This is a genomic window from Saccharopolyspora hirsuta, from assembly GCF_008630535.1.
Lineage (GTDB): Bacteria > Actinomycetota > Actinomycetes > Mycobacteriales > Pseudonocardiaceae > Saccharopolyspora > Saccharopolyspora hirsuta.
Genome location: NZ_VWPH01000002.1, coordinates 570,579 through 628,249, shown reverse-complemented (window position 1 = coordinate 628,249; position 57,671 = coordinate 570,579). Strand labels below are relative to the sequence as shown.

The following is a 57,671-nucleotide window of genomic DNA, read 5'->3' as shown; positions in this document are numbered from 1 at the left end:
TGAACAACGCGACGGTCGCCGACGCGGTCGGGCTGCTGGTCCTGGAGGAGCTCCCGCCCTGCTACGACCACCGCTACGACGCGTTCTTCGCCCGCGCGTTCGTGCTGGCCTCGACGCCGGTCGCGGAGCGGCTGACCGGGGCGTCGTGGACGCCGCCGCGCTCGGTGGCGGAGGCGCTGGCGCTGCGGTTGTTCGTCAACGAGGCGAGGGTGGCGCTGGAGGCCGCCGAGCTGATGAGCTGGGACGACAGCGAGGCGGTGTTCGAGGGCTTCGCCGCGCGGGCGTTCGGCGACCTCGACACCGGCGAGCTGTACGAGATCGACCTGCCGCTGGCCGGGGAGGTCGAGCCGGAGACCGCGGCGCAGGCCGCCAAGCTGGAGGCGGAGCTGCACTCCCGGGGGCTGGCGTTCGACCAGTGGTTCGCGCCGCGGGACGGGAACCCGGCCCAGCACCCGTACCTCGACTCGCTGTGAGCTGACCGCGTTGAGCAGGTCGGGGCACCTCTGCACGGTCGGGTGGTATTCCTATACCGCCCGGTGCTAACGTCGGTATTATTATACCGGAACTGATGCACGCGAGGTATCCGTGATCGAGCTGAAGACGCCCACCGAAGTCCAGCGCATGCACACCACCGGCCGCTTCGTGGCCGAGGTGCTCACCGAGGTCGGGCGGATCGCCGACGTGGGCGTCAACCTGCTGGACATCGAGCACCACGTGCGGGGCATGATCAAGCAGCGCGGCGCGGAGTCCTGCTACTGGGACTACTCCCCGTCCTTCGGCAAGGGGCCGTTCCGCAACGTCATCTGCCTCTCGGTCAACGACGCCGTCCTGCACGGCCTGCCGCACGACTACGTGCTCCGGGACGGTGACGTGCTCACCGCCGACATCGCGGTCAGCATCGACGGCTGGGCGGCCGACTCCGCGTGCACGGTCGTCGTCGGCACCGCCGCCGAGGAGGACCTGCGGATCATCCGCGCGACCGAGGAAGCGCTGGAAGCGGCGATCGGGGCGGCCCGCGCGGGCAACAAGCTGGGCGACATCTCGGCGGCGATCTGGGCGGTGGCCCGCGAGCACGGCTACCCGGTCAACACCGAGTTCGGCGGTCACGGCATCGGCCGCACCATGCACGAGGAACCGCACGTGCCTAACCGGGGCAAGGCGGGGCGCGGCATCAAGCTGCACCCGGGCATGACGCTGGCGCTCGAACCCTGGTTCGCCCGCACCACCGACCAGATCGTCTTCGACCCCGACGGCTGGACGATCCGCTCGGCCGACGGCTCGCGCACGGCCCACTCCGAGCACACCGTGGCGATCACCGACGACGAGCCCCTGGTGCTGACCCGCCGCGAATCGGAAGGCTCCTGAGCTCGTGAGTACTTTGCGGTTCTCTGGCCCCGCAAAGTACTCACGGCACCTGACCAGGCCAAACCGGCTCGCACGCTGAACCCCGGGATCTCCGGGATGCTGAAGGGCGCCTCGACCGGCTCTGGTCGAGGCGCCCTCCGGGGTGCTCGCTCAGCCCTGGTTGCGGACCGAGTAAGGGGGCACCGTGGCGCCGATGATGGTCGCCTCGTCGATCGTCTCCGGGCGGTACGACGACTTCGGGAACGCTTCGAGCATCACGTTCGTCGGGTCGTCGATCTGCTCCACCCGGCCGAAGATGAACGCCCACTCGTGCTCGTCGGAGCCGAAGTAGGCCACCGTGTCGAACACCGAGCGGAACCGGTTGTAGGCGCGGATCAGCGTCTCGTTGCGCCACACCGTCGGGCAGCCCGCCTGGAACGCGACGACCCCGCCCGCGGACAGCACCGACTGGCAGCGCTGGACGAACTCCAGGCCGTAGAGCCGGTTGTGCTGCCCGTCGGCGTCGTCGGCCCGCTCGTCCGGCAGGTCGACGACCACGATGTCGTAGCCCTCCGGCGGCGCCTGGTCGAGGAAGCCCCAGCCGTCCGCGTAGTGCAGCTTGATCGGCCCGTCGCCCTGCTCGGCGCGCGCCAGCTCCTCCGGGCTGTAGCCGTAGGGCAGGTGCTCGGCGCACTTGCGCACGCACAGCTCGTCGATGTCCACGTGGTCCACGCGGGTCGCCCCGGCGGCCACCGCCATCTGGCTGGCCACGCCCTCGCTGGAACCGATGATCAGCACGCGCTCGACCTGAGCGGCCAGCAGGAACGCGGGCACCATCATCGCTTCGTGGTAGACCAGCTGGGAGAACTCGGTGCTCTGCCGGTCGTCGTCGCAGAACAGCGAGACGCCCTGGCCGGTGCGGCCGATCACCACGTGCTGGTAGGGGGTGTCGCCCTCCCACAGCACCTCGTCGACCCGCCACAGGCGCTGCAGGTCGGCGCCCATCGGCTCCTTGATCCACCGGTGCCCGTCGAGCTCGATCAACGGTGCTTCCTCCTCGTATCGAATGTTCCAGGCTCGTCTTGCGTGGCGGTGCCGGTAGCGGAACCTCAGCGCCCGCCTGGACTCCGGGTGCCCTGACTCAGGTATGCCAATACACAGCGTCAGGGCCGTCCTCGCCAGGCGAACGCTGAGAACCCGCGGCGGTGCAAGCTGACAACGTGGGCTATGCGCCTGCGGCACCTAACGATCAGTGCCGGACGCCCTTCGCGGCCCCTGCTTACCGCCGGAAGCGGCTGACGCCGCTTGCCCGACGGCGGAGCGTTGACACGTACCGTCGCCGCAGTTGCTTCGGCGAAGCCGCCGACCACTCGCGGGTTCTGGTGGTTCAGCTCGGGTTCTCGTAGTCCCGGCCGCGTTGGATGGTCTGCACGTTCTGCGTCTCGGGGCGCAGGGCCTCGGCCAGCAGGCGGACCGCCAGCTCCGGCTTCGCGGTGTGCCCGCAGGTGAACACGTCGATGAAGATCGAACCGTCCTCCGGGTACGTGTGCAGCGAGGCGTGGGACTCCGACAGCAGCGCCAACACGGTGACCCCCTGCGGCTCGAACCGCTTGGCGATCATCTGGCACACCGTGGCGTGCGACCGGCTCAACGCGTCGTGCAGGGTCTCGCGCAGGAACTGCTCGTCGTCCAGCAGTTCCGGATCCACGCCCTCCAGCTCGGCTAGGACGTGCTGGCCGGTGAACAACCCGACCGGCGGTGTCCCGGTGTCAACGGACATCTATCGACCTCCCATCATTTCGCTCCAATTCCTGGTGTTCGCGGCGTTCCGGGCACCCTCGCCCGGGACCGGGCGATCACGGCTGCTGATCGCCGTCGACGCAGTACGTGGGCAGCGGGGTGAACCCGTTGAAGCCCACGGAGGAGTAGCTCGCGGTGTAGGCGCCCGCGCTGAGCAGGTCCACCCAGTCACCGCCGCGCAGCGTGCGCGGCAGCTCGTAGCGGGTCCGCTGGTAGAGCACGTCGTCGCCGTCGCAGGTCGGACCGGCCAGCACGACCGGGCCCACCTCGTCGCCGTCGCGGGACGTGCGCAGCCGGTAGGTGATGGCCTCGCCCTCGGTCTCGGCCAGCCCGTTGTAGCGGCCGATGTCCAGGTAGACCCAGCGGGACTCGCCGTCGCAGGAATCGGTGACCAGCACCACCTCGCTGCGCAGCACGCCCGCGTCGCCGACGACGAACCGACCCGGTTCGACGAGCAGCTCCGGGCGCTCAGCGCCGAAGTGCCGGTCCAGCGATTCCTCGATGCTGCGCACGTAATCGGCCAGCGGCGGCGCGGACTCGGTGTAGGCGGCGGGAAGTCCGCCGCCCAGGTTCACCATCCGCAGCTGCAGCCCGCGCTCGGCGCAGGCGGCGAAAACCTCGCGGGCGGCGCTGATCCCGTGCTCCCAGGCCGCGGGCTCCAGCTGCTGCGATCCAATGTGGAACGACACGCCGTACGGGTCCAGGCCGAGCTCCCGGGCGCGCACCAGCAGCTCGACGGCGGTCTCCGGCAGGCAGCCGAACTTGCGGCCGAACGGGGTCCGGGACCCCTTGTTGTCCACCAGCACCCGGCAGAACACCTGCGCGCCCGGCGCGACCTCGGCGATGTTGGCCAGGTCGGCGGCGCTGTCCGTGGCGAACAGCCGGACGCCCTGCTGGTGAGCTCGGGCGATGTCGCGGCGCTTCTTGATCGTGTTGCCGTAGGAGATCGCCTCCGGGGCAGCCCCCTTGGCCAGGCAGAGGTCGATCTCGCCGGGGCTGGCGACGTCGAACGAGGAGCCGAGCGCGACCAGCTCACCGACCACTTCGGGCGTGGGATTGGCCTTGACCGCGTAGCAGATGCGAGCATCGGGCAGGGCCGTCCGCAACTGCCGGTAGCGGTTGCGCACCTGCGCCAGATCCACGACCAGGCAAGGGGTTTCGGGCCGTTGCCGGTCCAGGAAAGCCTGGATCGCATCCGGAGCTGCGCCGGTCTGCTGCGCGGTGCCGCTGGGGCGGTCCGTCACACCGGTGGTGGCGGACAGATCGGTCAATCCCGGTACCTCCGTCTCGGGTGGTGGGGTGGGGGGTTTCCGCCGGGCCGATCCCCGCCGGAGCGGGTGCCCGAAGTGCTCAACTGCGACCGAACACGGTACCCCCCTCACGGAGAGATTTCGAACCGCGCCCACCTGTTCCCCCGGAAAGTCGAATGCGGTGTGAGCACACCCACGAATTCGCGGTCCGGACGTCGCGTTGCGTGTCCGGGCACCGACGTCCCGTGAACCGTTTCCGCTGCGCGGAGCGCCTGCGGCGGAGGTCACCCCGAGCAGTTCGCATTCGCGCGGAATCGCCGCATTCACGTGGATTTCGCGCGGAGTTGCCCGAACCCCGGTGGCGCGATTCTCCTCCGCGGAACTCGATTTCCGCCGGGAATTGACGGCACCCCAACGACTTCCGGGGAATCGGGGCAGTTCGGGGTGCGCCGCGCTGACGGAGCTCTGACGCCCGGTCAGTCCGGCGGGGTGGTGTGGTCGAGCTCGAGGGCGAGGTAGAAGTCCACTCGGGACGGGAAGTCCGCGAGGTCGCGCCCGGTGATCTCCTCCACCCGCTGGATCCGGTAACGCAGCGTGTTGACGTGGACGTGGAGCTGCTTCGCGCAGCGCGACCACGAACCCGAGCAGTCCAGGAACGTCCGCAGCGTGCGCACCAGCTCGGAGTGGTGCGCCGCGTCGTAGGCGATCAGGTCGGCCAGGAGGCGCTCGCGGTAGGAGCGGCGCAGCTCGTCCGGGGTCGAGGCGAGCAGCACCTCGTGCGACGCCAGCTCCGCCGCGGCGACCACCTCCGCCCGACCGCGCCTGCGCTGCGCGAGGCGGCGCGCGTAGCCCGCCTCCTCCAGCGCGCCGCGCAGTGCGGTGGCCCGCGTGATGTCGCTGATGCCGACCGCGAGGCCGCGGCCCGCCAGGCAGGGTTCGACGTCGGCGGCGATCCGGCCGAGCTCGGCGTCCAGCTGCGCCAGGTGCGCTTCGTCGTCGACGAACAGCGCCGTCGCGCCGTCGCCCAGCGGCGCGGTCACCGAGGCCATGCCGGTGGCGGCCGCGATCTCGCGCAGCAGCGTCGTGGATTCCGCCTGGTCCCCGACGTCGAGCGCCACCGCGCGCAGCGGCTCGCCGGTGGGCAGCCCGGCGGTCTCCAGCCGGGCGGCGACCTCGGCCGGGGTGGACGTCCCGTCCAGCAGGCGGCGCAACGCCGCTTCCACCGAGCGCCCCGCGATGCGCCGGGCCTCGTCCACCCGCGCGCGCAGCAGCGCCACCACGGTGCCGAGGTCGGTGGCGATGGCCACCTGCTCGGCGGCCCACTCGTCGAACGCACCTGCGGCGAGGACGAACCAGCGGGCCGCTCGCGGCTCCGCGTCGGACTCCACCGGCCACAGCACGTGCGCGGCGTCGTCGGAGCGGACGGTGCTGGGCAGGCGGCCGCTGGCGAACTCGCGCAGCGCGGCGCAGCGGGCGGCTTCCGGCAGCTCCGCCGTTCCGCCGACGACCCAGCCCGCCGCGGACAGCACCCAGCAGTCCGCGCCCAGCTCGTCGGCCGCCATCCGCAGCGCCTGGTCCAGGTCCGCGCCCGCGGCCACCGCCGCCACCAGCTCCCGGCGCGGGCCGGAGCGGCGCTGGACGCGGTCGGCGAGCGTGTTGAAGCTGACCGTCAGCGGCACCTCGAAGACCGGCAGGTCGTGCCGGCGGCAGGCCTCCACCAGGTCCGGCGGGGCGTGCCCGAGCCGCGCCGTCCCGGCAGCCAGCGCGGCCACCCCGGCGTCGACCAGCGCGCTGACGAACCGCTCCGAATCGGCCGGGCCGTTGTGCCACATCAGGCCGCTGAGCACCAGCTCACCGCCGCTGAGGTAGCGGCGCGGGTCGATCAGGTCGGTGATGTAGACGCCGCGGACCGGCCGGTCCGCGCGGTCGGCGCCGTGCAGCGGCACCAGCCCGAGCTCCGGGTCGGCGAGGAGATCGCCCAGCAGCACCCGCTCCTCCCTCCGGCACGCACCGGCTGCGCCGAACGTCGGCCTCCGGTAACGGGCATTTGGAGAAACATACAACTCCGGTTCGGCACCCGGAAGGCTTTTTCGGGGTTTCCGCCGCTAGTCAGCGGGAGCATCCCAGCTGTGTACTGACTCACACCTTTTCACCGGCCGTGACGAGGAGTACACCGTGGATTTCCTCCGCCCCGCGACGTGGCGGGAAGCGCTCGAGGCCAAGGCCGCGCATCCCGACGCGACGCCCATCGCCGGCGGCACCGACGTGATGGTCGAGATCAACTTCGACCACCGGCGCCCGGACCTGCTGCTGGACCTGACCCGCATCCCCGAGCTGACCACCTGGTCGGAGGCCGACGGCGCGCTGCGCATCGGCGCCGGGCTGCCCTACACCCGCCTGATCGACGAGCTCGGCGACCGGGTGCCCGGGCTGGCGATCGCCAGCCGCACGGTCGGCTCCCCGCAGATCCGCAACCGCGGCACGCTCGGCGGCAACCTCGGCTCGGCCTCGCCCGCCGGGGACGGCCACCCGCCGCTGCTGGCCTCCGACGCGCAGATCGAGGTCGAGTCGGTGCGCGGCACCCGGCTGATCCCGGCGGCGGAGTTCTTCACCGGGGTCAAGCGCAACGCGCTGGCCGCCGACGAGCTGATCGCCGCGGTGCACATCGCCCCGGCCACCGGCCCGCAGCAGTTCTCCAAGGTCGGCACCCGCAACGCGATGGTCATCGCGGTGTGCACGTTCGCCATCGCCCTGCACCCCGAGCAGCAGCGGGTGGGCACCGGCCTCGGCTCGGCCGCCCCGACCCCGCGGCGGGCGCTGGAGGCGGAGGACTTCCTGTCCGCCGAGCTCGACTGGGCCGGGCGGCGACCGCTGGAGGACTCGGTGGCGCGCCGCTTCGGCGAGCTGGTCGCGCAGGCCTCCTCCCCCATCGACGACGTGCGCGGCACCGCCGACTACCGCCGCCACGCGCTGGCCGTGATGGCCCGCCGAACCCTGTCCTGGGTCTGGCAAGAGCACTGTTCCGGGAGGCAGGAATGCGCCTGAAGTTCACCGTCAACGGACAACCGCACGAGGCCGACGACGTGTGGGAGGGCGAGAGCCTGCTGTACGTGCTGCGCGAGCGGCTCGGCCTGCCCGGTTCGAAGAACGCCTGCGAGCAGGGCGAGTGCGGCTCCTGCACGGTCTACCTCGACGGCGTTCCGGCCTGCGCGTGCCTGGTCGCCGCGGGGCAGGCCGAGGGCCGCGAGGTGCGCACCGTGGAGGGCCTGGCCGACGGCGAGAAGCTGGACCCGGTCCAGGAGGCGTTCGTCGAGGCCGGGGCCGTCCAGTGCGGGTTCTGCACGCCGGGCCTGCTGGTGCAGACCCACGACCTGCTGGAGCGCAAGTCCGAACCGTCCGACGCGGAGATCCGCGAGTCGCTGGCCGGGAACCTGTGCCGCTGCACGGGTTACGAGAAGATCATGGACGCGGTCCGGCTCGCCGCGAAGCGGAAGGCAGAGACGGGCTCATGAGCAGCCGAGCAGCGCCGTGGCAGCCCGAGTTCTGCGGATCCGCACCTCAGGGGACCGTGACGCAACCCGGCCACGAGAAACCGCGCAACGCGAGTTTCGTCCCGGACGCGACCACCGCGGTGAATCGCGGAGAGGCGGGACCGTCATGAGCAAGCCTGTGCCAAGCCGAGTTCTGCGCGACCGCACCTCAGGGGACCGTGACGCGACCCAGCCGCAAGAAACCGCGCAACGCGAGATTGCTCCCGAACGCGACCACCACTGCGAATCGCGGAGAGGCGGGACCGTCGTCATCGAGGGCGGCGCCGTGGTCACCGTCGACGACTCGGGTACCGAGTTCGTCGAGGGGCACGTCGTCGTGAAGGCCGACCGGATCGTCTCGGTCGGCCCCGGCTCCGCACCGCCGCAGGACGGCGCGGTGCGGCGCATCGATGCGTCCGGCTGCCTGGTCACCCCCGGGCTGATCAACACCCACCACCACCTCTACCAGTGGGCGACCCGCGGTTACGCCGCCGACGCGACGCTGTTCGGCTGGCTGACCGAGCTGTACCCGGTGTGGGCCGGGATCGACGAGGAGATCACCCACGCCGCGGCGTCGGCGGGCCTGGCCCGCATGGCGCTGTCCGGCTGCACCACCGCCGCCGACCACCACTACGTCTTCCCGCGCGGCGGTGGGGACGTGTTCGGCGCGGTGGTGTCCGCCGCGCAGCGGGTCGGGGTGCGACTGCACGCGGTGCGCGGATCGATGGACCGCGGCCGCTCGCACGGCGGGCTGCCGCCGGACTCGGTGGTCGAGGACCTCGACGCGGCGCTGGCGGGCACCCAGGACGCCATCGACCGGTTCCACGACCCGTCGCCGGGCGCCCGCGTGCAGGTCGCGGTCGGGCCGTGCTCGCCGTTCTCGGTCAGCACCGAGCTGATGCGGGAGGCCGCGGAGCTGGCCCGCCGCAACGGCGTCCGGTTGCACACCCACCTCGCCGAGACCGTCGACGAGGAGGAGCAGTGCCGGGCCGAATTCGGGCGGACGCCGGTCGAGTACGCCGACGAGCTGGGCTGGCTCGGCCCGGACGTGTGGCTGGCGCACACCATCCACCTGTCCGAGAAGGGCATCGCGCGGCTCGGCGAGACCGGGACCGGCGCGGCGCACTGCCCGAGCTCCAACGGTCGGCTCGGCGCCGGGATCGCCCCGGTCCGGCCGCTGCTGGACGCCGGTGCCCCCGTCGGGCTGGGGGTCGACGGTGTCGCGTCCAACGAGGCGGGCGGGCTCGGCGAGGAGATGCGGCAGGCGCTGCTGACGGCGCGCGCCCGCTACGGGCCGCAGGCGCTGTCGGTGCGCGACGCGCTGCGGCTGGCCACCCGGGGCGGCGCGCGCTGCCTCGGCCGGGACCACGAGCTGGGCTCGCTGGAGCCCGGCAAGCTCGCCGACATCGCGGTCTGGCAGCTGAACGACCTGGACCACGCGGGGATCACCGATCCGGTGGCCGCGCTGGTGCTCGGCCAGCTGCCGAAGTTGGAGCGGCTGCTGCGCGGCGGCGCGGTGATCGTCGACGACGGCCGCTTGATGTCGGTGCCCGACCTCACCGCCGAGCTGGACCGGGCCAGCGCCCGGCTGCGGGAGGTGTCATGAGCAGCAGGAAACCGGTTGTCCGGGGCGGGGGCGGGAACGTCGGTCCCGCAACTTCCATTGAAATCGGAGATCCGATTTCCATTGAAATCGCGGAAGTTCTCCCCAGGTCGGACGACCTGTCCACATCCACCGGTGTGTCGGCCGCCCGGCACACCGCGAGCCCGCAGTTCCCGTTGAAACCGCGGTCGCCCGCCGCACGACCGAAACCGCGATCCCCTGCCGCACGACGTACGGATCAGGGCCGAGCAACACCGGAGGTGTCCGCATGAGCAGCCCCCGCTCTGTACCAACCCGAGCCCTGCGCAACCGCACCTCAGGGGACCGCGACGCAACCCAGCCGCAAGAAACCGCGCAACGCGAGATCACAGCCGAACGCAACCACCGCTGTGAATCGCGGGGAGGCGGTACTGCGCCTGCTCGCAGTCCGCAGGAGCTGAACGACGCCATCGGCGGCGGGATCGGCGAATCGCCGCTGCGGCCCGACGGCGCCATCAAGGTGCGCGGTGAGTTCGCCTACTCCTCGGACCTGTGGGCCGAGGACATGCTGTGGGGCGCCACGCTGCGCAGCCCGCACCCGCACGCGCGGATCAGGTCGATCGACATCGGTCCGGCGATGGCGATGGCCGGGGTGCAGACGGTGCTCACCGCCGAGGACGTGCCCGGCGACAACTGCTTCGGCCTGAAGTACGCCGACCAGCCGGTGCTGGCCGCCGACGTGGTGCGCTACAAGGGCGAAGCGGTCGCGCTGGTGGCCGCCGACCACCCGGAGACCGCGCGGCGCGCGCTGCAGAAGATCGTCGTCGACTACGAGGTGCTGGAGCCGGTGCTCGACGCCGAGCGGGTCGCGCACGACGAGACGCTGCCGAAGCTGCACGAGGGCGGCAACGTGGTGCGGCACCAGAAGATCGTCAAGGGCGATCCGCACGCGAAGGCCGACGTGGTCGTCTCCGGCGTCTACACCGTCGGCATGCAGGACCAGGCGTTCCTGGGCCCGGAGTCGGGTCTGGCCATCCCCGCCGAGGACGGCGGCGTCGACCTGTACCTGGCCACCCAGGACCTGCACTCCGACCTGCGGCAGACCGCGCGGGCGCTCGGGCTGCCGCCGGAGAAGGTGCGGATGACCATGTCCGGCGTCGGCGGCGCGTTCGGCGGCCGGGAGGACCTGTCCATCCAGGTGCACGTCTGCATGCTCGCGCTGCACCTGGGCAAGCCGGTGAAGATGGTCTACAACCGCGAGGAGTCGTTCTACGGCCACGTGCACCGGCACCCGGCCAAGATGTACTACGAGCACGGCGCGACCCGCGACGGCGAGCTCGTCTACGTCAAGGCGCGGCAGTACTTCGACGGCGGCGCCTACGCCTCGAAGACACCGGTCGTGGTCGGCAACGGCACCACGCTCGGCGCCGGGCCGTACAAGGTGCCCAACGTCGACATCGAGGGCTGGGGCGTCTACACCAACAACCCGCCGTGCGGCGCGATGCGCGGATTGGGCGCGGTGCAGCCGACTTTCGCCTACGAGTCCCAAATGGACAAGCTCGCCGCGGCGCTGGACATGGACCCGGTGGACCTGCGCATCCGCAACGCCATCGAGCAGGGCGACTCGATCCCGACCGGGCAGGTGCTGGACTACCCGGCACCGGTCGCCGAGCTCATGGAGCGGGTGCGGGCGCTGCCGATGCCCGCCGAGCACAGCGGCCCGGTGGACATCCGGAACCTGCCCGGCGGGGCGTCGAACACCACGCACGGCGAAGGTGTGGTGCGCGGGGTCGGCTACGGCGTGACGATCAAGAACATCTGCTACGCCGAGGGCGCCGACGACTTCTCCACCGCGCGGGTCCGGCTGCAGGTCATCGGCGGTGAACCGGCCGCGATGGTGCACACCGCGGCGGCCGAGGTCGGCCAGGGCCTGGTCACCGTGCAGCAGCAGATCGCGCGGACCGAGCTCGGCGTGGAACGGGTGACCATCCACCCGAACGACACCAGCGTCGGACCGGCCGGGTCCAGCTCCGCCTCGCGGCAGACGCTGGTGACCGGCAGCGCGGTCAAGGCCGCCTGCGAGGCGGTGCGCGACGAGCTGTTCGCCCGGGTCGCGGAGCGCTACGACGTCGACCCGGCGCAGCTCGCGCTGCAGGGCGGGAAGATCATCTCGGAGACCCGCGGCGTGCTGGCCGACCTGGTGGAGGTGCTGGGCGACAACGTCGTCGAGCAGACCCGCGAGTACCACCACCGCGAGACGTTCCCGATGGACGAGCAGGGCCGCAGCGACCGGGTGCACGTCCAGCACGCGTTCTCCGCGCACCGCGCGGTCGTCGACGTCGACCTGGACCTCGGGCTGGTCAAGGTGGTGCAGCTGGCCTGCGCCCAGGACGTCGGCAAGGCGATCAACCCGGACGCGGTGATCGGGCAGATCCAGGGCGGCTCCGCCCAGGGCATGGGGCTGGCGGTGATGGAGGAGATCAAGGTCGTCGACGGCCACATCCGCAACCCGTCCTTCACCGACTACCTGATCCCGACCATCCTCGACACCCCGCCGATGGAGATCGACGTCATCGAGCGCGGCGACCCGAACGCGGCCTACGGGGTCCGCGGCGTCGGCGAGCCGCCGACCATCTCCACCACCCCGGCGGTGGTCGCCGCGATCCGCGCGGCCACCGGCAAGGAACTCCCGCACACACCCGTGGCGCCGGAGCACATCGTGTGACCAGACCCGCTGCGGCGGCGGGGCCGGGCCGCCGCCGCAGCACCCCTCCAGAACTGTCTCCGGTGGTCGTTTTGCATAGCGGTGCCAGTAGCGGAACCTCAGACGCCGCCCGGACTGCGGGGGCCCAACTTTATGTATGCCAATGCACGGCAGTTGGGCCGTCCTCGCCAGGCGACGTCTGAGAACCCGCGGCGGTGCGAGCGCCGGAGGTGGGCTATTCGCCTGGCGGCGAATCAAGACAAAAGATCAAAAGGCAAGCAAGCAGAGATCTAGGAGAACGAAATGTCCGTGGACGTCGCGACCAGCGCCGAGCAGGACTGGATGGCCCAGGCCATCGAGCTGGCCACCACCAACGTGTCCATCGGCGGCGGACCGTTCGGCGCCCTGATCGTCCGGGACGGCGAGATCATCGCGACCGGCACCAACAAGGTGACCGTCGACCTCGACCCGACGGCGCACGCCGAGGTCACCGCCATCCGCAACGCCTGCCGCGCGCTGGGCACCTTCAAGCTGGACGGCTGCGTCCTGGTGACCTCCTGCGAACCGTGCCCGATGTGCCTGGCCTCCGCCCTGTGGGCGCGGGTGGACCGGGTCCTGTTCGCCGCCGACCGCAACGACGCCGCCGAAGCGGGCTTCGACGACCGAGCCTTCTACGACGTCTTCGAAGACCCCCGAACCGAATCACCGACCCCGGTGACCCGGGTGAAGGTGCCCAACCGCAACGAAGCCTTCAACGCCTGGCGCAACAAGACCGACCGCGTGGACTACTGACCCCACCCCGCGGTGAGGAACAACCGCAGTCACCACCAACCGCGCACCGGTGACGACCACAATCACCACCAACCGCACAGTGGGGACGGCCACGATCACCACCATCCGCGCAGTGGGGAACCTCACGCAATTTCGATTGAAATTGGCAGACCTCGCCACCGCAGGCTCCGTCGAAACGTGGCCAATTTCGATTGAAATTGCTGCACACCCAACGCAACCCCCTACCGCTTTGAACCCGACGTAACCCCAACCCCAACCGCACCCCTGACCCCCAACTCAACCGCAGTATCACCACCGATCCCCAAGTCAAGCCCAAGCATCACCAATCCCCAGGTCAAGCCCCAGGCTCGACCACCCCCGGGGAAGCTCCGGGAACTCCCGCGAGCCCCCAAGGAAATCCGGTTCCGGCTGCGACGACCGGGTCGCCCCGGAGCCCCGCGGGTGGGCCGCCCCACCGCTTCCGCCACGGCGGAACCGGGCCCCGCCCGCCATCCCGGAAACCACACCGGGACAGCGAAAACCACTCGACCAAACGCCCCACCGCGAATTCGGCGGATTCCCGCCGGGCCCTCCCCTGCCCGGAAACCGCCGGAGGAAACAGTCCGGGCGGTGCGCGACAGCACCGCCCCGGGGGCGCCCACCGGCATGGGAGGACTCATGACCCAGCAGCTGCGACCGGACAGAGCCGACGCGGAGCCGTCCGGGATAGACCGCTTCTTCCGCATCACCAGCCGCGGCTCCACGCTCTCCCGCGAACTGCGCGGCGGCCTGACGACGTTCGTCGCGATGGCCTACATCGTGATGCTCAACCCGCTCATCCTCGGCTCCTCCGCGGACGCCACCGGCGCGCAGCTCACCCCCGAGCAGCTGACCACCGCCACCGCCGCGACCGCCGGGGTGATGACCGTCGTGATGGGCCTGGTCGGCAACGCCCCGCTGGCCCTGGCCTCCGGGCTCGGTGTCAACGCGGTGGTCGCCTTCACCATCGCCCCCGCGATGACCTGGGCGCAGGCGTTCGGGCTGGTGGTGCTGGAGGGCGTCGTCATCGTCGTGCTGGCCGTCAGCGGGGTGCGGGAGAAGATCATCAACGCCATCCCGGCGCCGCTCAAGACCGCGCTGACCGTCGGCATCGGCCTCTACATCGCGCTGATCGGCCTGGTCAGCGCCGGGTTCGTGACCCGAAAGCCGGACGCGGCCAACACCACCGTGCCGGTCCAGATGGGCCAGGGCACCGAGGGGCACCTGGTCGGCGTGCCGATCGCGATCTTCTGCCTGAGCCTGCTGCTGATGCTGGTGCTGCTGGCGCGGAAGGTGCCGGGCGCGATGCTGATCGGCATCGCGGTGAGCACGGTCGTCGCGATCGCGGTCAACGCCGCCTTCGGCATCGACCCCGAGCAGTGGGGCACGATCGTGCCGGAGCTGCCCGACCACGTGATCGGCAGCCCGGACTTCAGCCTGTTCGGCCAGGTGGACCTGTTCGGCGGGTTCGCCGCGGCGGGCGGCATCGCGGCCACGGTGTTCCTGTTCACCCTGGTGCTGTCCGGGTTCTTCGACGCGATGGGCACCATCACCAGCGTCTCCTCCGAGGCCGGGCTGGTGCGCAACGGCAAGGTCGAGGGCATGGGCCGGATCCTGGCGGTGGACGGCGTCGCGGCCGCGGCGGGCGGGCTGTCCGGGTCCTCGCCGAACACCGTGTTCCTGGAGTCGGCGACCGGCGTCGCCGAGGGCGCGCGCACCGGGCTGGCGAGCGTGGTCACCGGGCTGCTGTTCTGCGCGACGCTGCTGTTCACCCCGCTGGCCGCGGTGGTGCCCGCGCAGGCCGCCGCCCCGGCGCTGGTGATCGTCGGCGCGCTGATGATGGCCCAGGTCCGGCACGTGCCCTGGGACGACCCGGAGTACGTGGTCCCGGCGTTCCTGACCATCGCCGTCATCCCGTTCACCTACATGATCACCAACGGCATCGGCGCCGGGCTGATCGCGTACGCGGTGATCAAGGTGGCCCGCGGCAAGGCCCGCGAGATCGGCTGGCTGGTCGGCGTGCTCGCCCTGGTCTTCGCGGCCTACTTCGGCATCGAGGGGATCGAGGCCCTCATCGGCTGACGAACCACACGATCGAGTGAAGAATGCGGGGCATCCGCGACCCGATCGGGCGCGGGTGCCCCGCACTCGGATGGGTAGCGTGAGCCGGGTGGGAGTTGCGGGTGTGGTGCTGGCCGCCGGGGCCGGGCGGCGGTTCGGGATGCCCAAGGCGCTGGTCGAGCACCGGGGGATGTTGCTGGTCGACCGGGCCGCTCGGGCGCTCGCCGACGGCGGGTGCGCACCGGTCGTCGTGGTGCTCGGCGCCGCTGCTGACGAGGTGCGCGAACGGGCCGAGCTGACCGGGGCGACGGTGGTGGTGAACCCCGACTGGGCCACCGGGATGGGGTCCTCGCTGCGAGTCGCGATCGATGCGCTGACCAGCACGGACGCCGATTCCGCCGTGGTGCTCCCGGTCGACATGCCCGGCATCGGTGCCGACGCCGTGCGCCGGGTCGCCGAGCTGGCCGGTCCGGCCGCGCTGGCCGCCGCCGCGCACGACGGCAGGCGGAGCCACCCGGTGCTGCTGGGGCGCGAGCACTGGGCCGGGGCGCGGGCCGCCGCGACCGGGGACGCCGGGGCGCGCGGCTACCTGCGCGACCGCGAGGTGGTGCTGGTGCCCTGCGACGACATCTCCGCCGGGTTCGACGTCGACCGTCCCGAGGACCTGCCGCCGGACGGCACGTAGAGTCGACGGTCACGCGGGACCGGTCCGGAACCGCCGTCATCGCTCCCGGACCGGGGCGTCACACCAGCGCCCGAGTCAAGCCAGAGCAGGAGGCGTCCATGGCAAGCGGACACATCACCGCCAACTACCTGCCCGAGGGTGACGACTGGCTGGTCACCGTCACCACCGACACCGACCAGCGCAGCGCCCGCGCGCCGGGCCTGATCGCCGCGCGCGACCAGGCCGACCAGCTCATCGAGCAGCTCGCGCCCAGCTCGGTCGGCCGGATCGTGATCCACCTCCTCGACGGCGACGGGTTCGCCTTCACCACCGCCTACCTGCAGGCCCGGCACGGGGTGTCCGCCGAACCGGCGAGCGGGACCGCGCAGCCCGGCCGGTGACCGCGCGCACCACCGGGAACCCGTGCACAGTGGACCGATGAGCGGCTCGGCCGTCCTCACCGGACGAACGACGGCTGCTCGCGAAGCGAACCCCGAACCGGCCCGGAGCTTAGGATGACGGTCGTGAACGCGCCGACGAGCAGTGCCCGCGAGGAGGAGAACGTGGCCAGCGCCGAGCAGACCCGACCGGCCGGTCGGGGGCGGCCGCGGGACGCCTCCCGCGACGCCGCGCTGCGCCAGGCCGCGATGGAGGTGCTGTCCCAGGTCGGCTACCGGGCGCTGACCATGGACGCGGTCGCCGCGCACGCGCGGGCCGGCAAGGCCACCATCTACCGGCGCTGGGACTCCAAGCTGGACCTGGTCATCGACACCTGCACCCAGCTGGTCCAGCGCAACATCCCGGAGCCCGACCGGGGGTCCATCGAGGCCGACCTCGGCGACTTCCTGCGCAGCTTCGCCTCGTTCCTCACCGGCCCGGTCGGCAAGGCCGCCCAGGCGCTGGTCGGCGAGCTGCCGCACGAGCCCGAGCTGGCCGCCGCGTTCCGCGAGTCCTTCCTGCTGCCGCAGCGCGACGTCCTGCGGCGGCTCATCGAGCGCGGCGTGCGCCGCGGCGAGATCCGCGCGGACGCCCCCATCGACACCGTCGTCGAGATCACCGGGGCCTGCCTCATCTACCGCCTGATGCTCACCGACGAACCGCTCGACACCGGCTTCGTGGACCGGCTGGTCAACGAGGCGCTGCTGCCGCTGCTGCACGGCTGATCACCCCGCCGTCGCGAGCTAGGGTGAAGGCCCGGACTCGAGAGCGGAGGACCACGTGGCGCGCGGAACGGTGTCGGAGCTCACCCGCTGGCCGGTGAAGTCGCTGCGCGGCGAACCGGTCCGGACCGCCCGGTTCGACCACCGCGGCATGGCGGGCGACCGCGCGTACGCGCTGCGCGACGAGCGCCCGACCCGCGCGGGCAACGTCCTGACCGTCCGGCAGAACCCGGACCTGCTCGGCTGGAGCGCCGCCTACGGCGACACCGCCGACCCGGCGGAGCCACCGCAGCTGCGCGCCCCGGACGGCACGACCTGGACCTGGGAGGACCCCAAGCTCCCCGACGCGCTCACCGATTCGCTGGGCATCCCGCTGAGCCTGCACGCGGCCGACGGCCAGCAGGACCGCGGCCCGACCGTGCTGGTCACCTTCGAGGCCTCGCGCGCGGCGCTGGGCGAGGAGCTCGGCGCGGAGGTCGACCTGCGCCGGTTCCGGACGAACCTGCACATCACCACCGACCTGCCCGCGTTCGCCGAGGAGCAGTGGGAACCCGGGGCGACGATCACCGCGGGCGAGGTGGAGCTGACGGTCACCGGCGACCACGCCGGACCGTGCATCCGCTGCGCGGTGCCGAGCTGGGACGCCGAGGGCCGGGAACGCTGGCGGGACCTGCAGACCCACCTGATCGGCCACCACGACAACAAGTTCGGCGTCATCATGCGCGTCGCGAAACCCGGCGAGATCAGCCGGGGCGACGCAGTGGGGGTGCGGTGACCCCGCAGGCCTCGAAGAGGCCCGCGGGTCTCACCGGAACAGCTTGCGCACCACGACGACGGCGACCAGGGCACCAACCCCGATCAGCGCGTAGCGCACCCGCGGATCGTTGAGCTTCTCCTGCACGCTGGCCTTGCCCGCGTCGACGAACCGCTGCGGATTCGCCTTCGCGCTCAGCTGGTCCAAAGTGGTGGCCAGCGCTTCACGCGCCTGCTCGATATCGCGCTCGATGGCGTCCGGATCACGAGCCACGTGTCCTCCTCACCCTTCACCTGGCTGCTGACCACCGTAGAGCACCGGCGAACCACCGACGCACCAGCGGTTGGCGTGTCGCACACGGCACCAAGCAGAACACGCCCTGCCCCGAAGATCGAACCACCCGCTAGGCTGGACACCACCCCAGGGGGCCGTAGCCCAATTGGCAGAGGCACTAGGTTTAGGTCCTAGCCAGTGAGGGTTCGAGTCCCTCCGGCCCCACTCCGAGCGTGGGAGGGCCATGTCCGCGGAAAGCGCGGACCGTTGCGCTCTCCGTCATCCCATCGCGGGGGCCGAGCCCCCGCGGACCCCCGCGGAGCGGTGGTGACTTCCCATCGGCTCCTTGCGAGGGGCGCCGTTCCCGGCCTCCCCAACGACCAGCCCCACCTCAACAACCGACCCCATCTCAACGACCGACCCCGCGGTGGTGACGACCGCGATTTCGATTGAAATTGCCTTGCCTCGCCACCGCAGGCTCCGTCGAGAACGACGGCAATTTCGATTGAAATTGCGTCACCCAAAGCAACCACCCACCGCTTTGAACCCCACTCACCCCCGCACCCAACGGCATCTCTCCTCCCCACTCCACCCCGGTATCACCGCGAACCCACCCAAGTACAGCCCCGGAAGACCCCGCCATCCGCCGCACCGTCCCGGCCTTGTGGGCTTCGGTAACGTCACGCACGTGCGCATCCGTGAGCGGCGGGCTGCTGAGGCCGTCACCTCCTACCTCGCTCGGAACGAGCGCACTCCGGATCCGCGGGCTCTCGCCGAGGTCGTCGGGGATGCCGTCGGGGCCTCCGGATGCGCCTTGGTCATCGGTGGGCAGCGGTTCCAGTGGGGCGGTGGCGAGTCGTGGGCCGAGCAGGAGATCCGGCACGGCGGCGCCGTGTGCGGGGTGCTCGCCGTCGCTCCGGAGTCCGTCGGGTCGTTGGCCCGTTTGACGGCCGTCCTCGGCGCTCCTGTTGCGGTGATCCGGTTGGCCCGGGAGACCGATCAGCTGCGGCGGGCCGGTGATGCTGCGGCTCGGGCGCTGGTCGACGACCGGTGGCGGGCCGCCGCCGAGATGGAGAGCGAGCGGCGCGGGCTGGAGCGCGATCTGCACGACGGGGCGCAGCACCAGCTGGTGGCGTTGCGGATGTCGCTGGCGCTCGCCGGGCATGCGCTCGGTGCCGGTGGCGGGCGCGAGCACGTCGTGAAGCTGCTGGCCCAGCTGGACGAGGCCGAGCGGGTGCTGGTCGACACCGCTGCCGGGATCCTGCCCGAGGTGCTGGCCACCGAGGGGCTCGCCGCCGCGCTGCGCAGCGAGCTGGACCGGCACAGCGCTGTCGTGCTCGACCTCGGCGGGCTGCGGCGGCGCTATCCGACACCGGTCGAGTCGGCCGTCTACTACATCCTGCTCGAAGCCGTGAACAACGCGCGCAAGCACGCGGCCGGGGCGCGGGTCACCGTCACCGCGTGGGACAGCTACGAGGGCTTGGCGTTCGCCGTGTCCGACGACGGGCCGGGGTTCTCGGTGGCCGCGCCGCACGCGGGCCTGCCGAACCTCACCGCGCGCGCCGCGTCGGTCGGTGGCGTCGTCGAGGTCCGCTCCGCGCCCGGTGCGGGCACCACCGTCAGCGGGGTCGTCCCGATCTGACCGGGTTCAGCAGGCCTTCCGCGGTGCGCACCAGCACTTCGCAGGCCGCTCGGTCGCGGCTGCTGTTCGCCGGGTGCTCGGCGTGCGCGCGCCAGCGCGCGACCGCGGCTCGGGCCGCGTCCACCACTTCCTCGTCGGCGGCGTCGGCGGGCAGGCCGAGGCGGCTGCGCGGGTCGATGCCGTCGGCACCGAGCAGGCGGGCCGCGGCGGTGGTCGCGCCGCGCAGCACCCCGCCCCGGTCGAGGTCGTCGAGCAGGTCCAGTTCGGCGAACTCGTGCGCGTCGGCGCCGACCTGCTCGACCGCCCAGCGCAGCTGGTGCCCGGCGGGCAGGCCGCGGACCAGGTCGCGCATCGCCACCACCGCGCGGCGGGCCGCGATCACCGGTCCGTGCGCGGCGAGCCGCGCCGCCAGCGCGCCGACCGAACCGGACTCCGCCAGGACCACCCGGTTCCGGCCGGACAGCAGCACGTCGCGGAACCCCGGCTCGGGCGGGACCCGGCACAGCACGGCGTCCACCCCGCCGCGCGGGTCGTCGTCGGCGCGGAGCTCCGCCGCGAGCGCCTGGTCCGCCGGGGCGTCGAAGACGACGACAGCGGCGGGCGCTCCGTCCGAGGTGTCCCGGCCGGGCCCCACCACGGCGAGGCGGGGTGGCATGGTCAGCCGCTCCGCGACCGCGTCCCACTCCGGGCCGCCCACTGCGGCCTGGCCCTGGCGCACCAGGTCGCGCACCTTGCGGTAGACGGCGCTGCGCTCCAGCTCCGCCGGGTCGACCGCGGGCGGGACCAGCTCGACCCGCTCCGCGAGCCGGACGGTGACGACCGCCGCGCCGTCCACCACCGCGCACTCCATGTCGCCGCCGAGCACCGCGAGCCGCTCGACGTCCTGGACGAGCGCGCGGCTCAGGTCCGCGTCGCCGGGCGCGTGGATCTTGGCGCGCAGCGCGACGTCGCGGCCGAAGGTCACCGTGACCGGGTGCGCGGATTCCTCGCCCGCCACCAGGTTCAGGGCCGCCGCCACCGCGTGGTAGAAGCCGGACTCCAGCTGCCAACCGGCGCGGCGGCCGAGATCGCCCGCGAAGGTCACCGGGCGCGGCAGGGTCGCCGCCAGCTCCTCCAGCGCCGCGCGCGGACCGCGGTCGGGCAGCATCGCCGGGAACACCCCGCGCACCACCGACCGGAAGTCGTCGATCAGCTCCTCCAGCGCGCCCTCGGCCACGGTGAGGCCGGTGCCCTCCTCGGTGACCGCGCGCAGCGACGACCGCACCTCGTCGAGGTCCCGAAGCGTCGTGGCGGTGATCGCCCGGACCAGCCGGTGCCGCTCCAGGTCGCGGACCCGCGCGAGGCGCGCGCGGGCCGTGCTCAGCTCCGAGTTCAACCGGCGGGCCCGCTGGTCCGCCGCCGCGTGGTCGACGTGCAGGCGCGCCAGCTGGACCGCGACGCCGAGCCAGGCCGCCGTGTCCCGCAGCAGGGCGCGCGCGGTGTCGTCCCACCGGTTCGGCGCGATGACGAACAGGGCGCCGCCCGTGGTGCCGACCTGCTCCGCGCCGACCGCGCCGGCGACCCCGGACAGGCCGGGCGGCCAGGACTCGACGACGACGTGGCTGCGCTCCGTCGGCATCGCGTAGGCGGCCTTGCCGCCGGTGCCCTCCGCGAGGTTGCGGACCAGGGCCGCGGCCAGCCGCTCGGGCGGTTCGGCGGCGGCGATCTCGTGCGGCGGGCGGCCCGCAGCGGACAGCCAGCGCCGGACCCGCCCACCGCTCAACGCATCGACCCGTCGATCCGCTGCGCCTGCAGGTACGCCAGCACGGCGAGCACCCGGCGGTGGTGCACGGTCGCGTCGCCGGGCAGGCCGAGCTTGGTGAAGATCGCCGCGATGTTCTTCTCCACCGCCTTGGCCGAGATGTAGAGCTCCTGGGCGATCGCGTTGTTCGCGCGGCCCTCGGCCATCAACCGCAGCACGTCGGTCTCCCGCTCGCTGAGCTTGCCGAGCGCGCTGTCGGCCTGGCCCGCGCCGCCCTGCACCAGCCGCCTGGCCAGCACCGGCTCGATGACGATCTCTCCCGCGGCGATCCGGTCCAGCGTGTCGCCGAGGACCTGCACCCCGGCCACCCGCTCCTTGAGCCGGTAGCCGATCCCCTCCGCACCGATCTCCAGCACCCGCATCAGGTAGTGCGTCTCGGCGTAGTGCGACAGCAGCAGCAACCCGACCTCCGGGCGCAGCGCGCGCACGCGCTCGGCCGCGACGAGCCCGCCGTTGGGGCCCGGCGGCATCCGGATGTCCAGGATCGCCACGTCCACCGGGTCGGTGGCCACCGCGGCGACCAGCGCTTCGCCGTCCTCGAAGCAACCCGTCACCTCGTGCCCGGCCGCTTGCAGCAGCAGCACCAGGCCTTCCCGGAACAGTGCGCCGTCCTCGGCGATCGCTACTCGCACCGCAGCACCGCCCGGTGCGCGCGGCGGGCGACCCCGCCCGGCTGCTGATCGGTGATGCTCACCCGAACGATCCGACGTCCTCGAACCCGCACCCGCACCACGCTACCGGGCCGCAGGGTGTGGAGGTGATCGGCGATGAGCAGCCCGGTCCGCGACCGCGCCGGGCCGCCGAGCTCGGTGCGCGGCAGGTCGAGCAGCAGCCGCAGGTCGAGGCGCTCGGCGACGGCCCGCAGCCCGGGGCCCAGACCCGCGCTGGCCAGCACCGGCGGGTAGATCCAGGACTCCACGCAGCGCAGGTCGTCCAGGATCCCGGTGACCCGGTCCTGCGCGGCGGCGACCTGCGCGGCCACCGCGGCGTCGCGGGTCGTGGCGGAGATCATGCCGAGCTCCAGCGCCAGCGCGGAGATCTCGGCGACCGCGCCGTCGTGCAGCACCCGCTCCAGCTGGTAGCGCAACCGGACGGTGTCGCGGTCGGGCGGCCGGAGCGGTGTCGGCAGCGCAGCCGCCGACCAGCGGAACCAACGAACCAGGCGGTGCACCGTTGCCAGCGTTCTCGTCGCGCGCCGCGCTGGCAAGGGTGCGGTCCCTCCCGGTGGGTGGGGATATCCCTACCGCCGTGCGCTGAACTGCAATCAAGTCGCCTCGCACGATCAACCTGCGGTCGCGCCGCGCGCCCTACATTGGGGGGCGATCGTCTCGCCCTGCGTGTGGTTGATTGGTTGGGCAGCAGCACGGGGTTCACAGGAGGTGGCGTGTCGTACGCGATAGGGATCGACCTCGGCACAACGTTCACATCCGCCGCCGTCGGCGATGCGGCGGGAACGCGGATGGTGCCGTTGTCGCGGGAGATCGTCGTCCCGTCTCTGGCCTACCACGCGCCGGACGGCACGCTGCTGACCGGCACCGCCGCGGCGGAGTCCGACGGCGACCCGGCGCGGCTCGGCCGCGGGTTCAAGCGCCGCCTCGGCGACCCGACGCCGCTGGTGCTCGGCGGCGCCACCTACTCGCCGAACGCGTTGATGGCCGCGCAGCTGCGCGCCGTCCTCGACCAGGTCAGCGCCGACGTGGGCGGCCCGCCCGCGTCGGTCGTGCTGACCTGCCCGGCGATCTGGGGCCCCTACCGGCGGGAGCAGTTCGCCGAGGTGCCGCGGCTCGCCGGCGTCGAGAACGTGCAGGTGATCACCGAGCCCGAGGCGGCGGCCACGCACTACAGCCGGGAGCGCGCGCTCGGTGAGGGCGAGGTCGTCGCGGTCTTCGACCTCGGCGGCGGCACGCTGGACACCACGGTGCTGCGGATGCGCTCCGACGGCATGGAGATCCTCGGCACACCGGAGGGCGTGGAGCACCTCGGCGGCATGGACTTCGACGACGCGCTGCTGGCCCTCGTCGACGAACGGCTCGACGGTGCGATCACCCGGCTCGACCCCGCCGATCCCGCCGCGGCCGAGGCGCTCGCGCGGATCCGCGCGACGTGCGTGCGCGCCAAGATCGAGCTGTCCACCGAACCGGACGTGACGCTGACCGTCCCGCTGCCGTCGGGGCCGCGCGAGCTGACGGTCGCGCGGCGGGAGTTCGACGCGGCGATCCGGCCGTCGGTGGAGGTGGCCGTCGACGCGCTGCGGCGCACGGTCGCCTCGGCCGGGCTGCGCGGCGACGACCTGTCCGCCGTGCTGCTGGCGGGCGGCTCGTCGCGGGTTCCGCTGGTCACGCAGCTGGTCCTCGCGCAGTTCGACAAGCCGGTGCGGATGGCGCACCACCCGAAGTTCACCGTCGCCCTCGGCGCGGCCGCGATCGCGGCCCAAGCGCTCACCGCGCCCGCGCCGGTGCGCGCCGTCGAACCGGCTCGTTCGAAGCCGGGACGTCGGCGTTGGCTGGTGCCGACCGTCGCGGTCGCGGCCACCGCGGTCACCGCGCTGGTCGCCGGGTTGCTGCTCGTCGGCGGGCCGGACGTCGACACCGCGGCGCGCGGCACGTCCACACCGGACGGACCTGCACCGGCCGCCGAGGCGCCCGACCCGCTGCTGGTCTTCGGCGGCGACGTCAACGCGCCCTACCGCGCCTTCATCTCCTCGTCGCAGAAGTGGGACGGCACCGAGGTCGTCGCGCACACCGCGAACCACGAGGCGATCTCCGCGCGCACCGGTGACGGGTTGCACGTGACCTGGAAGAACAGCGCACCAGCCCAGGTCTACCTGCAGACCGGCAACGACACCCGCGACCTGTCGTCCTACGTGGACAGCCAGGCGGCGCTGGTGTTCGACGTGGTGGTGAACCAGCCGCTGGGCGGACCAGCCTCGATCGCCGCGCACTGCGGCTACCCGTGCGGCGGCCAGCTGGACGCCACCCAGCTGCTCCGCGCACTGCCCGTCGGCGTACCCACCAAGGTCACCATCCCGCTGAGCTGCTTCACCGCGAAGGGCCTCGACCCGAAGCGGGTCAACACCCCGTTCCTGGTGTTCGCGCAGGGCCCGTTCGACGCGACGTTCCGCGACGTGACGTGGGTTCCCGGCGCGGCGACCAGCCCGGACGCGACCCCCTGCTCCGCACTGCCGTGAACCGCCGGGGGGTTATCCCTACCCGGGAACGCGGGATAACCCCGTGATCTCGGGGGACAAACCCAGCGACCGCGACGCCCCGGGCCGCGACGCTTGCTGTCGAAGGCAGCAAGCGAGACGGCGGGAGCAGCAATGCCCGGTGTTCAGCTCGAAGACGTGGTGCGCGCCCACGGCGAGGCCCTGCACTCATACGCAACACGTCTGACCAACGGCGATCGGTTCGCCGCGGAGGACGTCGTGCAGGAAACGTGGGTGCGGGCTTGGCGCAACCTCGACAGGCTCACCGAGAACCAGGGCTCGGTCCGGGGCTGGCTGCTCCGCGTCGCGCACAACATCGCCGTCGACCAGCACCGCAGCCGCCGAGCTCGCCCGACCGAAGTCGGCCTCCCGGACCAGGGCCTGGAGCACGCGGCGGTGACCCCGAGCAGCCACGAGCAGGTGGAGGCGAAGATCGTCGTCCGAGCGATGCTGGAGACCCTGTCCCCGGCCCACCGCGCGACGGTCCTGGAGGTCTACTACGCCGACCGAACGGCGGTGTCGGCGGCGAAGGCCCTGGGAGTCCCGGCGGGGACGGTGAAGAGCCGCCTGCACAACGCCCTCCGAACGCTGCGCCGAACGGTCGGCAGCGAGGCCGTGGCGGCCTGAGGAAAGGAGCCGCGAGGTTCGGGGCCTGGGGTGAAGCCCAGCAGCGGGAACTCGTTGTGGACGGGCCCCGGCCCGGCTTCGTAGCGTCGGCTCATGCAGGACGACATCGCACGTGAACGGCACCTGATCCGCTACTCGGGCCGCGGCTCGTTCAGCCCCGAGGTCATCGACCGCGCTTCGGGCAGCACGGTGATCACCGAGGACGGGCGCGAGCTCCTCGACTTCACCTCGGGGCAGATGAGCGCGATCCTCGGGCACTCGCACCCGGAGATCGTCGCGACGATCCGCGCGCAGGCCGAGCGGCTGGACCACCTCTACAGCGGGATGCTGAGCCGCCCGGTCCTCGACCTCGCCGAGCGGCTCACCGCGACGCTGCCCGACCCGCTGGACAAGGCGGTGTTCCTGACCACCGGGGCCGAGGTGAACGAGGCCGCGCTGCGGATGGCCAAGCTGGTGACCGGCAAGTACGAGGTCGTCTCGTTCGCGCGGTCCTGGCACGGCATGACGCAGGCCGCCGCGAACGCCACCTACAGCGCCGGGCGCGCGGGGTACGGGCCGCCCGCGCCCGGCAACTTCGCCCTGCCGGTCCCGGACCGCTTCCGGCCGGACCTCGTCGACGCGGACGGGAACCTGGACTGGCGCCGCCAGCTCGACCTCGGCTTCGACCTGATCGACGCCCAGTCCGCGGGCAGCCTGGCGGCGTGCCTGGTGGAGCCGATCCTGAGCAGCGGCGGCGTCGTCGACCTCCCGCCGGGCTACCTGGCCGCGCTGCGGGACAAGTGCCGCGAGCGGGGCATGCTGCTGATCCTGGACGAGGCCCAGACCGGGCTGTGCCGCACCGGCGACTGGTACGCCTTCGAGCGCGACGGCGTGGTCCCGGACATCCTCACCCTGTCCAAGACGCTCGGCGCCGGGCTGCCGCTCGCGGCCGTGGTGACCAGCGCGGAGATCGAGCAGGCAGCGCACGAGCGCGGCTACCTGTTCTTCACCACGCACGTCAACGACCCGCTCCCGGCCGCGGTCGGCAACACCGTCCTGGACGTGCTGACCCGCGACCGCCTCGACCTGCGCGCCCGCGAACTCGGCGACCGCCTGCGCACCGGCCTGGACGAGCTCGCCGTGAAGCACCCGGTGATCGGCGACGTCCGCGGCCGAGGCCTGCTGGTGGGCCTGGAGCTGGTCGGCGGCTCCGACGGTGCCGACCGCCTCGGCGCGGCGGTCACCCGCCGCTGCGCCGAGCTCGGCCTGCACATGAACATCGTCCAGCTCCCGGGCATGGGCGGAACCTTCCGCATCGCCCCGCCCCTGACGGCCACCGCAGCGGAGATCGACCGTGGCCTGGAGATCCTCGACAAGGCCCTGACCGCCGAAGCGGGCTGAGCCCGGCGGCGCGCCGGGATCAGCCAGGTCCCGGCGCGCCGCGCCCGGTCAGCCCTCGACGTAGTCGGCGAGGTGCTCGCCGGTGAGGGTGGCGCGGGATGCGACCAGGTCGGCGGGGGTGCCCTCGAAGACGATGCGGCCGCCGTCGTGGCCCGCGCCGGGGCCGAGGTCGATGATCCAGTCCGCGTGCGCCATGACCGCCTGGTGGTGCTCGATCACGATCACCGACTTGCCCGCCTCGACCAGCCGGTCCAGCAGGCCGAGCAGCTGCTCGACGTCGGCGAGGTGCAGGCCGGTGGTCGGCTCGTCGAGGACGTAGATCCCGCCCTTCTCGGACATGTGCGTGGCCAGCTTGAGCCGCTGCCGCTCGCCGCCGGACAGCGTGGTCAGCGGCTGGCCGAGGCGGAGGTAGCCGAGCCCGACGTCGACGAGGCGCTGCAGGATCTTGTGCGCCGCGGGAATTCGGGCCTCCCCGGAGCCCAGGAACTCCTCGGCCTGGGCCACCGACATCGCGAGCACCTCGCTGATGTCCTTGCCGCCGAACCGGTACTCCAGCACCGCCGCCTGGAACCGCTTGCCCTCGCACTCCTCGCAGGTGGTGGCGACCCCGGCCATCATCGCCAGGTCGGTGTAGATGACCCCCGCGCCGTTGCAGCCGGGGCAGGCGCCCTCCGAGTTCGCGCTGAACAGCGCCGGTTTCACGCCGTTGGCCTTGGCGAAGGCCTTGCGGATCGGGTCGAGCAGGCCGGTGTAGGTCGCCGGGTTGCTGCGCCGCGAGCCGCGGATCGCGCCCTGGTCGATCTCGATCACCCCGGCGTCGGCGGGAACCGAACCGTGCACCAGCGAGCTCTTGCCGGACCCGGCGACCCCGGTGATCACGCAGAGCACGCCGAGCGGGATGTCGACGTCGACGTCCTGCAGGTTGTGGGCGTTGGCCCCGCGGATCTCCAGCTGGCCGGTGGGGTGCGCACCTCGGCCTTGAGCTTGGCCCGGTCCTCGAGGTGGCGGCCGGTGACGGTGTCGCTGGTCCGCAGCCCCTCGACGTCGCCCTCGAAGCAGATGGTGCCGCCGGTCGTGCCGGCGCCGGGCCCCAGGTCGACGATGTGGTCGGCGATCGCGATCGTCTGCGGCTTGTGCTCGACGACGAGCACCGTGTTGCCCTTGTCGCGGAGCCGCAGCAGCAGGTCGTTCATCCGCTGGATGTCGTGCGGGTGCAGGCCGATGGTGGGCTCGTCGAAGACGTAGGTGACGTCGGTGAGCGAGGAGCCGAGGTGGCGGATCATCTTGGTGCGCTGGGCCTCGCCGCCGGACAGCGTGCCGGACGGGCGGTCCAGCGAGAGGTAGCCGAGCCCGATCTCCACGAACGAGTCGAGGGTCTGCTGCAGGTTCTCCAGCAGCGGCCCGACCGACGGGGCGTCCAGCCCGCGGGTCCACTCGGCCAGGTCGCTGATCTGCATCGCGCAGGCGTCGGCGATGTTGATCCCGGCGATCTTCGACGACCGCGCGGTCTCGTTGAGCCGGGTGCCGCCGCACTCGGGGCAGTCGGTGAAGGTGATCGCCCGGTCCACGAAGGCCCGGATGTGAGGCTGCATCGCCTCCCGGTCCTTGGCCAGCATCGACTTCTGCAGCTTCGGGATCAGGCCCTCGTAGGTCAGGTTGATGCCGTCGACCTTGATCTTGGTGGGCTCCTTGTACAGCAGGTCGTGCAGTTCCCTCTCGGTGAACTCCCGGATCGGCTTGTCCGGGTCGAAGAACCCGGAGCCGCCGAAGATCCGGCCGTACCAGCCGTCCGCGCTGTAGCCCGGGACCTTGAACGGGCCCTCGTTGATCGACTTGCTGTCGTCGTAGAGCTCGGCGAGGTCGAAGTCGCTCACCTTGCCCCGGCCTTCGCAGTTCGGGCACATCCCGCCGAGGACGCTGAACTCGCGCCGCTCCTTCACCGTCTTGCCGCCGCGCTCGAACTTGACCGCCCCGGCCCCGCTGGCGGAGGCGACGTTGAACGAGAACGCCTGCGCCGAGCCGATGTGCGGCTGCCCGAGGCGGCTGAACAGGATGCGCAGCATCGCGTTGGCGTCGGTGGCGGTGCCGACCGTGGAGCGCGGGTCGCTGCCCATCCGCTCCTGGTCGACGATGATCGCGGTGGTCAGGCCGTCGAGCACGTCGACGTCGGGCCGCGACAGCGTCGGCATGAAGCCCTGCACGAAGGCGCTGTAGGTCTCGTTGATCATCCGCTGGGACTCCGCGGCGATGGTGCCGAACACCAGCGAGCTCTTGCCCGAACCGGAGACCCCGGTGAACACCGTCAGCCGGCGCTTCGGGATCTCGACGCTGACGTCGCGGAGGTTGTTCACCCGCGCGCCGTGCACGCGGATCATGTCGTGGCTGTCCGCGACGTGCGGCGCCCTCGTGGCCGTGCTCATTCGGTCGTCTCCATCCATCACGCGGCGGTTCCGCGCCGATTGTCCGGGTTCGCAGCCGGGAGCCCGCGCGTCCCCTCCGCGCGGGCTCCGCTGCTGGGGCCATGATCCCCGGGAAGGCGGACATTCCCGGTCCGCCATGCACCTCGCTGGTCAGCGCACCTCGTTGATGCGGATCATGTTGCCCGCGGGGTCGCGGACGGCGCAGTCGCGGCGGCCGTAGGGCTGCTCGGTCGGCTCCTGCACGATCTCGACGTCGCGGGCCTGCAGCTTCTCGAAGGTGCCGTCCAGGTCGGGGGTGGCCAGGTTGATCATGGCGAAGCTGCCCTTGGCCATCATCTCGGAGATCGTGCGCCGCTCCTCGTCGGTGAGCCCGGGGGTCGCGGCCGGTGGGTAGAGCACGATCGACGTGCCGGGCTGTCCGGGCGGACCGACGGTGATCCAGTGCATGCCGCCGTACCCGACGTCGTTGCGCACCTCGAAGCCGAGGACGTCGCGGTAGAAGATCAGGGTGGCCTCGTGGTCCTCGTGCGGGAGGAAGCACTCGGCGATGGTGATGTCCATGCCAGCCACGCTAGGTCCGGTCGGGTGACCGCGCTTCTCGATTCCTGACCGGTCTGGTGACCTGCTTGGCCACGCACGACGGCATCCCCTCGGTCGCGTCCGCCGCCTCGCGCCGGTAGCGGCTGGGCGACATGCCGACCAGCTCGCTGAAGCGGGTGCTGAAGGTGCCCAGCGAGGAGCAGCCGACCTCGAAGCAGACCTCGGTGACGCTGAGGTCGCCGCGGCGCAGCAGCGCCATCGCGCGCTCGATGCGCCGCGTCATGAGGTAGCTGTACGGCGACTCCCCGAAGGCGCGGCGGAACTGGCGGCTGAGGTGCCCGGCGGACATGCCGACGCCGCGGGCGAGCGCCTCGACGTCCAGCGGACGGGCGTACTCGCGGTCGATCCGGTCCCGGACCCGGCGCAGCAGCGCCAGGTCGCGGAGCCGCTGCGCTTCGGCGGAGGTGCTGGTCACCTGCGGAATCGTGCCACGCCGCGCAGTGCCGCCCAACCCGATCAGCGGAGGTTGTCCAGGTGGTACTCGAGCAGCTGGCGGATCTGCTCGGGCGGCATCAGGTCCGGCGCCGTCACCGAGTGCAGGGCGATGCCGTCGAACAGCGAGTGCAGCAGGCGCGCTTCGAGCTCCAGGTCCCGGTGCTCGGCGACCAGCCCGGCGGCGGCGAGCTCGTCCAGGATCTCGCGGCACAGCGCGGCGACCTGGCCGGTGTCCCCCGAGTTGAGCTCCCGGGCCTCGTCGTCGACCAGGACCAGGGACAGGAACGCCACCCAGATCTCGGTGGCCACGTGGGCGTCCTGGTCCGTCGGCAGCAGGCGTTCCAGCTGGGCCAGCGCCCGGCCGCGGGGGTCGTCGGGCAGGTCGGCGGCCCGCAGCCGGTGCTCCGCGGCTTCGGAGATCGCGCGCAGCGCGAACAGCAGCAGCTCGGACTGGCTGGAGAAGTAGTACTGCACCGAGCTCGGCGACCACCCGGCCCGGCGGGCGACGGCGCGCACCGACGCCCCCGCGACGCCCCGCTCGCGGATGACCCCCCACACCGCTCGCACCAGCTCCCAGCGGCGTTCCTCGTGGTCGACGATCTTCGGCACGCGCACCTCCCCCGACTTTTCTACCCCAGCCCACCCGGGCGGGATTTTTTCTGTACAGTTGACCGAAATCTTATCCGTACACTTGACCGAAAAACGGAGAGGCGATGTCGTCCACGCGAACGGGGGCTCTGGCCCGGGGTGTGCTGGGCACCTGCGCGATGTCCCTGGCACTCGGCTCAGCAGGGGCGATCGCGCAGGCGGTGCAGCGCGGCACCGGCATGAGCGACACCGCGCGGCAGGTCCTGATCGCGGCGCTGTGCCTGGTGATCGCCGTGTCGCTGATCGCGCTGCTGCGCCGCGGGCTGGACCGCGAACCGATGTCCGGGCTCGGCCTCACCGGCTGGGCGACCGGACTGCGCACCTTCGCGCTCGGCGTGGCGGTCACCGGTGGTTCGGCGGCGGCGGTGTTCGGGCTGGGCACCTGGGCGGGCTGGATCGCGTGGGGGCCGCTCGACGCCCCGAAGCTCGTCCAGTTCCTGCTGGTCAACGCGCTGATCGCGATGGCGCTGGAGGCGTTCCCGGAGGAGCTGACCTTCCGCGGCTACGTCTACACCTCGCTCGCCCGGGGGCTGCGCCGCTGGACGGCGTTCCTCACCACCGTGCTGCTGTTCTGCGCCGTCGGCGCCGGGTCGTCCCTGGTGAACTTCGCGGTGGGCACCCTGCTCGGCAACGACCCGCCAGCGCCGGGCTTCGCCCCGCCCGGGCAGGACCCGGTCTCCTACGCGATCCTGTTCCCGATCTTCGGCACCGTGCTGCTGGTCGCGCGCCTCACCACCGGCTCGCTGTGGACGTCCGTCGCCGTCCACCTGACCTACCTGACCGTCGCCCGCATCACCCTGGAGGGCGCCAGCCGCGACACCGGCTGGTCCGGCGAGCCGACCACGCCGGACGCGCTGCTGCTGTTCCCCGCCTTCCTGCTGCTGACCGCAGGAGTGTTCCTGCTGGTCAACCGGCGTCCGGCGGGCACGGGGGAAGTTCATCGGGAAAAGTCGTCGCCGGGTGTCGAAACCGGCCCCGCCCGTTCGATGCGCAGGTGAGAGCAGGGAACAGCCCCACCGAGGAGGCGACGATGAAGTACATGGTGATCGTCAAGGCCAACGACGAGTCCGAGGCCGGTGTGATGCCGACCGAGCAGGAGCTCGCGGAGATGACGGCCTACAACGAGGAGCTGGCCGCGGCCGGGGTGATGGTCGACGGCAACGGGCTGCTGGACAGCCGGTTCGGGGCGCGGGTGAAGTTCACCGGCCGGGGCGAGACCACCGTCGTGGACGGGCCGTTCACCGAGACCAAGGAGCTCGTCGCCGGGTACTGGATCCTCGAGGTCGCCTCCCGCGACGAGGCGATCGGGTGGGCCCGCCGGATCCCGTTCCAGAGCGGCGAGGTCGAGATCCGCAAGGTCGCCGAGGAGGCCGACTTCGGCGAGAACTTCACCCCCGAGCTGCGCGAGGCCGAGCGGCGGATGCGCGAGCAGATCGCCGAGCAGCACGGCGGGTGAGCGGACCGCGGGTGCGGGAAACGGTCGCCGGTTCCCGCACCCGCGCGCTCAGCGGAGCTCGCGGAAGAACGCCCGGACGTCCTCGACCAGGGCTCCCGGCGCTTCCATCGCGAGGAAGTGCCCGCCCTCCCCCAGCTCCGTCCAGCGCACGACGTCGTGGTCGCGCTCGGCCCAGCGGCGGATGGTCACGTCGTGCGCGGACACCAGCACCCCGGTCGGCACCGTGCCGCGCTGCGGCTCGCTCCAGTCGTTCGCGGAGATCTCCTCGTAGTAGATCTGCGCGGCCGAGCCCGCCGTGCCGGTCAGCCAGTAGAGCGTGACGTCGGTGAGGATGCGGTCGCGGTCGATGCTGTCCTCGGGCAGCCCCGCCTCCGGCTCGGTGAGCTCCTTGAACTTCTCCACGATCCAGGCGAGCTGGCCGACCGGCGAGTCGTGCAGGCCGTAGGCCACCGTCTGCGGCCGCTTGGAGTTGCACTGCAGGTAGCCGTCGTTGAAGTCCTGCATCGACTCCCAGCGCCGCTGCTCGACCTCGGTGAGCCCGTCGAACTCGCCCTCCTCCCCGACCGGGAAGGTGATCAGCGCGTTGAGGTGCACGCCGAGCACGCGCTCCGGGGCCTGCTTCCCCAGCTGCGGAGCGACCCAGGAGCCGGTGTCGCAGCCCTGCACGCCGAACCGGTCGTAGCCGAGCTTTTCCATCAGCTGCAGCAGGATCCCGGCCATCCGGGCGGCGTTCATCCCCGGACCGGCCAGCGGTGTGGAGAACCCGAACCCGGGCAGCGACGGGACCACCAGGTGGAAGGCGTCGGCCGGATCGCCGCCGTGCGCCCGCGGATCGGTCAGCGGCCCGATGACGTCGAGGAAGTCCACCACCCCGCCCGGCCAGCCGTGCAGCAGGAGCAGCGGCGCGGCGCCCGGTTCGGGCGAGCGCACGTGGAGGAAGTGCAGGTTCTGCCCGTCGACGGTGGTGGTGAACTGCGGGTGCGCGTTGAGCGCGGCCTCGTGCACCCGCCAGTCGTACCCGGTCCGCCAGTGCTCGGCGAGCTCCTGCAGGCTTCGTGCGCGCCGATGGTCGCAAGAACCACCATCCGCGCTCACGAGTCGAGGTCCGAGCTCAGCTGACGACCGTGAAGTGCTTGGCACCACTGGGGTTCTCCAGCTCGTCGAGGACCGCCACGGCGAGGTCCTCGGCGGAAATGCGGGAAGTTCCGCCGGTTCCGGTGAGCAGCGTCGCGCCGCCGCGCCGGTAGCGCCCGGTGCGCGTGCCGGGTTCGAGCACCGCGGGCGGGCTCAGGTAGGCCCAGTCCGCCGAGTGCGCCAAGCAGGTCTCAAGCTGAGCGACGCTCGTCGCCGCGATGGTGCGCCACTGAGCGGGCACGTACTCGGGATCGTCGACGACCAACCGGTTCGGGTCGCCCGGTGTCCTGAGTGGACCAGCTCCGCCGACGACGAGCACGCGCCGTCCCACGTCGACCGCCGCGTCGAGCAGCGCCGCCGTGGTCGCGCCGACGGACTGCTCCTGCCCCGGCCGCGGGCGGGTCGCACCGACGATCGCGTCGGTTCCGGCGAACAGCTCGCGCATCCGCTCCCCGTCGGTGGCGTCCGCGCGGACCGCGGTCGCACCGGGCAGCGGATCACCGCTGCGGGACACGGCGGTGACGTGGTGCCCGCGCTGGACGGCTTCGGCGGTGACCCGCGAGCCGGCCATGCCGGTGGCCCCGATGACGGTGATCCTCATGCAGCGATCCTTTCCGGGGTTCGGGCGGGGAGCTGGGACGCGACGATCGCGGTCAGGGCGAGGGCGAAGCCGAGCAGCTGGAGCGGGCCGAGCAGCTGTCCGAGCAGCACCGCGCCGAGCAGGGCGGCGACCAGCGGCGAGATCAGGCCGAGCACGGCGGCCGAGGTCACCGGCAGGACGCTGATCCCGCGGAACCACACGACGTAGGCGAGCAGTCCGCCGACCGCGCCCAACCACAGGTATCCGAGCGCTGCGGGCGCATCGACCGCTGGTGGCGGGCCCTCGAACCAGAGCGTCACCGGCACCAGGAACGCACCGCCCGCGGTCAGCTGCCACCCGGCGAAGGCCACCGGGCCGATCCCGGGCGGACGCCCCCAGCGCTTGGTCAACGTCACCCCGAGCCCCATCGCGACCGCGCCGCCCAGGCCCGCGAGGAGCCCGACCACGTCGAAACCGGCGTCCGGGCCGAGCACCACGAGCCCGACGCCCGCGACACCGACCGCGCCCCAGCCGAACCGCCGCGCGGACGGCCGCTCCCGCAGCACGACCACGGCCAGCACCGCGACGATCAGCGGCTGCGCCGCGCCCAAGGTCGCGGCCACCCCGCCGGGCAGCCGCTCGGCCGCGACGAACAGCAGCGGGAAGAACAGGCCGATGTTCAGCACTCCGAGCACCGCCGCCTTCCCCCACCACGTGCCGCGCGGCAGCGAGCGGGTCACCCCCAGCGCGATCAGCCCGGCGGGCAGGGCGCGGAGCAACCCGGCGAACAGCGGGTGCCCCGGCGGCAGGAGCTCGGTCGTCACCACGTAGGTCGTGCCCCACACGGCCGGGGCCGCAGCGGTCAGCAGGACGTTCGAGGAGTTCTTCTCGATCACCGTTCAAGTCTCAGCTGACCAGCATCGATGAGTCCAACACATGTTTGTCATGCGATCCATCTCGGTGCACGATGGATCGGTGGAACTCCAGCAGATGCGCTACGTCGTCGCCGTCGCCGAGACGAGCAGCTTCACCCGCGCCGCCCAGCGCTGCCTCGTCGTGCAGTCCGCGCTGAGCCACCAGGTGGCCCGGCTGGAGCGGGAGCTCGGCGCGCGGCTCTTCGACCGCACCAGCCGCCGGGTGCGGCTGACGCCTGCCGGTGAGGCGTTCCTCCCCGCCGCGCGCCAGTGCCTGGACGCCGCCGAGCGCGCCGCGGCCGAGGTGGCGGCGGCCATCGGCGAGGTGCGCGGGCGGCTCGCGCTCGGCGTGATCCCCACCGTGGCCGCGGTCGACCTCCCGGCCGCGCTCCGCGAGTTCCACCAGCGCCACCCGGACGTGCGGATCGGGATGCGGGTCGGCAGCAGCGACGCGATGGTCGAGCAGATCCGGGAGGGCACCCTGGACGTGGCCCTGCTCGGCCTCCCGGCCTCCGCCCACCCCCGCGGCGTCGGCAGCTTCGAGCTGGCCCGGGACGAGCTGGTCGCGGTGGTCGCCCCCGAGCACCCGCTCGCCGCGGACGAGACCGTCGACCTCCGCCAGCTCGCCGCCGAGCCGTTCGTGGACTTCCCCACCGGGAGCGCGGGACGCGCCCAGTCCGACCAGGCCTTCGCTGCGGCGGGCCTCGATCGGGACGTGGCGTTCGAGGTGCCTTCAGCGGAGCTGATGGTCCAGCTCGTCCAGCAGCGCTTGGGCGTCGCGATGCTCGCCTCGACCTACGTGCCCAGGCTCACCGGGGTGACCACGATCCCGGTGACCGACGCACCCTCCCGCATCGAGTACGTGGCGTGGAGCCGCACCAGCCGGACGCCTGCCGCGACGGCCTTCCTGAAGGCGCTCGACGTCCCGGCGGACCTGCTGGCCGAGTGATCAGCCGGCGACCGAGACCGCCATGTGGCCCGACCCCGGAAGACCTGGTCCGAACCCTTGGTCGCCAGCTGAGACAACTGCGGCCGCCCCGCACGTGGGGCGGCCGCAGGACTTGCTGCACCCGGGTACAGCTGCGTTCTGGCGCTTCACCGCAGGGAGTTTCGAGCGAAACCGCCTCAGCGGGGTGCGAGCCAGGTGAGGGCCGCGGTGGTCATCGCGGTCACCCCGGTGGTCAGGGTGGGTTCGACGACCGGGGCGAAGAACGGCGAGTGGTTGGACGGGACGTCGCGGCTGAGGGTGCCCGCTTCGCGGGCCGCCAGGTACTTGCCGCGCTCGACACCGCCGAAGAACCAGTAGCAGGTGGGCACCCCGGCCGCCGTGCCGAACAGGCCGACGTCCTCGCTGCCGGTCACCGGGTCGAGCGCCAGCACCCGTTCCGCGCCGAGCTGCTCGCGCAAGGCCTTCGCCGTCCGGTCGGTCGCCTCCGGGTCGTTGACCAGCACCGGGAACTCGGTGAGCCGCTCGAACTCGGGTTCCCGCTCGGCGCCGGATGCCGTCGCCTCGGCGCGCACGATGCGCTTGACCGCTTCGATCACCCGCTCCCGGACCGCTTCGTCGAAGGTGCGGATGTTGACCCGGAGCTCGGCCTGGTCCGGGATGATGTTGTCCTTCGTGCCCGCGCGGATCGAGCCGACGGTGACCACCGCGGTGTCGCGGCCGGAGACCTCGCGGGACACCACGGTCTGCAGCCGCAGCACGGTCGCCGAGGCCATCACCACCGGGTCGATGGCGTTCTCCGGCTGCGAGCCGTGCGCGCCGCGCCCGAACATGGTGATCTTCAGCCCGTCGGCCGCGGACATGCTGGGCCCGCTGATCATGCCCACGGTGCCGGACGGGAACGGGAAGACGTGCTGCCCCAGGCACACGTCCGGTCGAGGGAAGCGCTCCAGGAACCCGTCGTCGAGCATCGCCTGCGCCCCGCCCCCGATCTCCTCCGCGGGCTGGAACACCGCCACCACCGTGCCGGACCACTGCTCGCGGGCGGTGACCAGCAGGTCCAGCGCGCCGAGCTGGCAGGTGACGTGCATGTCGTGGCCGCAGGCGTGCATCACCGGCACGTCGTGCCCGTCCGGATCGGTGCCGCGCTGCGTGCTGGCGTAGTCGAGGCCGGTCTGCTCCTGCACCGGCAGCGCGTCGAAGTCCGCGCGCAGCAACACCGTCGGGCCGTCGCCGTTGCGGAGCACGCCCACGACCCCGGTGCGCCCCACCCCGGTGGTGACCTCCAGGCCGAGCGCTTCGAGGCGCCGCGCGACCTCGGCGGCGGTGCGGTGCTCCGCGAAGGACAGCTCCGGATGAGCGTGCAGGTCCTTGTAGAGCTCGGTGAGATCGTCCCGGATGTCGTCGATTCGGCCCAGCACAGCACCCAGATCGCCCACAACAACCTCCCGTTCGTAGCTACCGAGATGTTCCCACGCCGCCCCACCAGGTGCACCGCACGATGCACCCCGGCGGAACCGCACCGGCGCCACGTCCGGAGGTGCTCCCGAACCCGATCGCAGTTTCAATTGAAACTGCGGTTCCCACGGCGCGTCCGGGCCCGACACGCCGGTGCTGGTGGACAACTCCCCGCGATTTCAATGGAAATCGCACCTCTGATTTCCATTGAAATCGCGGGACTCCGGGACCGGCGAGCCCCGCGCCGGGGCGCTAGCGGGGGCGGCGGGCGGGGAACTCGACCACCTGCTGGTAGGTCGGCCGGTTCTGCCAGCTGATCTTCTCCTGGGCGATGCCGCCGATCTTGCTGTGCACCAGGGCGTCCGCGCACCACTGGTCGCCGGGCTCGCAGTCCGCGTCACCCGGGTAGGTCTGCTCCGAAGGGGTTTCCGCCGCTCGGCGCAGGGTGTCCAGCAGAACCTGGCGGCACGCCGCCGGGTCACCGCCGCCGCACAGCGGTTCGCCGAACCCGCCCGGCACCTCCTCGCCGAGCACCGCGCGGATGTCCTTGGACACCTGCCCGAACCAGCCGTACTGGAACGCCGATCCCTGGTGCCCCTGCCCGACGTGCAGGTCCGGGTCGCCGTTCTGCCAGCCCGAGGGCGATTCGTTGATCTGCATCATGCCGGTCAGCGCCTGGTAGGCCGGTGCGCCCAGCGACGGCTCGAACTGGCCGCGCACCAGCAGCGGCCACCACGCGTCCAGCAGTTCGATCGCTTCGGCGTGCTCGTAGCGGCGGCTGCCCGGTTCCGCCTCGACCCGCCTACCGCCGTCGGCCAGCCAGCTCCGGAGCCGGTCGACCAGCTTCGCGGTCTCCGGGTCGGTGATCGGTGCGCGATCGATCAGGCGCAGCAGGTCCGGCAGGACCCGTTCGGCGCGGAGGTCGGTGACGCCCGCTTCGGCCATCACCTGCGTCAGCGTGGCGCGGTCGAACTTCCCGCCCGCCTCGATGCGCTCGCGGACCCGGGCGTCGAGCAGGTCGCCGCGCTGCACCGCGTTCTTCTCCGCCCGGTCGCCCGCGGTTCCCGGCGCCTGCTTGTTGTTCCAGCTGGTGTAGTAGTCCTGGTTGATCGAGTTCGGGTGCTGCTCGAACGGCGCGAGGTCCGCGGTGTTGTCGGCCGGGTTCCAGCCCTGCCACTCGTACGCCGGGTCGGCCGCGATCGGCATGCTCGGGTCCACCACCGGTTTGCGCACCACGTTGGCGCCGGAGTTGAAGTAGGCGGTGTCGTCGGCGTCGGCGTAGAACCAGTTGAAGGTGAAGTTGATGTCGTGCGCGGCGCGCTGGAAGTCCGCCGCCGAGGTGATCGCTCCGGGGTCGTTGAACTTCTGGAAGCCGATGATCGAGTCCACCTCGTGCAGGAACGTGGAGCGCGCCAGCGCGAACGCGACCGGCTTGCCGCCGACGGTGGCCCGGTGGGTCACGGGGCCGTAGTTGGTCCGGAACGACACCAGCCGGTAGGAGCCTTCCGGCGTGTCGTCACCCAGGTTCGGCTTCCAGGCGTTCTCCCGCTCGACCAGCTGCATCGGCAGGCACTCACCGCGGAACAGGTACCCATTCGAGTCCACAGTGGCCGGACCGCCGCCCGGCTCGCACAGCTCGACGGCGTAGGTGTCGATCATGTCCTGGGACGCGGTGGTGGCGCTCCAGGCGTAGTCCTGGCCGCGACCGAGCAGGGTGTAGAAGCTCAGACCGGCGAACGAGGCGCCCTTCGACGAGATGCCGGGACCCTGCAGCTCCTGCAGGGTGAGCAGCTGCGGCGAGAAGTACCCGGTCTGCGGCCCGAACACGGCGACCGGGTGGCCGCTCTCGGTGTGCGCGCCGGAGACCACGAGCGCGTTGGACATGCCGCGCGGCTCGCCCATCCCGGCCGGGAACAGGCCGTCGTCGAAGATGCCGCGCAGGCTCTCGACCGGGTCGTCGGTGGTCGGCGGCGGGTTGCTGCTCTCCGGGCGGGCGCTCGGCTCCGCGGGCTGGGCGGCCGATCCGGTGGGGTCGAACACGAGCTGCTGCTCGACCACCGAACCCGGGTCGGGCAGCACCACGCCCTCCGGGGTCTCCGGTGCCACGCCGTACGGGAACGACCGTCCATCGTGGATGGTGCTGATGGCCTCCGGGTCGTTCTCGGCCCGGAAGGCCTTCCAGACCTCCTCGCCGCGCTCCGGCCCGAACCGCTCGTGCAGCGCCATCCGGGCGACCGCGTTCTGCACCTCGTTGCCACCGCCGCCGCCGAACTGGGCACCGACCAGCGAGGCCAGCACGACCAGGTCGGTCAGCTCGAAGGGTTCGATGCGGCCCGCGTTGGTGATCGGGTCGACGTGCCCGGTGGCCACGTACTCGCCCGGGAAGTAGCGACCCCGGTGCGACTGCTCGATGTAGGCGTTGATGCCGTCCACGTAGGACTGCGCGTCGGCAAGCGCCTGCCGACCGCGCTCGCCGCGGCTCGCCACGGAGTCGATCTGCTGCTGCAGCTCCTGCTCGGTGTAGGGCGAGGCGGCGAAGAACCGCTGCTCCAGCTCGCGGTTCGCCGGTGCGCCACCGGCGAACGGGGTCACCTCGCCGCGCCCGGCCCGGCGCATCGCGTCCATCAGGAACAGCTTGTCCTCGGCGGTGGCGTAGCCCGCGCCGAACGTGGTGCCGGAGCGGGTGGTCCCGTAGATGTGCGGGATGCCAGCGGTCCTGTCCCGGACGATGGTGACGTCCTCGCGCGGCCGGTAGGTGCGCTCGACGTCGTCGGGCCGCACGCCGAAGGAGTTGTCGTTGAAGAACTCGGCGATCGTGCCGGTGGTCAGCTTCGAGTACCCGCCGACGAGCGCGTCGTACTCGGCCAGCTGGTCGTCGGAGTGCGGCGGGCGGGTGCCCAGCAGCATGTGCGCGACGAGCTCGGCGAACGTGGCGTTGCCGTTCTGCCCGGGCGGGAGGACGTGGTGGCACTGCTCGCGGCAGTAGTCCGGGGCCGGTTCGGGCACCGGTTCGGCGGCGACGGGCGGCGCGACCAGCACGGATGCGATCGCGGCTGCGGCGGCCAGAGCGGCGGTGGGACGCGAGCGTCGCGGCATGCCAGGTCCTCCCGGTCGATCTTCGCGACCCGGACGCTAACCACCCGGCAACAGAATTGAAAGAGATTCACGTTCAGCTTGCCCCGAACGGCGCATCACGACGCCACCGCGGGGCGGTGCTCACCGCTCTTCCACTTCGCGTTCTCCAGCTCCAAGGCCCGCCACAGCAGGTTGAGCGGGTGGTCGGCGCTGTAGCCCTGCCGCTCCCCGCGCCGCGTGAAAGCGCCCACCAGCACGTGCATCTTCGGCCCGACGTCGTTGATCAGGTCGACGGTGCGCAGCCCCCGACCCTCGGGTAATCGCCCGTCGTCGGCGGCCTCCCCGACCCCGCGGGTGACGATCATGCAGCCGTGCAGCAACTCCGAGCGCAGCAGGTCGAACCCGTAGCGCACGTCGTCGATCTCCGCGGCGATGTCCAGCCGCTCCCGGTAGTCGGCGCCGAACCAGCCGCGCAGGAATCCGGAGATCAGCCCGCTGGCCGGGATCACCAGCGGCAGCGAGTGCAGCTGGCTGGCGAGCATCGGCCGGTTCGGCAGCTGATCCGCGGACAAGTTCGTCACCAGGCTCAGCCCGCTGCGGCGCCATTCCAGCACGTCCACATCGGCCAGCGCGTTCTCGCCCTGCTCCCCGACCAGCACGCTGCCGCAGACCAGATCCGCCTGCTTCGTCCGCAATGCGCTGATCAGTTCTCGGGTTCGCAAGTGCGTCACGCGCAAGTCCACGCCGCGCTCGGCGAATTCACCGGCCACGTGCTCGCCGGCATTGGCGAGGAAACCGAGAGTAAAGCGGGTGGTGCCGACAGTAATCGTTTCGCCGCGCAGCCGACGCGATTCGTGCACGCCGTCGAGCCAGTCGCGCAGCGTGTTCCGAGCGATCTCCACGAACGCCTCTCCGGAATCGGTGAAGAGGACGTTCTTCCCGCGCCCCTGCTTGACCACCAGCGGTTCACCGCACAGTTGCTTGAAGTTCCGGTTCAGCGTGTCGAGCTGCTTCTGCACGCTGGACTGCTCGCGCCCCAGCGAACGCGCGGCGGCCAGCGCGGTTCCCACCTCGTGCACCAGCACCAACGTGCGCAGCTGGTCCATCGTGGTGTCCAGCAGCGCGCCCGGTGATTCGAGCAGCCTGCTGCGCAGGTCGCTCGCGGACAAACTGGCGGTCCCGACTAACGGCACGGCGTGCACCCTTTCCGTCTCCTGTTTTGAGCCGGAGTGTAGTGCGCGGAACTGATCTCCACGCCAGAACAAATAATCTGCGGAATTCTTTCCCGAATCGCTGGAAACCCCGCGCGGGGCGGTGCAATGATCTGCCTCGCCCCAAACGGCGGTCCCCTCGGCGATCGCCCCGGTTCGGCGCGCCGCCGACCGGCTGATTTCGGGGCAGTTCGCACGAACGCAGGTGCGCGGATGCGTGAACCGCCGCCTGCCCCGGAGAGGATTCGCGAGCACCATGCGCATCACCACCGTCGCGCCGCCCCGTGGCGCGACGACGAAGGACGTCTTCCCGCGCAGTGCCTGGGCCCGCACTGCGCACCCCGGAGCCGGGGATCGCCAACGGCGCGCGGCGATCCCGGTCGCCGGAGGCCACCCGTGGTGACGGTGTCGCGGATCCTCCGCCAATCCCCCCATTTTCATTTCCTGGCAAGGAGAACCCTGTCGTGACCTATCCCCAGACCGCAACCCCGCAGGCGGCCGCGGCCCCGGCCAGCTTGAAGCGCCCCGGCACGCTGCTGGCGTTGGTCGTCGTCGGCGTGCTGTCCGCTGTTGCCGCCCTGATCGGGGCGATCTACCTCATCGCCAACGCCGACGCGCTCGGCGAGTCGATGCTCAACGACGTGCTCGCGACCGACCCCAGCGCGCTGGGCCTGGACTCGGAGCTCGAAACGCTGGCGTCGCTGAGCGGCGGCGAGATCACCGACACCAAGACCGCGCTGCAGGAATTCGGCCTGTGGGACACCGCGGTCAGCACCATGTCGAGCGCGATCTTCCTCAAGGGCTTCCTCGTGGCGCTGTTCTCGGCGCCGCTGCTGCTGTGGAGCCTGCTGGCGATCAACGGCGCCAAGTACGCCCGCATCCTGTACACGATCTTCGGCCCGATCGCGCTGCTGGTGAACCTCGCCGTGCTCACCGACGCGTCGCCCTCCCTGGCGAAGATCACCAGCGGTATCGCGATGGCGGCCATCGTGCTCGCGATCGTGCTCTGCTGGCTTCCGGCGAACGGCCGCTACGCGAAGGCGCGCAAGCTCGCCCGCTGATCCGCGACCAGCAGCGCCGCACTGGGGGTCGGCGCTGGTGAGCGGGAACACCGCACCACGACGGCGGTTCGGCACCGAGGGGGTCGGTGCCGAACCGCCGTTTCCGCGCTCACTTCAACTGCTGGCGCTGCCTGCCCAGGCCGTCGATCTCCAGCTCCAGCACGTCACCGGCGGCCAGGTACGGGAATCGCCCGGACATCGCCACGCCCTCCGGGGTGCCGGTGTTGATCAGGTCGCCCGGCTCCAGCGTCACGTACTGCGACAGGTGACGGACGATCTCGCCGACGCCGAAGATCATGTCCGCGGTGGTGGAGTCCTGGCGGGCCTCGCCGTTGACCCACGACCGCAGCCGCAGCGCCTGCGGATCGGCGACCTCGTCCGCGGGCACCAGCCACGGGCCGACCGGGTTGAACGTCTCGGCGCACTTGCCCTTGGACCACTGCCCGCCGGAGTGCTCCTTCTGGAAGGCCCGCTCGGACACGTCGTTGGCCACCACGTACCCGGCGACGCACTCCAGCGCCTGCTCCGCGCTGTCCAGGTAGCGGGCCCGGCGGCCGATCACCACGCCGAGCTCGACCTCCCAGTCGACCTGCTCGGCACCGCGCGGGATCAGCACCTCGTCGTACGGCCCGACGACGGTGTTCGGGTGCTTGAAGAACAGGATCGGCACCTCGGGCGGCGCCGAACCGGATTCCGCGGCGTGCGCGGCGTAGTTCTGCCCGATGCACAGCACGGCCATCGGCCGCGCGATCGGGGCGCCGACCCGCAGGCCGCTGCCGTCCCCGGCGTCGTCGACGGCGGGCAGCTCACCGGCGTCCAGCGCCGCCCGGGCCCGCTGGATGCCGTCGTCGGCCAGGAACTGCCCGTCGATGTCCGCGGTGATCGGACGCAGATCGAACAGCCGGCCCTGGTCGTCTGCCACGTGCGGTCGTTCCGCCCCGGCGGGGCCCAACCTCAGGAACCTCATCTCACTCCTTCGCATCTCGACGCGCTGCCGTTCCGGCACCGGCAAGGCCGGGTGGAGCCGGGCGCGGCCCGGCAGCCCTAAGACCATCCACTGCGGAACGCGCCGAAGCAAGACCCGTCCGGGGTCGGGAGTGCGGTCAGGACCGGCGCAGGTGGCGGGTGACTGCGCCGAGACCTGCGGCGACGGCGCGCAGCTGATCGCGGTCGAGCGCGTCGATCAGGTTCGCGCGCACCGCCTCGACGTGCCCGGGCGCCGCTGCGCGCAGCCGCTCCCGGCCCTCCTCGGTCAGCAGGGCGTAGACGCCGCGATCGTCGGTCTCGCAGGTCCGGCGCCGCACCAGACCGGCCTTCTCCAGCTGGGTGATCTGGTAGGTCAGGCCGCTCTTCGAGGTCACCACCAGCTGGGCGAGCTCGGTCATCCGCAGCTCCCCGCCGGGCGCGGCGGACAACCGCACCAGGATCTCGTACTGCGGGTGGGACAGCCCGGCCTGCTCGCGCAGCTGCTGCTCGACCTTGCGGGCGACCAGGTTGCTCGCCTCCACGAAGGCGTTCCAGGCCGCCATCTCCTCGTCGTCCAGCCACCGCGGTTCAACCATGCCCCGAACCCTATCTTGTTCAAATTTGAACGACCAGCTATGGTCGGGGTTGTTCAAATTCGAACGAGGAGTTCGCGATGGTCCGGATGCCCACCCTGTACCTCAGCCACGGCGCCCCACCGCTGGCCGACGACCCGCAGTGGCCCGGTCAGCTCGCCGACTGGTCGGCCCGGCTGCCGAGACCGAAGGCGATCCTGGTGATCTCGGCGCACTGGGAGGAGGCCCCGCTGGCCATCGGCGCCACCAGCACCGTTCCGCTGGTCTACGACTTCTGGGGCTTCCCCGAGCGGTACTACGCCGTCCAGTACGCCGCGCCCGGCGCCCCGGAGCTGGCCGACCGCGTGCGCGCCCTGCTCCGCGGCCCGGACACCCCGGTCCAGGACTTCCCGGACCGCGGCCTCGACCACGGCGCCTACGTGCCGCTGGTGGAGATGTACCCGGACGCCGACGTGCCGGTCCTGCAGATCTCGATGCCGACGCTGGAACCGGAACGGCTGATGCACCTGGGCCGGGCGCTCGCCCCGCTGCGCGACGAGGGCGTGCTGATCGTGGGCAGCGGCTTCTTCACCCACAACCTCTCAGCGCTGCGCGAACCGGGCACGCCGAGCTGGTCGGTGGAGTTCGACGACTGGGGGCGGCAGGCGCTCGAAGCGCACGACGTCGACGCCCTGCTGGACTTCCGCCACAAGGCCCCGGCCGGTCAGCTCGCGCACCCGCGCACGGAGCACTTCGCACCGCTGTTCGTCGCGCTCGGCGCCGCGGGCGACGACCTCACCGCGCAGCAGGTGGCCATCGACGGCTTCTGGTGGGGCCTGGCCAAGCGCTCCGTCCAGTTCGGCTGACGCGGGGTCAGCGGCGGAGCTGCTGCTCGATCGTCGCGACCACTTTGGACAGCGGTTCGCGGGTCTGCTCGGTCCAGTTCGGGCCGCAGCGGGGCGTCGGCGCCGACACCGACAGCGCCGCGACCACCGCACCGGAGTGGTCCCGAACCGGCATCGCCACGCACCGGCAGCCGATGATGTACTCCTCGTCGTCCACCGCGTACCCGCGGGTGCGCGCCTCCTGGACCTCGGCCAGCAGCTCCGGCAGCTCGCACACGGTGTTCTCCGTGAAGCGCTCCAGCTCCACGCCCTGGTAGCGGCGCATCAGCTCCTCCTGCGGCAGACCGGACAGCAACGCCTTGCCCAGGCCGTCCGCGTGCGCGGGCAGCCGCATGCCCACCGCCGACACCAGCTTCATCGGTTGCGGCGACTCGGCGATCGCGATGTAGACGTTCTCGATGCCGTCCAGCCTGGACAGCTGCACCGTCTCGCCGGTCTCCTGCGCGAGCCGGTCCATCAGCGGGAGCGCCAGGCCCACGATGTCGCGGTGCCCGGTGTAACCCTGGCCGACCGTCCACGCCTTCAACCCGAGCCCGTAGGTGCGGGTGGTCGGGTCGAACTCGGCGAAACCGCGGTGCACCAGGGTGCCGAGCAGGCCGTGCACGCTCGACAGCGGGAGCCGCAGCGTCTCGGCGATGTCGCTGAGGCGGTGCCGCCCCCGGGAGAGCAGTTCCAGGATGACCAGCGCGCGGTCGGCGGACTTGACCACGTTGGGCCCGCTGCCCGCTGGGTCGGCCGTGGCGGGTTCCGACTTCACCCGACTTTCCTCCTGCTCCGTTCCGGCCGCATCGACTCCTGCGGCCTACTGAACAGTACAGCGGGCGCGCGGACACCGCGCAGCTCCTCAGCGCAGGGCGTGCGCGACGGCGGTGGCCAGCTCGATGTTGTTGCGGTAGACGGCGATGTTGACCTCGAGGCTGCGGCCGCGCGTGGCGGTGCGGATGCGGTCCAGGAGGAACGGGGTGATGTCGTGGCCGCTGATGCCCAGGCGGCTCGCCTGCTGCCAGGCCTCGGCCAGCGCCCGGTCGTGCAGCTGCGGGTCCAGCTGCTCGGCCTCCGGAACCGGGTTGGCCACCAGCACCGCCGACCGCAGGCCCAGCTCGTCGCGCGCGAGCACCGCGGCGGCGACCTCCTGCGGCGAGTCGACCGAATGTTCCAGCGGATGCCCCGAATCGGCGACGTAGAAACCGGGGAACCGGCGCGTGCGGTAGCCGAGCACCGGGATGTTCAACGTCTCCAGCCGCTCCAAGGTCGCCGCGATGTCCAAAATGGACTTCACACCCGCGCTGACCACGACCAGCGGCGTGCTCGCCAGGACCACCAGGTCGGCGGACTCGTCGAAGCTGCTCGACGCGCCGTGGTGCACGCCGCCCAGCCCACCGGTGGCGAAGACGCGGATTCCCGCGCGGTGCGCGAGGAACGCGGTGGCGGCCACCGTGGTCCCGGCGTTGAGCCGCTTCGCCGCGGCGATCGGCAGGTCCCGCACGCTCGCCTTCACCGCGCCCAGGTCGGCGATCAGGGCGTCGAGCTGCGCTTCGGACAACCCGACCGCGGGCACCCCGTCGACCACGCCGATCGTCGCCGGGACCGCCCCGGCGTCCCGGATCTGCCGCTCGGCGTCCCGCGCGACCGCGGCGTTCTCCGGGCTGGGCAGACCGTGGGTGAGGATCGTCGACTCCAGCCCCACGACCGGGCGACCCGCGTCCAGGGCCCGCCGGACCTCCTCGGACACCACCGGCAACGACATCGCGACCTCCGCTCCCCTGCCGGGACGGCGAGCCCGCGGGCCCGCGCGGTGTGAGCATATGGGCATGGCGCAGCCCGGATCACCGTTCCGACCGCTCGAACCCTCGATCGACCTGCCCGCGATGGAGCGCCGGATCATCGAGTGGTGGCGCGCGCACGAGGTGTTCGAGCGCAGCCTGGCGCAGACCGCGGGCGGCCCGCGCTGGGTGTTCTACGAGGGCCCGCCCACCGCCAACGGGCTGCCCGGCACCCACCACGTCGAGGCCCGGGTGTTCAAGGACGTCTTCCCGCGGTTCAAGACGATGAAGGGCTGCAGCGTGCCGCGGCGCGGCGGGTGGGACTGCCACGGGCTGCCGGTGGAGCTCGCCGTCGAGCAGGAGCTGGGCATCAGCGGCAAGCCCGACATCGAGCGGATCGGCATCGCCGAGTTCAACGCCCGCTGCCGCGCTTCGGTGCAGCGCTACGTCGGCGAGTTCGAGGCGGTCACCCGCCGGATGGGCTACTGGATCGACCTCTCCGCCGCCTACTGGACGATGTCGCCGGACTACGTCGACAGCGTGTGGTGGGCGCTGAAGCGGATCTTCGACGCGGGGCTGCTGGTCGAGGACTACCGGGTGGCCCCGTACTGCCCGCGGGACCAGACGACGCTGTCCGACCACGAGGTCGCCCAGGGCTACGAACCGGCGCACGACCCGTCGGCGTTCGTGCGGTTCCCGGTGGACGGGCCGCTGGCCGGGCACCACGACGTCGACCTGCTGATCTGGACGACGACGCCGTGGACGCTGGTGTCCAACACCGCGGTCGCGGTGCACCCGGCGGTGGACTACCAGGTGGTGCGCACCGTCCGCGGCACCTTCGTGGTGGCCGAACCGCTGGTCGAGGCCGTGCTCGGCCCCGGCGGCGAGGTGCTCGCGACCGTGCCGGGCACCGCGCTGGCGGGCCTGCGCTACCGCCGCCCGTTCGACCTGGTGGACATCCCCGACGCGCACTTCGTGGTGCTCGCCGACTACGTCTCCACCGAGGACGGGACCGGGCTGGTGCACCAGGCCCCCGCGTTCGGCGCCGACGACCTCGCGGTCTGCCGGGAGAACGGCCTGCCGGTGGTGAACCCGGTCGGGCCCGACGGCCGGTTCGCCGCCGACGTCGGGCTGGTCGGCGGGATGTTCTTCAAGGACGCCGACGCGGTGCTGGTCGAAGACCTCCGGCACCGCGATCTCCTGCTGCACTACAGCACCTTCGAGCACCAGTACCCGCACTGCTGGCGCTGCCACACGCCGCTGATGTACTACGCGCAGCTGTCCTGGTACATCCGGACCACCGCGATCCGCGACGCGCTGCAGCGCGAGAACGAGCGCACCACCTGGTACCCGGAGCACGTCAAGCACGGCCGCTACGGGAACTGGCTGGACAACAACGTGGACTGGGCGCTGTCCCGGACCCGCTACTGGGGCACCCCGCTGCCGCTGTGGCGGTGCCCGGACGGCCACGTCACGCCGATCGGCTCGCGCGCCGAGCTGGGCGAGCGCACCGGCCAGGACCTCACCGGGCTGGACCCGCACCGCCCTTACCTGGACGAGATCGAGTTCCCCTGCCCCACCTGCGGGCGGTCGGCCGCGCGGGTGCCCGAGGTGATCGACGCCTGGTTCGACTCCGGTTCGATGCCCTTCGCCCAGCTCGGCTACCCGCACCGGCCGGGCAGCGTGGCGGAGCTCGCGCGCAACTACCCGGCGCAGTACATCTGCGAGGCGATCGACCAGACCCGCGGCTGGTTCTACACGCTGATGGCGGTCGGCACGCTGCTGTTCGACCGCTCCGCGTACGAGAACGTCGTCTGCTTGGGGCACATCATGGCCGAGGACGGCCGCAAGATGAGCAAGCACCTGGGCAACGTGCTGGAACCGCTGCCCCTGATGGAGGAGCACGGCGCGGACGCGCTGCGCTGGTTCATGCTCTGCAGCGGATCGCCGTGGTCGGCGCGGCGGGTCGGGCACGGTCCGCTGCGCGAGATCGTCCGCAAGGTGCTGCTGACCTACTGGAACACCGCGTCGTTCTTCAGCCGCTACGCCGCGCTGGTGGACTGGATCCCGGCCGACGCCGATCCGCCCGAGCAGCGCCCGGTGCTGGACCGCTGGGTCCTGGCGCGGCTCCACCGGCTGGCCGCGGAGGTGGACGCGCGGCTGGAGGACTACGACACCGCCGGTGCCGGACGGGCGCTGGCGGAGTTCGTCGACGACCTGTCGAACTGGTACGTCCGCCGCTCGCGGCAGCGCTTCTGGGACGGCGACCGCAACGCCCTGCGCACCCTGCACGACTGCCTGGACGTGCTGACCCGGCTGCTCGCGCCGTTCGTGCCGTTCATCGCCGAGCGGGTCTGGCAGGACGTGGTCCGCCCGGGCATCCCGGAGGCGCCGGATTCGGTGCACCTGGCGAGCTGGCCGAGCGCCGACCTGCGGCTGGTCGACGACAGGCTGCTGTCCCAGGTGGACCTCGAGCGGCAGCTGGCGGAAGCGGGCCGGGCGGCGCGCAAGAGCAGCGGCATCAAGGTGCGGCAGCCGCTGGCGCGGGCGCTGGTCAGCGCGGCGCTGCCGCCGGAGCTGGTCGCCGACCTGGCCGACGAGCTCAACGTGCGCCGCATCGAACCGCTGGAGTCGGCGGGCGAGGTGCTGGACGTGTCGGTCAAGCCGAACTTCCGCGCGCTGGGCGCCCGGTTCGGCAACCGCACCCAGCGGGCGGCGGCCGCGGTCGCCGCCGCGAATCCGGCCGAACTGGCCCGCGACCTGCGCGCGGGCACCGCGACGATCGAGGTGGACGGCCAGCGCGAACCGCTGACCGCCGACGACGTGCTCCTCAGCGAGGTGCCGCGGACCGGCTGGGTGGTGGAGTCGCAGCGGGAGGTCACGATCGCGCTGGACACCACGATCACCCCCGAGCTGGGGCGGGCCGGGCTGGCGCGCGAGGTGATCCGGTTCGTCCAGGACTGCCGCAAGCAGGACGGCCTCGACGTCACCGACCGGATCTCCCTGCGCTGGCGCGCCGACGGCGAGCTCCGCGAGGCGCTGCTGACCAGCGCCGAGGAGATCGCCGCCGCGGTGCTGGCCGTCGACATCGGCGAATCCACCGCCCCCGCAGCGGATTCCACCGAGCACACCGACCCGGACCTGGGCCTGACGATCTGGCTCCACCCGCAACCACCCCGGTGAAGTCCCCCCCCCGACCGGGGCGACGCAACTTCAATGGAAATCGAACCCGCGATTTCAAGGGAACTCGCGGGCAGTCGGCGCGTCAGCGCCCGACACACCGACACCTGTGCACAACTCCCCGCGATTTCAATGGAAATCGGACATCTGATTTCCATTGAACTTGTTCATCCTGCCCATGGACCGCAGCTGCGAAGGGCGACCGGCACCGGTCGGCAGGTGTCGCATGCGCCGCAGGCGCATAACCCACCCTCGCAGCTCGCACCGCCGCGGGTTCACGGTGCCCACCCCTCCGGGGTTCCTTCCGGCGAGGACGGCCCTGACGCCGTGTATCGGGTCATACATCAGTCAGGGCACCCGGAGTCCAGGCGGGCGCTGAGGTTCCGCCACCGGCACCGCCACGCAGAACGAGGCTGGAAAAACCTCAATGAAATCGCGTCGCACCGGACGACGAAGGGCCGCGGGCTCCTCGCCCGCGGCCCTCCGGCAGCGTCCGGTCAGCGGGTGCTGGCCGAACCGATCTGCTCCTGGATCTCGTCGTGGTAGGCGCCGACGCGGGCGTAGACGCCGGGCTTGCCCGGACGGGCGCAGCCCTCACCCCACGAGGTGACGCCGATCAGCTTGTTGTCCACCACCAGCGGGCCACCGGAGTCGCCCTGGCAGGAGTCGACACCGCCCTCCGGCACCCCGGCGCAGACCATCGAGTCCGGGCTGTACTCCTGGTACGCGCCGGAGCAGGTCTCGTCGGAGGTCACCGGCACGGTGGCCTTCTGCAGGTGGTCGGCCTGCTGGCCGCCCTCGGAGGTGTTGCCCCAGCCGAGGATGGTCGCCTGGCTGTCCGGCGCGTAGCCGGGGTCGTCGGCGGTGGCCAGCTCGATCGGGGCCTCCTGGACCGGGGCCTCCAGGGTCAGCACCGAGACGTCGTAGCCCTGCGCGGCGTCCTGGTACTGCGGGTGCACCCAGACGTCGGTGACCTTCGAGACGGTCCCCTCCTGGGAGCTCATCACGGTGCGGCCGCTGACCACGTTGATGTCGGCCGGCTGCGAGCCGTCGGTGCAGTGGGCGGCGGTGAGCACCTTGTTCGGGGCCACCAGCGAGCCGCCGCAGAACTGCTGGCCGCTCGGGGTGACCAGCGCGACGGTGAACGGGTGGTCCGCGATGTCGGCGTCCTCGCCGCCGACGATGTAGGGGTTGACGTCCGCGGGCTGCGCCTGCGCGACGGAGGCCGCGGAAAGGGCTGCGACGGCGATCGCGGTGACCCCGGCGAACCGGGCCAGGCGACGTGGGGCATCGACCATCGTGTTCTCCTCGTGTGGAAATCGGCCGCTGCCAACCGGACCCGGTGACCTGCCTCCCACCGGGTGGTTACGCACAGCGACTAACTCGATCGAACAATATCGACGTCGACGCCGACCGGGAAAGCACCGGAATTTGCCGTTTTAACCAGTACCGCAGGACATTTCCCCAGTTCAGGGACTGGACAACCGGGGTGAACCGGCTCGTCAAGTCCCCGTTGGCGGTGCGCCGCAACCGAATTCGGGCGAGGAGCGCTCGACCATCCGAAGCGGACACCGGCGCGAACCGCGCGCTGCTCGGGCATTCCGAAGTACCGCCCCGGCGCGGGGTCCCGGTCGTCACCCGTCCGCGTCAGAAGCGTCCCCGGCGCACCCCGAACTGCGCCGGGGACACCCCAACCGCGGCCGGACCCCTCCGACCGGTGGTGCCATCGATCCCCGAACCGATGGCAGGCGCGCTCCAAGGCCCCGACCGCCCTGTGCGGAGCGCGCTGCTTCTGGTGTATCTGATTTCCGGTGGAATATTCCAGGGCCAATCGGTGGAGCTTGCCCGCGTTGATCGTTCAACCTCTCGGCCCAACCCGCCGCCGCGCGCCGGAACCCCAGCTCACCGGGGAACCAGCCCGGCGTCGTAGGCGAGCAGCCCGGCCTGCAGCCGGTTCGAGCAGGACAGCTTCACCAGCAGCCGCGACACGTAGCTCTTGACCGTGGCCTCGGACAGGTAGAGCCGCTCGGCGATCTGCGCGTTGGACATCCCCTGCCCCAGGCAGGTCAGCACCTCGACCTCGCGCTCGGTCAGGTCCCGGACCAGCGCGACCGCCCGCTGCCGCGAGCTCTGCTCGTCCCCCGACGCCGCCAGCAGCCGCTTCTTGGCCTCCTGGGACAGCACGGTGTGCCCGTCGGCGGCCACCCGCACCAGACCGATGAGGTCGCCCGGCGGGGTCGACTTGACCAGGAACCCGGCCGCACCGGCGCGCAGGGCGCGCAGCACGTACTTGTCGGCGTCGAAGGTGGTCAGCGCGACCACCGCGGGCGGATCGGGCAGCTTGCAGATCCGCTCGATGCCGGTCAGCCCGTCGACCCCGGGCATCCGCAGGTCCATCAGCACCACGTGCGGCCGGTGCCGGACCACGGACTCGACCGCCGCCGCGCCGTCCTGCGCGTCGTCCACGACCTCGATGTCCTCGGCGGAACCGAGGATGGTGCGCAGGTGCGCGCAGACCATCGGCTCGTCGTCGACCACCACGACCCGGATCGGATCACCCATCGCCGCCCGCCTCCCCAGTAGGCACGTACGCGGGCAGTATCACATCGACCTCGAACCCGCCGCGGTCGGCGGGCCCGGCCCGGAACGTGCCGCCGACCAGCTCGACCCGCTGCTGCAGCCCGAGCAGCCCGGTCCCGGAACCGCTGTCCGCCAGGTCCGGCGCGGCCCGCTCCGGCGGCTCGGTGTTGCGGACCACCAGCCGCAGCCGGTCGTCGCTGTGCAGCAGGTGCACGCTCACCCGGGAGCCGAACGCGTGCTTGTGCACGTTGGTGAGCGCCTCCTGCACCACGCGGTAGGCGGTGCGCCCGACCGCGGCGGAGACCATCGTCGGATCACCGTCCACAGTGAACTCGACGGGCACCCCGACCGCCTCGGACTGCCCGATCAGCTCGCCGAGGTCCGGCAGGTCCGTCGGCGGGGTGGCGTCCGGGCAGGCGTCCTGCTCGCCCGAGCCGCGCCGCAGCACCCCGACCAGGTCCCGCAGCTCCTCCAGCGCCTCGCAACCGCTGGTCCGCAGCTCCTCGGCGGCCTGGCGGATCGCCGGGTCCTTGGCCGCCACGCCCAGCGCCCCGGCCTGCAGCACCATGAGGCTCACCCGGTGCGTGACCACGTCGTGCATCTCGGTGGCCAGGCGGGTCCGCTCGTCGGCCCGGGCCTGCTCGGCCAGCAGCTCCTGCTCCCGCTCCGCGCGCTCGGCCCGCTCCCGCAGCGCGCCGACCAACCGGCGGCGGGCGCTCACGTAGAGCCCGAGGACCGCCGGGAAGATCGTCCACAGCACGCCCGCGACGATGGCATCGCTCGACGGGTCGCCCCACGGCCGGACGCTGATCAGCGCGGTGATGCTGATCAGGTCCCAGGTGAAGAACTTCCACTTGCGCCCGGTGGTGTAGACGACGGCGGCGTAGATCGCCCACGGCGTGTGGCCGGGCAGCCACGGGTCGCTCTCCAGGTTGACGTACAGCAGCGGTCCCGGACCGAGCTCGACCATCAGCGCCTGGGCGACCGCCAGCACCGCGATCATCGTCATGATCACCTGCGGGTAGCGCCGCCGCGCCAGCAGCGCGACGTCCAGCACCACCGAGATCACGTCGTTCAGCCAGAGCCCGCCGATCCAGTCGAACGTGCCGGGCGGCACCTCGGAGGGGTACATCAGGAGCAGGACGCGGCCGAGCAGGATCAGTCCGACCACGAGGGCCACGTCGAACGCGGCCTCCCGCTTGTCGTTCCACAGCAGCCGCCACAGCGGGCGTTTCACCTGGACCACGGTAGACAACGACACGCGGAGAACCGGCGGAGAACCATCCGGTCGACGACAAGCCCTAGACGAAAGTTGCACCGCCGTCGGTCAGGAACCGACTTTCGGCCCCCGAATGCCCTACCAAGCGCCGTGTTGATCAAGGGTGGACCAGGCTTGAATTGATCCAGCCTTCCGAAACCGCCTTGGGGGAATCATGGAACCCGCAGTGCTCGCGGCACAACCCCGACCGCCGGCCGAGCCCTGGCTGCGCCCGCTGGCCAAGTGGCCGGTGCTCACCATCGCCGGTCTGGTCGCCGTCGCGCACCTCGTGCTGAGCGCGATCGGGGACTTCTGGATCGACGAGGCCTACATGCTCGCGGCCGGCAAGTACCACCCGGACTGGGGGTACGCCGACCAGCCGCCCTTCGCGCCGCTGATCGCGGCGGCGATGGACTGGATCGCGCCCGGCTCGTTGGTGGTGCTGCGCCTGCCCGCGGTGCTCGCGACCGCCGCCGCGGTGGTGATGTGCGCGCTGCTCGCCCGCGAGCTCGGCGGGGACCGCCGCGCGCAGGTGCTCGCCGCCGGAGCGGGCGCGACGGGCTTGTGGGTCGGGCTGGTCGGGCACTGGGTCACCCCGTACACCTTCGAACCGGTGCAGTGGCTGGTGCTCTCCTGGCTGCTGGTCCGGTGGATCCGGCTGCGCGAGCAGGGCCGCCCGGACGACCGGCTGCTGCTGGTGTTCGGGGTGGTGCTCGGCGTGGCCGCGCAGACCAAGTTCCAAGTGGCGATCCTGTGCGTGGCGCTGCTGATCAGCGTGCTGCTGGTGGGGCCGCGGGAGATCCTGCGCCGCCCGATGTTCTGGGGCGGCGTGGGCATCGCGGCGGTCATCGCTGCGCCCACGCTCGTGTGGCAGGCCCTGCACGGCTGGCCGCAGCTGCAGATGGGCGCGATCGTGGCGGAGGAGTCCCCCATCCTGTCGGGTGGCCGCGGGGGCACCGCCGTCATGCTGGTGCTGTACGCCGGGGTCGCCGGTGCGGCGCTGTACCTGATCGGGCTGTGGAAGCTGTTCCGCTCGGCGGAGCTGCGGCCGTACCGGTTCTTCGGGCTCGCCGCGATCCTGCTGCACGTCTTCTTCGTCGCCACCGCCGCGCGCCCCTACTACTTGATCGGGTTGTACGGCGTGGTGATCGCCGCCGGGCTGGTGGCGCTGCAACGCCGCCGGGAGGCCAAACCGTCCCGCTGGGGGTGGACGGCTTGGATCCCGTTCCTCGCGTCCGCTGCGCTGGCGGGCTACCTGATGTGGGCCTCCACCTCGATGACGACCCTGTTCGGGGTGCCGAGCTCGGACCTGGTCGCCCGCGACACCTCGGCCGCGTACACCGCGCTGCCGCCGCAGCAGCAGGAGCGCACCGCGGTGGTGGGCGACAGCTACATCATCACGGCGATGGTGGAGGTCGGCCGGGCCCGGTACGACCTGCCGGAGGCCTACAGCCCGCACCGGGGGTACGGCTTCTTCGGCCCGCCCGACGAGCAGGTCGACTCCGTGCTGCTCGTCGGGGACCCGGAAGACCTGCGCGGGCACTTCACCGACGTCCGGCAGGTGCACGCCGGTGCCGTCCCGATCTGGTTGTGCACCGGGAAGATCGGCACCTGGGCCGAGATCTGGCCGCGGCTGCAGCACCTGTAGGAGGACGTCGTGACCGCCGCAATGACCACGAACAACCCGTCCGGCCTGCGAGAATGGCGGCCGCAGCCAGCAGACCGCAGGAAGGGGCCGACCGTGCCCGATGAGAACACCACCCGGATCCGGCTCCGGCCACCGCGCAACCGCGTGGAGCGCCGCGCCATCGGCTGGTGGACGACGCAGGCCCTGGCCCTCGTCGTCCCGGTGCTGATCGCGCTGGCCGCGACCGCGCTGTTCGTCCCGCCCGCGCGGTTCTGGCTGCTGCTGGCGCTGGTGGTGGTCGCCGTGCTCGGCGTGCCCTACGTGCTGGTGATGCCGCAGTGGCGCTACCGGGTGCACCGCTGGGAGATCACCGAGGACGCGGTCTACACGGCGGCGGGCTGGCTGCGCCAGGAGTGGCGGATCGCGCCGATGTCGCGCATCCAGACCGTGGACACCGTGCGGGGACCGCTGCAGCAGCTGTTCAACCTCTCCAGCGTCACCGTGACCACGGCCTCGGCGGCCGGACCGCTGACGATCGACGGGTTGGACCGGGCGGTCGCGCACGCGGTCGTCGAGCAGCTGACCGCCACCACCCAGGCGACCCCGGGGGACGCGACATGAGCACCGTGATCGACGGGCAGTGGCGCCGCCAGGACCCCAGGACGATCGCGTCGGTCGGCCTCCTGGTGCTGGCGCCGATGGTGCCGACCGTCGGGATCATGACGCTCTCCGGAGCGGGGATCGGCGCGATCCTGCTCACCGCGGCGCTGTGGTTCGCGGGCGCGCTGGCGCTGGCCGGGCTGGTGGCGGTGGACTGGTGGTTCGCCTGGTACCGGATCACGCCGGAGCGCTTCGAGCTGCGCAAGGGCGCCGTCACCCGGAACCACCTGTCGATCCCGCGCGAGCGCATCCGCAGCGTCGACCTCACCGCCGGTCCGAGCCACCGCGTCTTCGGCATCACCACGGTCAAGGTGGGCACCGGCGGCCAGGGCGGCGACAGCAGCGAGCTGAAGCTCGACGCGATCCTCCGCGCGCACGCCGAATCGCTGCGCCACGAGCTACTCTTCGGCGATTCGTCCACTGTGGCCGGTGAGGAGGCCGCGGCCGAACCGGCGGAGAGCACCACCCTCGCCCGGCTCAACCCGGCGTGGCTGGCCTACTCCGCGCTGTCGGTGACGCTGATCCTGATCGTCTGGGGCGCGATCGGCTCGGCCGTCGGTTCGTTCCGCGAGCTGCTGCTGTCGATGGGGATCTTCAGCGCCATCGGCGAGACCGTGCAGACGACGGCGCTGTGGCTGGTCATCGCGATCGCCGCCGGGCTCGCCCTGGTGGTCGGCGTGGTCGGCGCCTTCGCGCTGTCGCTGGAGATGTGGTGGGGGTTCCGGCTGAGCCGGGACCGCGGGGACACCCTGCAGGTCAAGCGCGGCCTGCTCACCACCAGGTCGGTCTCGCTGGAGGAGCGGCGGCTGCGCGGCGTCGAGCTGGTGGAACCGCTGCTGCTGCGCTGGTCCGGTGGCGCCCGGCTCGCCGCGGTGGCCACCGGCCTGAAGCAGAAGAAGGAGGAGAACCAGCCGGACAACAAGACGCTGATGCCCCCGGCCCCGCGCGCTGCGGTGCAGCGGACCTCGGCGGCGGTGCTGCGCGAGCCGCGGCCACCGTCGGAGGTCCCGCTGCGGCGGCACCCGCGCGCCGCGCTGCGGCGGCGGATCAACTGGGCGCTGATGGCGGCGACGCCGATCCTGATCGCGGCCGTCGTCACGGCGGTGCTCGGCTGGATCCCGGTGTGGTTGGCGGTCACCGCGGTCGTCGTCGCCGTCCTGACGTTCCTGGGCTTCGCGGTGGACGCCTACCGCAACCTCGGCCACCAGCTGACCGACCGGTACCTGATCGCCCGCTCCGGCAGCGGGATCCGGCGCACGGTCGTCCTGCAGCGCGACGGGGTGATCGGCTGGAAGATGAGCCGCACTCTGTTCCAGCGGCGGTCGGGCCTGATGACGGTCGGTGCCACGACCGCGGCGGGCAACAGCATCTACGAGGTGCACGACGTCGGCGAGGAGGAGGGCCTGGAGCTGGCCCGCGAAGCCCTCCCGGGACTTCTCGCGCCGTTCCTGGAACAACGGTGAATCAGCACGCTGCGGAGAGAGGCGAATAGCAGTGAGTGCGCAACCGGGCGGGGCTCGGTCACGCACTCACGATTCTCGGAATCCGGGGTCAGAAGGCGTCGAAGCAGCCGTGCTTGAGGCTGCTGACGAACTCGCGCCAGCGCTGCTGGGCAACGGTGATCTGGCCGGCAGA

At 71.9% G+C, this 57,671-nt stretch carries 50 protein-coding genes, 1 tRNA gene and 1 pseudogene (2 of these 52 cut by a window edge); 26 read left to right on the top strand and 26 right to left on the bottom strand.

Annotated features, from left to right (window positions below; all coding sequences use genetic code 11):
• Both F1721_RS06025 and map read left to right on the top strand, forming a co-directional pair.
• Positions 1 to 473: the 3' end of a hypothetical protein gene (locus F1721_RS06025; protein ID WP_246154296.1), read on the top strand. Its footprint begins 589 nt before the window's first position; the window shows 473 of its 1,062 coding nt (coding positions 590-1,062); its start codon lies beyond the left edge, outside the window; its stop codon occupies positions 471 to 473.
• Positions 474 to 585: 112 nt separating this feature from the next.
• Positions 586 to 1,365, top strand: a complete 780-nt coding sequence (gene map / locus F1721_RS06020) for a type I methionyl aminopeptidase (protein WP_150065509.1) — start codon at positions 586 to 588, stop codon at positions 1,363 to 1,365.
• 150 nt (positions 1,366 to 1,515) lie between these two features.
• Here map and F1721_RS06015 read toward each other — a convergent pair whose 3' ends face one another.
• The 4 genes from F1721_RS06015 to F1721_RS06000 form a co-directional block, all read right to left on the bottom strand.
• Positions 1,516 to 2,388: a spermidine synthase gene (locus tag F1721_RS06015; protein WP_150065508.1), complete on the bottom strand. Its 873-nt coding sequence runs from the start codon at positions 2,386 to 2,388 to the stop codon at positions 1,516 to 1,518.
• Between the two features lie 343 nt (positions 2,389 to 2,731).
• The gene (speD, locus tag F1721_RS06010; RefSeq protein ID WP_150065507.1) at positions 2,732 to 3,124 is read right to left on the bottom strand and encodes an adenosylmethionine decarboxylase; all 393 of its coding nucleotides are present in this window, start codon (positions 3,122 to 3,124) and stop codon (positions 2,732 to 2,734) included.
• Positions 3,125 to 3,200: 76 nt separating this feature from the next.
• Positions 3,201 to 4,415: a type III PLP-dependent enzyme gene (locus F1721_RS06005; RefSeq protein WP_150065506.1), complete on the bottom strand. Its 1,215-nt coding sequence runs from the start codon at positions 4,413 to 4,415 to the stop codon at positions 3,201 to 3,203.
• A gap of 455 nt (positions 4,416 to 4,870) precedes the next feature.
• Entirely contained in the window at positions 4,871 to 6,382 is a 1,512-nt protein-coding gene (locus F1721_RS06000) for a PucR family transcriptional regulator (RefSeq protein WP_150065505.1), read from the bottom strand.
• 187 nt (positions 6,383 to 6,569) lie between these two features.
• On the opposite strand from F1721_RS06000, the gene F1721_RS05995 reads away from it, so the two are divergent.
• From F1721_RS05995 to F1721_RS05950, 10 genes are all read left to right on the top strand, one after another.
• A complete protein-coding gene (locus F1721_RS05995) occupies positions 6,570 to 7,439 on the top strand; it encodes an FAD binding domain-containing protein (protein WP_150065504.1) in 870 nt (289 codons plus the stop codon).
• A complete protein-coding gene (locus F1721_RS05990; RefSeq protein ID WP_150065503.1) occupies positions 7,430 to 7,906 on the top strand; it encodes a (2Fe-2S)-binding protein in 477 nt (158 codons plus the stop codon). The genes F1721_RS05995 and F1721_RS05990 overlap by 10 nt, the downstream gene beginning before the upstream one ends.
• Positions 7,907 to 8,141: 235 nt before the next feature.
• Entirely contained in the window at positions 8,142 to 9,530 is a 1,389-nt protein-coding gene (locus F1721_RS05985; RefSeq protein ID WP_387512573.1) for an 8-oxoguanine deaminase, read from the top strand.
• 265 nt (positions 9,531 to 9,795) lie between these two features.
• Positions 9,796 to 12,231, top strand: a complete 2,436-nt coding sequence (gene pucD / locus F1721_RS05980; protein WP_246154293.1) for a xanthine dehydrogenase subunit D — start codon at positions 9,796 to 9,798, stop codon at positions 12,229 to 12,231.
• Between the two features lie 282 nt (positions 12,232 to 12,513).
• Positions 12,514 to 13,002 (top strand): nucleoside deaminase, encoded by a 489-nt coding sequence (locus F1721_RS05975; protein ID WP_150065501.1) that lies wholly within the window; start codon positions 12,514 to 12,516, stop codon positions 13,000 to 13,002.
• Between the two features lie 657 nt (positions 13,003 to 13,659).
• Positions 13,660 to 15,102 carry an NCS2 family permease gene (locus tag F1721_RS05970; RefSeq protein WP_150065500.1) on the top strand — a complete coding sequence of 481 codons (1,443 nt, stop codon included), beginning with the start codon at positions 13,660 to 13,662 and terminating at the stop codon, positions 15,100 to 15,102.
• A 70-nt stretch (positions 15,103 to 15,172) separates the two neighbouring features.
• Positions 15,173 to 15,766, top strand: coding sequence for a nucleotidyltransferase family protein (locus tag F1721_RS05965; protein ID WP_150065499.1), 594 nt, complete (start codon positions 15,173 to 15,175; stop codon positions 15,764 to 15,766).
• A 98-nt stretch (positions 15,767 to 15,864) separates the two neighbouring features.
• Positions 15,865 to 16,146, top strand: coding sequence for a hypothetical protein (locus F1721_RS05960; protein ID WP_150065498.1), 282 nt, complete (start codon positions 15,865 to 15,867; stop codon positions 16,144 to 16,146).
• A gap of 123 nt (positions 16,147 to 16,269) precedes the next feature.
• A complete protein-coding gene (locus F1721_RS05955) occupies positions 16,270 to 16,908 on the top strand; it encodes a TetR/AcrR family transcriptional regulator (protein WP_387512534.1) in 639 nt (212 codons plus the stop codon).
• 55 nt (positions 16,909 to 16,963) lie between these two features.
• Positions 16,964 to 17,680, top strand: coding sequence for an MOSC domain-containing protein (locus tag F1721_RS05950; protein ID WP_150065496.1), 717 nt, complete (start codon positions 16,964 to 16,966; stop codon positions 17,678 to 17,680).
• A 30-nt stretch (positions 17,681 to 17,710) separates the two neighbouring features.
• Here F1721_RS05950 and F1721_RS05945 read toward each other — a convergent pair whose 3' ends face one another.
• Positions 17,711 to 17,932, bottom strand: a complete 222-nt coding sequence (locus tag F1721_RS05945; RefSeq protein ID WP_150065495.1) for a DUF3618 domain-containing protein — start codon at positions 17,930 to 17,932, stop codon at positions 17,711 to 17,713.
• Between the two features lie 151 nt (positions 17,933 to 18,083).
• On the opposite strand from F1721_RS05945, the gene F1721_RS05940 reads away from it, so the two are divergent.
• A tRNA-Leu gene (locus tag F1721_RS05940) sits at positions 18,084 to 18,157 on the top strand.
• Between the two features lie 463 nt (positions 18,158 to 18,620).
• On the top strand, positions 18,621 to 19,574 hold the full coding sequence (locus tag F1721_RS05935) for a sensor histidine kinase (RefSeq protein WP_150065494.1): 954 nt from the start codon (positions 18,621 to 18,623) through the stop codon (positions 19,572 to 19,574).
• Here the strand turns inward: F1721_RS05935 and F1721_RS05930 are convergent.
• From F1721_RS05930 to F1721_RS05920, 3 genes are read right to left on the bottom strand one after another with little or no spacing between them, the layout of a single operon-like run.
• Positions 19,552 to 21,336, bottom strand: coding sequence for a hypothetical protein (locus F1721_RS05930; RefSeq protein WP_150065493.1), 1,785 nt, complete (start codon positions 21,334 to 21,336; stop codon positions 19,552 to 19,554). The two genes, F1721_RS05935 and F1721_RS05930, sit on opposite strands and share 23 nt — an antisense overlap.
• Positions 21,333 to 22,007, bottom strand: a complete 675-nt coding sequence (locus F1721_RS05925) for a response regulator transcription factor (RefSeq protein WP_150065492.1) — start codon at positions 22,005 to 22,007, stop codon at positions 21,333 to 21,335. Before F1721_RS05925 ends, F1721_RS05930 begins: the two co-directional genes overlap by 4 nt.
• Positions 21,998 to 22,546: a hypothetical protein gene (locus tag F1721_RS05920; RefSeq protein ID WP_150065491.1), complete on the bottom strand. Its 549-nt coding sequence runs from the start codon at positions 22,544 to 22,546 to the stop codon at positions 21,998 to 22,000. The genes F1721_RS05925 and F1721_RS05920 overlap by 10 nt, the downstream gene beginning before the upstream one ends.
• A 213-nt stretch (positions 22,547 to 22,759) precedes the next feature.
• Between F1721_RS05920 and F1721_RS05915 the strand changes: the two genes are divergently transcribed.
• The 3 genes from F1721_RS05915 to F1721_RS05905 all read left to right on the top strand — a co-directional run bounded on the left by F1721_RS05915 (position 22,760) and on the right by F1721_RS05905 (position 26,587).
• Positions 22,760 to 24,562 carry an Hsp70 family protein gene (locus F1721_RS05915; RefSeq protein WP_150065490.1) on the top strand — a complete coding sequence of 601 codons (1,803 nt, stop codon included), beginning with the start codon at positions 22,760 to 22,762 and terminating at the stop codon, positions 24,560 to 24,562.
• 132 nt (positions 24,563 to 24,694) lie between these two features.
• Positions 24,695 to 25,207, top strand: coding sequence for a sigma-70 family RNA polymerase sigma factor (locus F1721_RS05910; protein WP_150065489.1), 513 nt, complete (start codon positions 24,695 to 24,697; stop codon positions 25,205 to 25,207).
• A 93-nt stretch (positions 25,208 to 25,300) separates the two neighbouring features.
• Positions 25,301 to 26,587, top strand: coding sequence for an aspartate aminotransferase family protein (locus tag F1721_RS05905; RefSeq protein ID WP_150065488.1), 1,287 nt, complete (start codon positions 25,301 to 25,303; stop codon positions 26,585 to 26,587).
• Positions 26,588 to 26,635: 48 nt separating this feature from the next.
• Here the strand turns inward: F1721_RS05905 and F1721_RS05900 are convergent.
• The 4 genes and pseudogenes from F1721_RS05900 to F1721_RS05885 form a co-directional block, all read right to left on the bottom strand.
• Positions 26,636 to 29,007: pseudogene (locus tag F1721_RS05900) on the bottom strand (ATP-binding cassette domain-containing protein).
• A 150-nt stretch (positions 29,008 to 29,157) separates the two neighbouring features.
• Entirely contained in the window at positions 29,158 to 29,568 is a 411-nt protein-coding gene (locus F1721_RS05895) for a VOC family protein (protein WP_150065487.1), read from the bottom strand.
• A gap of 10 nt (positions 29,569 to 29,578) precedes the next feature.
• A complete protein-coding gene (locus F1721_RS05890; protein WP_150065486.1) occupies positions 29,579 to 30,022 on the bottom strand; it encodes a helix-turn-helix transcriptional regulator in 444 nt (147 codons plus the stop codon).
• Positions 30,023 to 30,063: 41 nt separating this feature from the next.
• Positions 30,064 to 30,651, bottom strand: coding sequence for a TetR/AcrR family transcriptional regulator (locus F1721_RS05885; RefSeq protein WP_150065485.1), 588 nt, complete (start codon positions 30,649 to 30,651; stop codon positions 30,064 to 30,066).
• 104 nt (positions 30,652 to 30,755) lie between these two features.
• Here F1721_RS05885 and F1721_RS05880 point away from each other — a divergent pair, with 104 nt between their 5' ends.
• Positions 30,756 to 31,688: a CPBP family intramembrane glutamic endopeptidase gene (locus F1721_RS05880; RefSeq protein WP_150065484.1), complete on the top strand. Its 933-nt coding sequence runs from the start codon at positions 30,756 to 30,758 to the stop codon at positions 31,686 to 31,688.
• Positions 31,689 to 31,720: 32 nt separating this feature from the next.
• Positions 31,721 to 32,146, top strand: coding sequence for a YciI family protein (locus F1721_RS05875; protein ID WP_150065483.1), 426 nt, complete (start codon positions 31,721 to 31,723; stop codon positions 32,144 to 32,146).
• 48 nt (positions 32,147 to 32,194) lie between these two features.
• Here the strand turns inward: F1721_RS05875 and F1721_RS05870 are convergent, their stop codons facing one another.
• The 3 genes from F1721_RS05870 to F1721_RS05860 are packed head-to-tail and all read right to left on the bottom strand — an operon-like array spanning position 32,195 to position 34,756.
• Positions 32,195 to 33,241 carry an epoxide hydrolase family protein gene (locus F1721_RS05870; RefSeq protein WP_246154291.1) on the bottom strand — a complete coding sequence of 349 codons (1,047 nt, stop codon included), beginning with the start codon at positions 33,239 to 33,241 and terminating at the stop codon, positions 32,195 to 32,197.
• 16 nt (positions 33,242 to 33,257) lie between these two features.
• Positions 33,258 to 33,881, bottom strand: a complete 624-nt coding sequence (locus F1721_RS05865; protein WP_150065481.1) for an NAD(P)-dependent oxidoreductase — start codon at positions 33,879 to 33,881, stop codon at positions 33,258 to 33,260.
• Complete coding sequence (locus F1721_RS05860; RefSeq protein WP_211840338.1) at positions 33,878 to 34,756, bottom strand: EamA family transporter; 879 nt, start codon at positions 34,754 to 34,756, stop codon at positions 33,878 to 33,880. Before F1721_RS05860 ends, F1721_RS05865 begins: the two co-directional genes overlap by 4 nt.
• Before the next feature lie 79 nt (positions 34,757 to 34,835).
• On the opposite strand from F1721_RS05860, the gene F1721_RS05855 reads away from it, so the two are divergent.
• Entirely contained in the window at positions 34,836 to 35,723 is an 888-nt protein-coding gene (locus F1721_RS05855; RefSeq protein ID WP_150065480.1) for a LysR family transcriptional regulator, read from the top strand.
• Positions 35,724 to 35,899: 176 nt separating this feature from the next.
• On the opposite strand, the gene F1721_RS05850 is transcribed toward F1721_RS05855, so the two are convergent.
• The 3 genes from F1721_RS05850 to F1721_RS05840 all read right to left on the bottom strand — a co-directional run bounded on the left by F1721_RS05850 (position 35,900) and on the right by F1721_RS05840 (position 41,797).
• The gene (locus tag F1721_RS05850; RefSeq protein WP_150065479.1) at positions 35,900 to 37,159 is read right to left on the bottom strand and encodes an amidohydrolase; all 1,260 of its coding nucleotides are present in this window, start codon (positions 37,157 to 37,159) and stop codon (positions 35,900 to 35,902) included.
• Positions 37,160 to 37,430: 271 nt separating this feature from the next.
• Positions 37,431 to 40,274 (bottom strand): penicillin acylase family protein, encoded by a 2,844-nt coding sequence (locus tag F1721_RS05845; RefSeq protein WP_150065478.1) that lies wholly within the window; start codon positions 40,272 to 40,274, stop codon positions 37,431 to 37,433.
• A gap of 95 nt (positions 40,275 to 40,369) precedes the next feature.
• Complete coding sequence (locus tag F1721_RS05840) at positions 40,370 to 41,797, bottom strand: LysR family transcriptional regulator (protein WP_342782919.1); 1,428 nt, start codon at positions 41,795 to 41,797, stop codon at positions 40,370 to 40,372.
• A gap of 131 nt (positions 41,798 to 41,928) precedes the next feature.
• Between F1721_RS05840 and F1721_RS05835 the strand changes: the two genes are divergently transcribed.
• Complete coding sequence (locus F1721_RS05835; RefSeq protein WP_150065477.1) at positions 41,929 to 42,525, top strand: hypothetical protein; 597 nt, start codon at positions 41,929 to 41,931, stop codon at positions 42,523 to 42,525.
• A gap of 109 nt (positions 42,526 to 42,634) precedes the next feature.
• Here the strand turns inward: F1721_RS05835 and F1721_RS05830 are convergent, their stop codons facing one another.
• Together F1721_RS05830 and F1721_RS05825 are read right to left on the bottom strand one after the other, a co-directional pair.
• Positions 42,635 to 43,492 carry a fumarylacetoacetate hydrolase family protein gene (locus F1721_RS05830; RefSeq protein WP_150065476.1) on the bottom strand — a complete coding sequence of 286 codons (858 nt, stop codon included), beginning with the start codon at positions 43,490 to 43,492 and terminating at the stop codon, positions 42,635 to 42,637.
• 136 nt (positions 43,493 to 43,628) lie between these two features.
• The gene (locus F1721_RS05825; protein WP_150065475.1) at positions 43,629 to 44,087 is read right to left on the bottom strand and encodes a MarR family winged helix-turn-helix transcriptional regulator; all 459 of its coding nucleotides are present in this window, start codon (positions 44,085 to 44,087) and stop codon (positions 43,629 to 43,631) included.
• Positions 44,088 to 44,164: 77 nt separating this feature from the next.
• On the opposite strand from F1721_RS05825, the gene F1721_RS05820 reads away from it, so the two are divergent.
• Positions 44,165 to 44,929: a dioxygenase family protein gene (locus F1721_RS05820; RefSeq protein ID WP_150065474.1), complete on the top strand. Its 765-nt coding sequence runs from the start codon at positions 44,165 to 44,167 to the stop codon at positions 44,927 to 44,929.
• A gap of 7 nt (positions 44,930 to 44,936) precedes the next feature.
• On the opposite strand, the gene F1721_RS05815 is transcribed toward F1721_RS05820, so the two are convergent.
• Both F1721_RS05815 and F1721_RS05810 read right to left on the bottom strand, forming a co-directional pair.
• On the bottom strand, positions 44,937 to 45,725 hold the full coding sequence (locus tag F1721_RS05815) for an IclR family transcriptional regulator (RefSeq protein WP_150065473.1): 789 nt from the start codon (positions 45,723 to 45,725) through the stop codon (positions 44,937 to 44,939).
• A gap of 87 nt (positions 45,726 to 45,812) precedes the next feature.
• On the bottom strand, positions 45,813 to 46,715 hold the full coding sequence (locus F1721_RS05810) for a pseudouridine-5'-phosphate glycosidase (protein ID WP_150065472.1): 903 nt from the start codon (positions 46,713 to 46,715) through the stop codon (positions 45,813 to 45,815).
• A gap of 64 nt (positions 46,716 to 46,779) precedes the next feature.
• Here F1721_RS05810 and ileS point away from each other — a divergent pair, with 64 nt between their 5' ends.
• Positions 46,780 to 49,914: an isoleucine--tRNA ligase gene (gene ileS, locus F1721_RS05805; RefSeq protein ID WP_150065471.1), complete on the top strand. Its 3,135-nt coding sequence runs from the start codon at positions 46,780 to 46,782 to the stop codon at positions 49,912 to 49,914.
• 494 nt (positions 49,915 to 50,408) lie between these two features.
• On the opposite strand, the gene F1721_RS05800 is transcribed toward ileS, so the two are convergent.
• The 3 genes from F1721_RS05800 to F1721_RS05790 all read right to left on the bottom strand — a co-directional run bounded on the left by F1721_RS05800 (position 50,409) and on the right by F1721_RS05790 (position 53,728).
• Positions 50,409 to 51,209 (bottom strand): S1 family peptidase, encoded by an 801-nt coding sequence (locus tag F1721_RS05800; RefSeq protein WP_150065470.1) that lies wholly within the window; start codon positions 51,207 to 51,209, stop codon positions 50,409 to 50,411.
• Positions 51,210 to 51,813: 604 nt separating this feature from the next.
• Positions 51,814 to 52,473 (bottom strand): response regulator transcription factor, encoded by a 660-nt coding sequence (locus F1721_RS05795; protein WP_150065469.1) that lies wholly within the window; start codon positions 52,471 to 52,473, stop codon positions 51,814 to 51,816.
• Positions 52,466 to 53,728, bottom strand: coding sequence for a sensor histidine kinase (locus tag F1721_RS05790; RefSeq protein WP_150065468.1), 1,263 nt, complete (start codon positions 53,726 to 53,728; stop codon positions 52,466 to 52,468). The genes F1721_RS05795 and F1721_RS05790 overlap by 8 nt, the downstream gene beginning before the upstream one ends.
• A 196-nt stretch (positions 53,729 to 53,924) precedes the next feature.
• On the opposite strand from F1721_RS05790, the gene F1721_RS05785 reads away from it, so the two are divergent.
• The 3 genes from F1721_RS05785 to F1721_RS05775 are packed head-to-tail and all read left to right on the top strand — an operon-like array spanning position 53,925 to position 57,499.
• Positions 53,925 to 55,397, top strand: a complete 1,473-nt coding sequence (locus tag F1721_RS05785; protein ID WP_150065467.1) for an ArnT family glycosyltransferase — start codon at positions 53,925 to 53,927, stop codon at positions 55,395 to 55,397.
• Positions 55,398 to 55,406: 9 nt separating this feature from the next.
• Positions 55,407 to 55,997 (top strand): PH domain-containing protein, encoded by a 591-nt coding sequence (locus F1721_RS05780; RefSeq protein ID WP_246154288.1) that lies wholly within the window; start codon positions 55,407 to 55,409, stop codon positions 55,995 to 55,997.
• The gene (locus tag F1721_RS05775) at positions 55,994 to 57,499 is read left to right on the top strand and encodes a PH domain-containing protein (RefSeq protein WP_150065466.1); all 1,506 of its coding nucleotides are present in this window, start codon (positions 55,994 to 55,996) and stop codon (positions 57,497 to 57,499) included. The genes F1721_RS05780 and F1721_RS05775 overlap by 4 nt, the downstream gene beginning before the upstream one ends.
• 88 nt (positions 57,500 to 57,587) lie before the next feature.
• Here the strand turns inward: F1721_RS05775 and F1721_RS05770 are convergent, their stop codons facing one another.
• Positions 57,588 to 57,671, bottom strand: the final stretch of a protein-coding gene (locus F1721_RS05770) for a DUF397 domain-containing protein (protein WP_150065465.1). It continues 111 nt past the right edge of the window; 84 of the gene's 195 nt are visible here — the last part of the coding sequence; its start codon lies beyond the right edge, outside the window; it ends in the stop codon at positions 57,588 to 57,590.

Excerpts from the sequence above, each read along its gene's own strand:
- speD (WP_150065507.1), bottom strand. The coding sequence starts at position 3,124 with ATGTCCGTTGACACCGGGACACCGCCGGTCGGGTTGTTCACCGGCCAG.
- F1721_RS05990 (WP_150065503.1), top strand. The coding sequence starts at position 7,430 with ATGCGCCTGAAGTTCACCGTCAACGGACAACCGCACGAGGCCGACGAC.
- pucD (WP_246154293.1), top strand. The coding sequence starts at position 9,796 with ATGAGCAGCCCCCGCTCTGTACCAACCCGAGCCCTGCGCAACCGCACC.
- F1721_RS05975 (WP_150065501.1), top strand. The coding sequence starts at position 12,514 with ATGTCCGTGGACGTCGCGACCAGCGCCGAGCAGGACTGGATGGCCCAG.
- F1721_RS05970 (WP_150065500.1), top strand. The coding sequence starts at position 13,660 with ATGACCCAGCAGCTGCGACCGGACAGAGCCGACGCGGAGCCGTCCGGG.
- F1721_RS05965 (WP_150065499.1), top strand. The coding sequence starts at position 15,173 with ATGGGTAGCGTGAGCCGGGTGGGAGTTGCGGGTGTGGTGCTGGCCGCC.
- F1721_RS05960 (WP_150065498.1), top strand. The coding sequence starts at position 15,865 with ATGGCAAGCGGACACATCACCGCCAACTACCTGCCCGAGGGTGACGAC.
- F1721_RS05910 (WP_150065489.1), top strand. The coding sequence starts at position 24,695 with ATGCCCGGTGTTCAGCTCGAAGACGTGGTGCGCGCCCACGGCGAGGCC.
- F1721_RS05905 (WP_150065488.1), top strand. The coding sequence starts at position 25,301 with ATGCAGGACGACATCGCACGTGAACGGCACCTGATCCGCTACTCGGGC.
- F1721_RS05895 (WP_150065487.1), bottom strand. The coding sequence starts at position 29,568 with ATGGACATCACCATCGCCGAGTGCTTCCTCCCGCACGAGGACCACGAG.
- F1721_RS05880 (WP_150065484.1), top strand. The coding sequence starts at position 30,756 with ATGTCGTCCACGCGAACGGGGGCTCTGGCCCGGGGTGTGCTGGGCACC.
- F1721_RS05875 (WP_150065483.1), top strand. The coding sequence starts at position 31,721 with ATGAAGTACATGGTGATCGTCAAGGCCAACGACGAGTCCGAGGCCGGT.
- F1721_RS05865 (WP_150065481.1), bottom strand. The coding sequence starts at position 33,881 with ATGAGGATCACCGTCATCGGGGCCACCGGCATGGCCGGCTCGCGGGTC.
- F1721_RS05845 (WP_150065478.1), bottom strand. The coding sequence starts at position 40,274 with ATGCCGCGACGCTCGCGTCCCACCGCCGCTCTGGCCGCCGCAGCCGCG.
- F1721_RS05830 (WP_150065476.1), bottom strand. The coding sequence starts at position 43,492 with ATGAGGTTCCTGAGGTTGGGCCCCGCCGGGGCGGAACGACCGCACGTG.
- F1721_RS05825 (WP_150065475.1), bottom strand. The coding sequence starts at position 44,087 with ATGGTTGAACCGCGGTGGCTGGACGACGAGGAGATGGCGGCCTGGAAC.
- F1721_RS05820 (WP_150065474.1), top strand. The coding sequence starts at position 44,165 with ATGGTCCGGATGCCCACCCTGTACCTCAGCCACGGCGCCCCACCGCTG.
- F1721_RS05810 (WP_150065472.1), bottom strand. The coding sequence starts at position 46,715 with ATGTCGTTGCCGGTGGTGTCCGAGGAGGTCCGGCGGGCCCTGGACGCG.
- ileS (WP_150065471.1), top strand. The coding sequence starts at position 46,780 with ATGGCGCAGCCCGGATCACCGTTCCGACCGCTCGAACCCTCGATCGAC.
- F1721_RS05800 (WP_150065470.1), bottom strand. The coding sequence starts at position 51,209 with ATGGTCGATGCCCCACGTCGCCTGGCCCGGTTCGCCGGGGTCACCGCG.
- F1721_RS05795 (WP_150065469.1), bottom strand. The coding sequence starts at position 52,473 with ATGGGTGATCCGATCCGGGTCGTGGTGGTCGACGACGAGCCGATGGTC.
- F1721_RS05785 (WP_150065467.1), top strand. The coding sequence starts at position 53,925 with ATGGAACCCGCAGTGCTCGCGGCACAACCCCGACCGCCGGCCGAGCCC.
- F1721_RS05775 (WP_150065466.1), top strand. The coding sequence starts at position 55,994 with ATGAGCACCGTGATCGACGGGCAGTGGCGCCGCCAGGACCCCAGGACG.